The sequence below is a fragment of the Geofilum sp. OHC36d9 genome (genome assembly GCF_052400685.1).
Taxonomy (GTDB): Bacteria; Bacteroidota; Bacteroidia; order Bacteroidales; family Marinilabiliaceae; genus CAZHHH01.
This window is the reverse complement of record NZ_JBQTGJ010000021.1, coordinates 1-57,671: the sequence shown is the minus strand read 5'-3', so window position 1 is coordinate 57,671 and position 57,671 is coordinate 1. Positions and strand designations below refer to the sequence as shown.

The following is a 57,671-nucleotide window of genomic DNA, read 5'->3' as shown; positions in this document are numbered from 1 at the left end:
TGGAACATACAGCAACCTTTTGGCAACCAGAAAATAATAAAATACGCTGCTTGCTATGCCCCCACTACTGTTTGTTGGGCGAAAACGAAACAGGCCTGTGTCGTACCCGCCAAAACAAGCAACACCAACTTATAACCATGGCCTATGGAAATGCGGCAGTGATTCACTCCGACCCCATTGAAAAAAAACCACTCTATCACTTTTTACCAGGCAGTTCAACCCTTTCGGTGGCCACCAAAGGCTGTAACCTGCGGTGTTTAAACTGCCAAAACAGCACCCTGTCGCAGTGCGGCCCCGAAACAAACGAGGCCGATTTCACCACGCCGCGCCAAATTATCGAAATGGCGATGAAAAACGACATCCCATCACTGTCTTTTACCTACACCGAACCCACCGTATTTTATGAATGGATGATGGACACGGCCCAATTAGCAAAAGAACATAATATTAAAACCTGTATGGTTTCCTCCGGATTTATAAACCCGGAACCGTTAAAAAAACTACTACCCTACATCGATGCGGTCAACATCGACCTAAAAGCTTTTGATGATGACGTCTACCGAAAATTGTGTGGCGCATCGCTGAAACCCGTCCTTAAAGCGCTTGAACTAATAAAAAATGAAGGGGTTCATCTTGAAATTACATCGCTCATCATCCCCGGATGGAATGACAATCCTGCTACTCTTCAAAAAATGTGTGACTGGCTCGTCGCTAAAAATTTTTCAGACATACCCATTCATTTCAGCCGCTTTTTCCCTGCTCACAAACTATTACATCTGCCAGCCACACCCGAAAAAACCATCCTTGCAGCTTGTCACCAGGCACGCCAGTCCGGACTAAAATATGTTTATGCCGGTAATATGTCAGAAAGTGGCCGGGACAGCACCATTTGTCCCGACTGCAAAAACACACTCATTACGCGCCATGGGTATAACGTATATGTAACGGGGCTTCGTGAAAACCGATGTGCGAAATGTAATACGATTATTTATGGTCTGTTTAATTAGAGTCTGTCTATAAAGTCAACGACTCCGTCTATGCTTGCCATAAAAACAGTCATTTACGAAAAGTAAACTCCTTGATTTTCATAACTTCACAAGCCTTGTATTTGAACTTTATATTTTAAACACTTAATTTATTATAGGTTGCGCTATAAAGGCCAACGACAGCGTTACGCTGGCTCACAAAACAGTCATTTCCTAATCCGATTGGCATCTCTGAATGAAATTTGTCCGCCTGCCAATTTTGTGGATTGCGTACGATATAATGGCGTATGCGTTCTAATTCCTGATCATTTCGTATGATGTGGTCGAAGTAATTGGGCTGCCAAAAATGGTTGTTGCGGTGGTATTTCGGGATATTCAATTGTTTTTCATCAATGTAATCATCAATTTTTGAATTTATTGCCGATTTAAACCCGGCAATAAACGACGATATGCATTTTGGGTTTTGGATAAATGGTTGGTGGGCCGTTATTGTTATTGTAATTACAATTACGCAATACATCCCGACGATCCCCAACCCCGAAAAAATTGTTCAAAACAAAAAATTTCCTTTTATCTTTAAACCCCGTTATCAAACCGTTTAATATTAAACAAATAACCGTTTGCGATGGTTATACTGCAATAATACCAATCCTTGAAAACAAATTTCATACATCTACTTATTCTTTGCCTGTTTCTGTATCTGCCCCATCTGCTTCAGGGACAGACAGACCCCATTGTACGAAAGATAAAAATTCAAGGCAACGAAACCTTTTCTGATAAAAAAATAAAGGACCTGCTCTCAACCAAAGCATCAACATGGATTGGCCGCAAATTTTTAGGTCAAGAAGCATCGTATTACACCCGGGATGTGGATCTGCTCTTCCAAAAAGAGCTAAAACACTATTATTATTCCGAAGGATTTGTGCACCTTCAAATCCTGCCGACGATAACGACCTTAAACAAACGAAACACAAAAATCAGAATCACCTTGCGCCTGCAGGAAGGGGCACCCGTTGTCATCAACAAACTGAGATTTGAAAGTAGTGACACACTTTGGCGTCAACAACTACTTCAGTACAGCCGGCAACCAAAAACAAAAATAACAGCATTGCCCGGCATACGCTTTCGCGATGATCTCATCTGGAACGATCGCAACCTCATCAACCAGCAAATGGTTGACCACGGCTATGCATATGCCATTGTTGAGCCACTAATAAACGCCGATAGCACAAAAAACAGTGCCACAATAATCTGGAAACTGAACCCCGGGCCGCTGAACCATTTTGGTCCAATTTCTATTTCAGGCGCTGAATACACCCCCGAACGTCTCATCTATAAACAGCTCACCATTAAAAAAGGCGACCAATACAGCCGTCAGGCCCTCAACATTTCACAACAACAGGTCTATCAGCTGGGCACCTTCCGTATTGCTTCATTGCAGGCACAACTCAACGACGCGCAAACCGATACCATCCCCATTCACATTGCCATCACTGAGGCGCCACGTCACTCTGTAAAATTTGGATTGGGTTATGGTCGTGAAGACTATGTACGGGCCTTTGTCGACTACCAGATACTGAACTTCACAGGAGGTGCCCGGCGTCTCAATCTGTTTGCCAAACACTCCCGCATAGAGCCCTATCGGTTTGAGGCCACGGTAACACAACCGGCCGCATTTAGCCCCAACTCAACTCTGGCACTGAAAACAGCCATACAAAAAACAGAGGAACCGGGATACAAACTTTTCAGCAGTAGCGCCGACCTCTCCATCTTACAAAAAATAAACAAAAACCTCAGCGCCACCTTCGACCTGTTTTACGAAACCATAAACCTGGATACGACCTCCCTGGCCCTCATTGAAGACCTGGATATTCTCGATAATTATTCGAAAAACGGATTTAGCGCCACCCTTATAGTCAACAATACACTTCCCCGATTCGATCCGTCGTCGGGATGGATGGTGACCGTTCGCCCAAAATTCAACACCACCCTCCTCAACAGCGAATACCCGTTTCTGAAACTACAGACCGAAGTAAAACATTACCAGCGGATTCTCGAACCCATAATTCTCGCCATGCGCTTCAAAGCAGGAACCATCAAGCCCGTTGGCAATAACTCAACCATCCCCGTTGAAGAGCGTTTTTTTGCCGGGGGCAGCCGTTCGGTTCGCGGATGGGCACGTCAGGAGCTGGGACCTGTTGACGAATCAGAAACACCTACCGGTGGTAACAGCACTGTTGAATTCAGCATTGAACCACGTATCAAAATATACGGTCCGCTAAGTATGGTTTTATTTTTGGATGGCGGAAATGTTTGGAGCGAAGCCAATGCCATAAATCTATCGGAATTGCGTTATGCAATGGGCAGCGGCATTCGTTTTTCAACACCCATAGGCCCCGTTGGCATCGACCTGGCGCGTCCTGTGTGGGACGAAACAAAAAAATGGCAGTTACATTTTAACATTGGACACGCATTTTAGTGAAAAAAACAATCAAAATATCGCTTTGGTTTTGTCTTGCCATCCTTCTGTTGATAGCAACTACCCTGGGTATGATGCAATCGCAGTGGTTCAAAACAATTCTTAAAAACAAAACGGTTACCATGGTTAACCAGCAGATAAACGGCACCCTTGAATTGCAAAACATTTCAGGAAATCTGTTTACCAATTTAAGACTCACAGGGGTTGTCCTCCTCTTACCCAAAGGTGACACTTTAATCACAATCAAACAGATAAAACTCAAATACGCACCGCTGGCATTAATCAATGGACAAGTCATTATCAACCAACTGTTAATCGAAGAGCCGCTCATCTACCTTCAACAACGACGCGACTCAAGCTGGAACTTCCAGGAGCTATTGCCGCCGGCGAAACCCGACACCTCCGGGCAACCGTCTTCTTCGCCAACCAAATTATCTTTTTTTCTTAATGAGATGCATCTAACAGGTGGAACTATAAACCTTGATGTGCAGGATACCATTCTACCCAAAAAGATAAAAGCACTTGACCTGCAACTCAACGCGTTCTATTCGGCAAAAAAAATCATGACCCGGCTGGAAAACCTCTCCTTCACAACCTTTAAACCGAACTTTCGGCTTCGGTCGTTTCAGGCAAACCTCGAAAGCGACTTCTCAGAATGGCTGGTGAACAAGGTGCACCTGCAAACAGCGCAAAATGAAATAACCTTTGAAGGGGCCTGGCAAAACACAGAGCAATTTGAAGCCACACTCAACTGGAATCAGATTAACCTGCATGAATTCAGGTTCTTCATTCCGGAAATACCAACACCTGCCACGCCCGACCTACAACTATGGATCAAGACTCAAGACAAACAAACCGATGTAAACCTGACATTGACCGACAGTACTGACCAAATCAGCATTGGTGGTTACATTTATCAATTACCGGCGTTACTGACCGACTCACTTCGGCACAATGCCTTTCTCAACCTCATCGTAAAAATACAAAACCTCACGCCCCACCATTGGGTCAAAACCACTCCCATCCCGTTGATACTAAATGCCCGGTTTGCCATTAAAGGAAATGGTTTGACGGCGTCATCCCCCCCATTATCCATTCATGGAAAACTCAATGAAACGATTTGGGAAGGTCTGAAAATTGACAGCGCCCTGATTGATGCCTCTTATCTTAACGGCCTCACACGTGCCGATATTAACATCGCGGCACCATTTGGGAAGCTGTCTGTTAACAGCGTTCTAGACCTGTTTAACCCACAGGGAAATTTCACAGCCCAATTCAGTACGCAACAGTTGATGGCCTACCGGCTAATGCCCGACATCCTCGACAGTACCATCATCTCAATAAAAGGGAAAGCCGTAGGGAAAGGCCTCGGGACCGACTCTTTGACAGCTGACTTCTCAGCGCAAATGCTCAACTCGGTTGTAGAATATGTTACTGTTGACACCCTGAATCTGCGAGGCTCCTACCAATACGGAAACCTCACTCTCGACACCCTGACATTGCGCAACGAATCGCTTTCGGCAGCACTAAAAATAAGTTACGATGTGCATAAAAATATTTCGACCAAAATAAATGCGGTAGCTTACAACACTACCGCTTTTGAACACTACGTTTCACAGCCAGCGCGATGGGAAAAACTGACCATCAATGGGTCGGCCATGGGCACCATCGACTCTCTTAATGTAAATGCCTCCGGCGGCATTCAAAATCTGGTCATGGACTCCACGTTATCCATCCATCAACTGGCCCTGAATTTAGACGGACAACTGGTACAACAGAAACCACAGGCAACAATCAATCTTCAGAGTCAACAAATAACAGCGGGCAGTATTAATCTCGACTCGATAACGATGAACGCTGCGATTCACGACACCCGGTGGGACGTGGCGCTATCGGCATACCTGGAGCAGAACAGACAGCTGCTGATAGCCGCTCAGGGCTTATGGGATAAAGCCTTAGATGCCAACCTCTACCAGTTGGACTTCAACACCCCTTACAATCAAATAAGACTCCAAAATCAAGCACATATAGCATACAGCGATTCGCTTATCCAACTACAGAATCTATTTCTGACAGATGCGCTCGACTCCTCATTTTCAATGAAAGCAGATGCCTTCTTTAACCAAAAAGATTCAATATCAATTACCACCAGCATCGGTGGTATCAACCTGCAACATCTGTCCAACTATCACCTGACCAAAGACGCCATTACCGGCCGCATGAATTTATTGGTGAATGTATCCGGCAACAACAACCAATTCCGGGTGAATGCCCAAACCGTCATCAACCAATTGGCACTGGAACCTCTCACTATCAAACAAATAAATGCAGGCATTTATTACCCCGGCGATTCGCTCTACTTCAACACGGCCATACACAATGCGGTTAACGACTCCATATATCTGGAAGGCGTCACGCCACTCACAATTACGCTACAAGACAGCCTGGTACTTTCATGGCCCGAGACCATCAAGGCACATCTAAAAGCCGACAAAACACACCTTAGCGGTTTCTTCACCCAGATAAAGGGCTTAGAACAACCCAAAGCACTGCTTTCGCTCGACCTTACGGCCAATGGCAAAGCAACAGACCCGATGCTAAAAGGAACCATCGACGTCAAACAGGGGGTCATGCCGTTACCCAAATACGGCATCGACTACAATAATATCCGACTTAAACTACTCATCGACAGTACCAAAATACAACTTGACAGCCTCTATATTATGAACCAAAAGGGATATCTCATGACGCAAGGTTTTGTTGAAATGGAAAACTCACTCTTCTCCGATCAGATAAAAAACAGCAATTTAAATATCACTGCCCATGAATTTTATCTTGCTCGCCATCGCGATTACGAGATACAAATCAATGCCAACACGTTTTTAAAAGACATTGAAAGCAAACCCCAATTTGGTGGCAACATCAAAGTTTTACGTTCCGGATTTAATGTTAAGGCTCTTGCCGGTTTAAACGGTAATGGCAGCGAGGTTAACGTACCCTTGCTAACGCAGGCTTTAACAAGGCAGGCCGCTGATTCAAACGTTACCATCCAAATAAAGGATACCATTGCTTCTAAAAAAATAAAAAACACCAACCCCCAAAAAATATTAAATAATTTAACTGGCAGCCTGAAAATTGAGATACCACGCAACACCTGGCTTCGTTCGCCCGATATGCAGATGGAAGTTTATGGTAATCTGGACATCATCAAAAACAGTAGTTTCTTTGAATTATTTGGGACACTGGGTATCCAAAGAGGATTTTACACTCTTTATGGTAAAAAACTAAATATTGATGAAGGCGAATTTACCTTTACAGGTGGAGAAAAATTTGACCCTCTGCTAAATCTAAAAGCCAGTTATATATTCCGTACCGCCGAAAAAGAAAAAAAAACACTGTCTATTATTGTCAGTCAAAGACTATCGAACCCCGAAATAAAATTCCAGCTTGACAAACAGGAAATTCCCGAAGCTGACGCCATGGCCTATATGCTTTTCGGGCAGCCTTTTGACCAGTTAAACCATGGCAACCAACAAGGCGTTTCAGATGCCATGTCATCACGACTCTTATCCAATCTGGTCACGACGCAACTGTCAAAAACCATCGGCAAAACGCTAAATCTCGACATGATTGAAATTGATGCCTCAGATAACTGGCAAAATAGTACCTTTATGGTCGGTAAATATATTACCAACGACCTGTTTGTAACCTATCAGCGCAGTTTTGGTCAGTCGGGCGAAAACGACATCACCCCCGAAACCATCACGCTGGAATATGAGATAACCCGCCGCCTCTCGCTTCGTTTGCTGCACGGAAAGGTAAATGATTCGGGCGTTGATATTATTCTCAAGTTCGAAAAATAAACGACATGAAACGAGCCATGGAAATTGCTTTACACACAAGAGTATGGTCAATTTCGGGGAGTTCAATACGGCCTTAAAAAACAAATTATAAACAGATGGATACCAAAGTTATAATTGACAAACAAAAAGAAACCAAGTTTTACCTAAACACAAAGCGTCTGAAAGAGGCGCTTGACTTATTAGGCACAATGGTGAAAGAAACCCATGACAGCACACTTATTGACACACAATACAACATCGAAAACTCCTATAAAAGCCTGTTAAAATATACCGTTGAAGGATTTACTGATCCCGAACGTCTTAAAATATACAATCAATTTGTCAGTGACCTTTTTCTGCTTGCCGACGACACGTTTCTGGCACTCAAGACCAATTTTGCCAGCGACCTTTTTTACACCTTAAGAAAAAAACACCTGTCCACCGATCTGGAAGAGACCATAACAGCCATAGAACAGAAAATCGCGATGTGGCAGCTGATGCATGAAGAAAATGCGCCTTTTGAAGAAGACCTGAACCAACAAATAGAAATCCTTTTTGAGTTGTTGATGACCCAACCACGGGTTTACAATAAAAAAAACGACATCAACAAAATATTCACTGAAGGCTTCATGCCCTGGCCGCAACAAAGCATTATGGTAACGGCTGTGACGCTGCTTTTGCTGCACCACTTCAATACCCACGCATTGCTTTTGCTGTTTAATCTGACCGCCCATCCACAAACCGAAATCCGGCAACGCGCATTAACCGGCTTACTGCTTGTCTTATTTCTATACGATGACCGACTGGTCTATTTTCCGTCCATTTGCCAGCGGCTGGAGGCGTTGCACGAAACCACATCATCAACAATTTTACAGGGCGTCATCATTCAGCTGATGCGTACCCACGAAACAGAAAAACTGGCCCAAAAACTCACCGATGAAATATTACCCGAGGTGGCCCGCATACATCCTAATCTGCGAAACAGACTTGACCTTGATAACATTATCGGCGAAAATTTTATGGAAGGAAAAAATCCCGATTGGGAAGACATCTTTTCTGATTCCCCGGAATTATTAAGTAAGCTTGAAGAGTTTTCGAAACTTCAAATGGAGGGCTCCGACCTGTTTGTCTCAACATTCCGGATGTTAAAACACTTCTCATTTTTTCACCAAACCAGCAATTGGTTTTTACCATTCTCATACCCCAATCCAACCGTTAGCCAAATACTAAAAGATGAAACCGGCCCTTTCCAGAATCGCGACATCATGGAGAGTTTGGCTTCAACCGGCATCCTGTGTAACTCCGATAAATTTTCGCTGATACTTAGTATTCCGGCCATGCCACAAGCCCAAAAAGATATGATGGGTCAAATGTTTATGGCAGAGATAAGCGCGGCCAGCGAAGTTGAAAAGAGTGATGAACTCATTGACCCGGAAAAACAATTACTGTCGACCTCAAACCAATATATTCAGGACTTATATCGTTTTTTCAGAGTTCATCCTCAAAAAGCGGACTTTGACGACCCCTTTAACTGGAAACTCGATTTTCACAACAAAAAATTTATCAATTATATTTTCCCCAACCAGGAATTGCTTCCTGCTTTAGGTGATTATCTGTTTAAAAAAGACCGGTATGCCGAGTCGCTGGAAGTATTTAACCTTCTGGGGCAACACCAGCAGCCCAACATCCAGATTATACAAAAACAAGCCTTCTGCTATCAGCAGGAAAACAATTACAAACAGGCACTGAAGTATTATCTGGAGGCCGACTTATTTGACCACCAGCAAGTATGGAATCTCAAAAAAATAGCCCTGTGCTACCGTCATCTCAACAATCCGGAAAAAGCATTGGATTTTTATAAAAAGGCCGAAAAAATTAACCCCGACAACTTACACACACAAGTAAGTATCGGGCATTGCCTGTTTGAGTTAAAACAATTTGAAGAAGCTTTGAAATACTATTTCAAAGTGGAATATCTCGACCCCAAAAACAGTAAGGTGTGGCGCCCGATTGTTTGGTGTGCCCTGGCACTGGGTAAATTTGAACAAGCTGAAAAATACTGCCAGAAGCTATTGAACGACCAACCATCGCAACACGACTATCTGAATATGGGACACTTAAAATGGTGTAACGGTCACCGTCAGGAAGCCATTGAATGGTATCAAAAATGCGTGACCTTCCCCGGCTATTCGCTGGACGAATTTCTCGAAACTTTTGAAAACGACCGCCAGCTGCTCATCAGTCATCATGTGGATGAAAATGACATTCCCATCATGCTGGATCAACTACGATACTATCTTCAAAACCAATAATTTGATTTTAAAGATGCCGAAACGCAAAATTGAAACTGAATTATACAGTTATGGCATATATGAATCGTGGGATAAAGGCTCAAAGGAGCTACCCAAACTAAAGGCCATAACAACAGAAATCCCGGTTATTCCGGGAATCGAATTTGGCTACGTCATAAAAATAAAACGAGCCAAAGGCAAAAAAATAAAATTTATCATTGACCATCCGCCGTTTAAAGATAAAAACGGAAATATTATGCCGCCATTTGAAGGCGAAGAATATATTGCGGGTAATGAATGGTCCTTCTTTTTAGGAGATACAGTTTGGGAACCTTATGAAGACAAAGAGGGGTTGTGGAAACTAACAATAATCCTTGAAAACCAAACAATAGCAGTCAAAGATTTTAGATTGTATCTGGAAAACAAAGAAAAATTTAAACAGGGGTAAATCTTATTTCACTACGAAAGCGTGATACTAAACAGGAAAGTACCAAAAGCAATCAAAACCAACACAATAACGACTTCGACGACGGAATAAATAAATATTTTCCTTTTCAGTCGGGCTATAGTCTCTGTTTCATTCTCTTCAGCCCTAAGCATACTTATCTTCACTTTGTTTTTCTTTTTAAACGACAACTCAATATGATTTTAATGTTATCTCACCATGCAAATAAAACCATAAAATAGCTCACATCCAACCTGAAAGCTGCCGCTTTAGCATTATTTAACTGTTTTTACGAGAAACATATAAATGAGAAAAATCATAATATTGGCAACCATAATCGCCGGAGAAGCATCGGACCACTAATCTGAAACAGACGGACTGCCGCCTGCTAGTCAAAAAAAAAATTAACAACTGAAATTACGCTACACATTAAAACGGAAATGCATAATATCGCCATCACAAACAACGTATTCCTTTCCCTCCACATTCATTTTTCCGGCCTCTTTGCACGCCAGCTCCGAACCATACTTAACGTAATCGTCGTACTTAATCACTTCAGCACGAATAAACCCCTTTTCAAAATCGGTATGGATAACACCTGCTGCCTGAGGCGCCAGAGCTCCTTTGGGGAAAGTCCAGGCTCTCACTTCTTTTTCGCCTGCCGTAAAATAAGTTTGCAAATCCAATAGATGGTATGCCGAACGAATCAGCTTGGCAACACCCGATTCTTTCAAGCCCAGATCTTCCAAAAACATCTGACGTTCTTCAAAAGTCTCCAACTCTGCAATCTCCGACTCGGTCTGGGCCGCAATCACCAAAACATCAGCCGCTTCATCTTTAACCGCTTCTGTCACTGCAGCTACATGTTTATTGCCGGTAACCACCGAAGCTTCATCAACGTTACAAACATACATAACCGGTTTGTTGGTCAGCAAAAAAAGCGATTGAGCCACCTTTTGTTCCTGGTCGGATAATTCAACCGTCCGCGCCGAACGTCCTTCATTCAGAGCGTCACGATATTTCACCAATACCTCGTAAAGCTTCTTGCTTTCGTTGTCTTTGGCTGTTTTCGCCATTTTCTCCACCTTCGGCAAACGGGTCTCAATGGTTTCCAGATCCTTCAGCTGAAGCTCTATATCAATCACTTCCTTATCGCGTACCGGATCAACTGAACCATCAACATGGGTCACATTTTCGTCCTCGAAACAACGCAACACATGTATAATAGCATCGGTTTCACGGATATTGGCCAAAAACTTATTGCCCAATCCTTCGCCTTTACTAGCCCCTTTAACCAACCCTGCAATATCTACAATTTCGACAGTGGTTGGCTGTACGCGCTGCGGTTTTACCAATTTTTCCAACACCACCAGGCGGTCATCAGGAACAGTAATAACGCCTACATTGGGCTCTATGGTGCAGAACGGAAAATTAGCCGACTGCGCTTTCGCGTTGGACAAACAGTTAAACAAGGTAGACTTACCCACATTTGGTAATCCGACAATACCACACTTCAAGGCCATTATATCAATTATTTAATCCGTAAATAGTTCTTGCAAAAAAAAATCCAACTTCTGCATTACGCTCGTCCTCAAAATGGTCATTTACAAAAGTAAACTCACATTTTTCAGACCTCGCAAGCACTGAATTTAAACATTTCTTATCAAGCAGTTGAGTTTTCCTGCTAACATGAAATAACTTATTTCTTAAAGTCGAATGAAATGTTGCTGCACGTAACCTCAACCCGATTTTCCCGTTCTCTGACAGATATCATTCAGAGTTTACCTGTAAAGTTCAACTTCCGACTTTATGAACAGACACTTATTAATGTCAGCCAAAAAATGACATCATTCGACTCTTTCATTTTTCAGGGTGCAAAAGTACATCATTTTCTGTTGCATTTAATAAAATTTTCCAACTAAAACAGATTAACATTTTTTATCAGAAAAAAGGCATCATCGTCAATTAAACTGCCTAGATTTGCATACCGAACGTTTAGTATGAAAAAAAATGGCAACAAAAAACACAAAAGAGCTGATTATTGAAAAAGCGTCAGAGCTTTTTTTAACAAAAAACTATGAAGCCGTATCCATCAATGAAATCAGTAAGGTATGCGGTCTGACCAAAGGGGCATTATATCATCATTTTGTCAACAAAGAAGATTTATTTAACGATGTTATTAACAAATTTATATCGGATGCTAAAATAGAGATAGGTGCAAACAGCCAAAACGTCAAACAATTTATTAAGACCTCACTAAAATCAACCAATGACCTCTTAACAAAACTAATGGGAGCCGGCCATGAATCAATCCCGGTCAATATAGCATCACTGGCGGTTGAAGCAAAACGCCACAGTCCACATTTCACCAATCAAATGTTAGATTACTTAAACCAATCAGTAAACCAATGGAAGCAAGCACTTACAAAATCCATCGAAGAAAAAAACATCAGGGCTGACATTGATGTGGACACTTTTGCAACCTTATTTTTTCAAATAGAACTTTCGATCTTTAGTAATATAATACTCTTTGATAACTTCAAAAAAGCCGTGAAGCAGATGCAAGTTCAGTATCAGGAATTATACAAAGTGATCAGCATATAACTTACCAAAATTGTCAGAGCTCGTTTTCTGACAATTTTTTTAATCAAAAACATACCGAACGTTCAATCAATTCTCAAATACACTACAACGATGAAAAATATCAAAACACTAATTATTCCGGCTCTGTTATTGAGCGCCTGCGGAAGCCACACGTCAAGCGAGCACAAAGAATTGCCATCCAATCCACAGGTGAAAATCACGCAAGTAATGCAAACCTCATCGGTTAAACCACTAAATTACAGTGGAATTGTAGAAGCTTCTCAAACCACACCCGTATCATTTCAAACCATTGGTACGGTTCAATCGGTATATGTGGATGAAGGCATGGAGGTAAAAAAAGGAGACGTATTAGCCACCCTTAACGATGAAGACCAAAATAATCTGTATGCCATATCTGAAGCACAATACCAACAAGCATTAGATGCACACAAACGACTTAGCGAAGTGTATAAAAAGGGGAGCCTTCCAGAAATCAAATGGGTAGAAATAGAGTCACAATTAAAACAAGCCGAAGCCAATCGATTGCTGGCAAAAAGCAATCTGAAGAAGACAATCCTCAGGGCACCATTATCGGGATTTATAGGGCGCCGAAATATTGAACCTGGAATGTCACTACCAACGATGCAAGCCCCATTTGAAATTGCAAGTATTGACCAGGTGCAGGTCAAAATATCAGTTCCTGAGACAGAAATACCACAATTCACCAAAAATTTAACAGCCAGTATCAGCATAGGCGCCCTCAGTAACCAAAAATACATTGGGACAGTTGACCGCATAGGGGTTGTTGCAGACAAGCTTTCGCGCACTTACAGTGTCAGTATTCTGCTGGCCAACAAAACGCACCAAATAAAACCCGGCATGGTGTGCGATGTTAACATAAACGTGCCGGCTATCAAGCACCGCACCGTTGATTACCGTTCTGTTTCACGGGATCACAAAGGCGCCTTCGTCTTTAAAGTTGACACCATCAGCGCCATAGCCAGTAAAACCTATATCAAAACCGGGCAAGTCATGGCGTCAGGAATAGAAATCATTTCAGGGTTAAAGACCGGCGACATGGTTGTAAGCGAAGGGTTAGAAAAATTGTCGGACAACACTAAAATTGTATGGTAAAATGAGCACACAAAAAAGAAGCTTCATAGAATCCGCAATGCGGAACCGTAATATTGTTATGATTTTTACGGCCTTACTGATGGTTATAGGTGTTGTAGCCCTGTTGAAGATGCCACGCAACGAATTTCCCCAGTTTACAATCCGGCAAGGAGTGGTCGTTGGCATTTATCCGGGAGCAACATCGGCCGAGGTGGAGTCGCAGTTAACCAGAGTGGTCGAGAATTATATTTTTGAATTTAAAGAAGTTAAAAAATCAAAGACCTACTCTTATTCACGCGAAGGCATCATGTATGTTTTTGTGGAATTAAATGACGATGTTAACAATGCGGACAAATTCTGGTCAAAGCTAAAACACGGTCTCAATGAACTAAAAATGACGTTGCCTCCGGGCGTGTTGGCATTGGTTGCCAACTCCGATTTTGGCGACACCTCGGCGTTGCTAATCACGTTGTCGTCCAACAAAAGTTCCTATCGGGAGCTTGAGGAACAACTCAAGCTGCTGGAAGCAGAATGTCGCAAAATACCGGCAACTTCAAAAATGAAGCATTTCGGATTACAAAACGAAGAAATAGAAATAAAAGTCAGTGCCGAAAAACTCAACGAATATAATATTAAATCGCTGTCACTATTAGGGAACTATCAGCTCAACGGCATAGTCAGTCCGGCCGGGGAACTAAACGATGAACAATACAACCGTGCGGTTCATTTTCCGCCCAACTTCCAATCTGAAGTTGATCTATCCAACCAAATCGTTTACTCCGATCCCAATGGAAACATAGTCCGGCTAAAAGATATTGCCAGCATTCAACGAAAAGGAGAAAAACCCCAAAGCTATATCCGTCAAAATGGGAAAAAAACCATTCTTCTTTCATTAGAAATGCAAGCCGGAAACAACATCGTTGAATATGGCCAAGAAATAGACCGTGTGCTCAATGAATTTAAGACGCATTGTCCGGATGATATAGAAGTCGCCAAAATTTCTGAACTACCCAAATATGTAGACGAATCAGTCAGCAATTTCATGAAAGAGTTTCTCGGAGCCATTGTCGCGGTCGTATTGGTGACCATGCTATTGCTTCCATTCAGAGTCGCTTCGGTAGCCGGCATAACAGTGCCGATATCAGTCCTGATAACGCTCAGCATCATTTATTTTGCCGGAATTGAGTTACATACAGTGTCATTGGCAGTCCTTATTTTGGTATTGGGAATGATTGTAGACAATTCAATTGTCATTATTGACAACCATGTCGATAAAATTGACAAAGGGATGAGTCCATGGCACGCAGCCATTGTCAGCGCAAAAGAACTTGTCATTCCAATTATTACAGCAACGTTGGCAATCATTGCAGCCTATCTGCCGTTGCCATTGTTTGTTCCGGGCTTCGCCGGCGAATTTATGCAGACCATCCCAATCGTTGTATCCATTGCGCTAACAGTATCCGTTCTGGTAGCAACGCTGCTGGTTCCATTCCTCAATTTTGTATTTATAAAAAAAGGGCTGAAAGCAGCCAAAAGTAAAAACAAAAAAAAGACATTACTCGATTGGCTCCAGGGCTGGTTCGACAAATGGCTTGAGAAAGCGTTCAGACACCCCAAAATGATCGTCGCTGGTGGCCTCTTGTCTATATTACTGGCGTTGGGCTTGTTTAAAACCCTCGATCAAAAGCTATTTCCTGAAATGGACCGCAATCAGTTTGCCGTCGAGATTTATCTTCCTACAGGCGCAGCACTTGAAAATACAGCCCAGGTCATTGATAGTCTTGAATTCATACTTATGCAGGATTACCGGGTTACTAATGTCACCAGTTTCATAGGCAGTAGCTCGCCCCGCTTCCATACGGCCTACGCGCCCAATATGCCATCGCCCAACATGGGTCAGATTTTAGTCAACACCATCTCAAACGAGGCCACAAAAGAGATAGCCCATGAATACAGTGATAAATATTCCGATAAATTCGTAAACGCTCACGTCCGGTTTAAAATTTTAGCCATGCAGCTGTCCACGGCGCCCATCGAAGTAAGAATATCATCCAATACGTTAGAAGATATCAAAACAACCCAAAATAAAGTCAACGCCATTCTAAACAAAACCGATGGGATTGGCTGGGTTCGCACCGACTGGGACCAAATGCAGCAGAGCATTAAAATTAACCTCAATAAAGACAAAGCCGGGCAATTGGGGTATACCAAGGCGTACGTAGCAACAGCTATAATGGCCGGCCTCGATGGCCTGCCTTTAACCACAATATGGGAAGGCGAAAATCCTGTTGCCGTAAAACTCACTCAACCATCAAACAATGAAGGCAACATCCGTCAGCTGGAAGATCAAATCATTACTTCTCCTGTTTCGTTTACCGGCCACCCGTTACGATCATTTGCCACCCTTGAACCTGAATGGAATGAAGGAACCATTGTAAGACGCAATGGCGTCAGAACGATGACAATACTGGTCGATAACCATTACAGTGCAACAGCGTCAAATATCTTCGATGAAATTAAACCCCAAATCGACAATTTGCAACTGCCGGAAGGTACCAGCATTAGTTACGGAGGCGATTACGAAGGACAAATTGAGGTGTTTAACCCAATGGCAATAGCTCTTATTTTAAGCATTTTACTCATCTTCTTAATACTCCTGTTGCAATTCAAGAAAATTAAACTATCGTTACTCATTATGTCAACTATGCTATTATCACTTCCCGGCGCTGCGTTAGGGCTGGTACTAATGCGCTATCCATTCAGCATCACGGCATTTATAGGCATAACCAGCCTCATAGGCATGGTCGTTCGCAATGGCATTATCCTGCTGGACTATGCGCGCGACCTAAAAGAGAATCACAAAATGGATGTAAAACAAGCCGCTCTTTTGGCGGGCAAGCGACGAATGCGACCCATTTTTCTTACAGCTGCAGCCGCATCAATGGGCGTCATACCAATGATTTTAAGCCGATCGCCACTTTGGGGACCACTGGGTACTGTTATTTGCTTCGGACTCATTATTTCCATGGTGCTCACATTATTTATTCTACCCGTCCTTTTTGCCCTTATCTACCCAAATAAAACCAGAAAACAAGGTTTTAGATCGGTTCCCATAAAGTCAATTATCATGGTTCTGGCCTTTCTATCACCAATGATTGTAACGCAATCGGCTGCACAAAACATTAGTCTGGATTCATGCAGGCAGATGGCCGTGAAAAACAACCGTAAAATTAAGGCAGCCAATTATGAGCTACAGGCTACTGCTGAACAAAAAAAAGCCGCTTTCACCAATTACTTTCCAAAAGTAACAGCCAACGCCACCGTGTTAAGATCAAATGACTATTTACTGCAAGGAAAAACACCTGAAATGAATCTCCCGGTTTACGATGGCGACCCTGTTTCGCTCGAAACGGCGTCGCAATTTGCTTATATACCGTCCTTATCCATCGGACTGGTGGATTATCTCAATACCGTTAGCGTAATGGCCATGCAGCCTGTTTTTGCCGGACACCAAATTAGTAATGGTAACAAAATGGCCCAAATGGCTGTCATGCTCAAACAGGAGCAATTATCCATGACATTAACAGAAGTACTTTTGAGAACAGAAGAACTTTATTGGAATACAGTTGCCCTTGAGGAGAAACTAAAAACGATCATCAGTTATCAGCAAATGGTTGATTCGTTGGTAAGCGACGTCAGGGTGTCGTACAAGGCCGGCCTCATCCAAAAAAGCGACCTGCTTAAAGTACAGATTAAACAAACCGAACTCAAAAACAAACGCATGCAACTTGAAAACGGCATTCGACTATCAAAAGTAGCTTTAGGTCAGCAAATAGGGCTAGATCCCACAATCAGCAAAGAAATACAATTGGAACCAATCAATCCAAATGAGAACTTTCCACCTTTCATCTCTGGTTCGGAAAATGTAAAGACACGTCACGAATACCAGCTATTGGAAAAAATGGTAGACATCAGCCTGTTGGATAAGAAGCTGGCCATAGGTGCCAACCTGCCAACACTGGCCCTTGGCATAGCCGGGTACTATCTTGACGTCATGGATAATTCGGCGACTAACGGACTGGCATTTGCAACACTCTCCATTCCCATTACCGACTGGTGGGGCGGCTCTCATAAAATAAAAGAAAAACAAATACGGGTTGACATCGCCCGTAATAAAATGAATGAAACGGCAGAATTACTGACGATACAGATACAACAAACCAAGCAGCAATGTCAGGAAGCTTATCTGTCTATTGATCTGGCCAGGGAGACACAGGCGCAGTCGGCTGAACATTTAAATATCATAACCAACAACCATACAGCAGGACTCTCAACAGTGTCAGATCTCCTAAACGCTAAAGCCATGTATCAGCAGTCTCTCGATCAGCTGACGGATGCCATCTGCCAATATAAAATTGCAGAAACCAGGTATAAACAAGCCATCGGTGCTTACATGCCCTGATACATCGCAACAGTAATAAAACGCTACGCTCGCTTAAAAATGGTCATGAACAAAATTAAACTCACATTTTTCAAGCTTCGTAAGCCCCCAAAATGAAGAATTCTTATCTGTTTCGGGAGTTCCCGGGCAAGTACGACATAAATGTATCCGTCAACTAACATCACGGCAAAGCAGGTATCAAAACATCGTTATCTGCTTTGTCGTTACATCCCGACCTTAACTGATCCAACTTAATAATTTAGCTTCTTTTTAGTACCTTCACCGACAGAAAACGAATCAACATGCACCCAACTGACCAGGAAATACTTGCTTTGTTAGAGATACCGGCCGAACGCGAAGCCGGTTTTTCCTTGTTAGTACAAAAATATCAGCAACGTTTGTACTGGTTAATTCGAAAAATGGTGTTTGCGCATGAAGATACCGACGATTTACTTCAAAACACCTTCATTAAAGTTTGGAACAATATTGAAAAATTCAGAGGAGACGCGTCGCTTTTCACCTGGCTTTATCGCATTGCCACCAACGAAGCCTTAAATCATCTGAACAAAAAGCGAAACGAGCTACTTAATTCGTTTGAAGATCTGGAAACACTTTTGGCTTCGCAAATAGAAAACGACCCGCTGTTTTCGGGCGATGAGATTCAGGCGAGGCTACAAAAATGCATTCTCACCCTACCCGATAAACAGCGCCTGGTTTTCAACATGAAATATTTCGACAATATGAAGTATGACGAAATGTCTGAAATACTGGGCACATCAACCGGAGCCCTCAAAGCTTCATATTTTCATGCGGTAAAGAAGATTGAGGCAATGATTAAAAATGAAACCTTCTGATTTTTGCTAAAAGAAAATTAAACTTTTTGATTTTCAACGCATCTAATGTTTACAACGATTATCAAGATACTGATACAATAAAAATGACCAAGGACAATAATATATGGAAACAGGAACAACTTTTTAAAGTACCTGAAGGTTACTTTGAAAAATTCGAACTGCAACTAAAAAATAGAATAGCACCCCCAAAAACAACCGCTCCATTCAGCTTTGCTATTGTGAAGCCATGGTTGGGTCTGGCGGCGGCCTTTCTGGTGATTACGTTAATTTACAACGTCGTCACAAAAGATATCATTCCCACAAAAGATGTCATAAATTTTGAATCGGCAATTTTTGAAGATATATCACCTGCCGACCTTTTCAGCGAGCAGGAAATGGTTGAATACCTGCTGTCAAAAGAACAAGAGACAACTGACATAGAACTTTACCCTGACAGTCTGTTTTTTGGCGATATTACTGACGACGACTACGATTTATTAAGCTTAATTGAAAACTAACAAAACAGGACATTTATGAAAAGATGTTTATTTATACTTCCAATATTACTGTTTACAGCCACACTAATCAATGCGCAGGAAAAATGTTCAAAAGAGGAACAACTGGAGCGCATAAATGCTCAGAAGGTGGCTTTTTTTACAAAAAAAACGGGAATGACCAGCGGCACAGCACAAAAATTCTGGCCGGTTTACAACGAATATTCATCTAAAAAAGACAGTCTGTACCAACTCAAAAAAACGATTCAACATCGGCTATATGAAAAAAAAGCAACTCTAACCAACCAGCAAAAAGATGAATCGTTGAATATGATTATTCGTCTAAAAATTGAGAGTGCTGAAACAGAGCAACAATACCATCAAAAATTTAAGAAAATTCTATCCATCGATCAAATCATCCTTTTATACGAAGCAGAACACGAATTCAAAATGCGTCTTTTTAAACAAATGAAAGAAGCTAAAAAACAGTATAAAAAAAAGGATAACGACTCGTCTCAAAGCTAACAACTAATTCTTATACCGAATAAAAAAGGCCAAACACGAACCCGTGTTTGGCTATAAAATCCTGACTTTATGAGGCACTAACTAGTGTTTGTCTATAAAGTCAACTTCTGCGTTACGCTTGTCATAAAAACAGTCATTTACGAAAAGTAAACTCCTTGATTTTTATGACTTCGCAAGCCTTGAATTTGAACTTTATATTTCAAACACTTAGTTTATGGACAGGCACTAACTAGTTTTGCCCATTTGTTGTTTCTCCAAATTCCTTCAAACAGATGTGCGAATCAGATTAATCACCTCATCCATCGACAATGTTTTCTGGTCGCCCTGAAGCATATTTTTTAAAGTAATGCTATTATCTTTTATCTCATCTTCGCCAACAATGGCAACAAAACGAATGCCTTTTTTATCGGCGTAAGCCATCTGCTTTTTCATTTTTACCGCATCGGGGTACAATTCGGTACGTATACCGGCTTCACGAAGCGTAGCTGCCAAACGCAGACAATAAGCTGCTTCCCTGGTACCAAAATTTACGAACAAAACCTGAGTGGCAGCCGTCACGTTTTCGGGATACAACTCCAACTGATTCATCACATCAAAAATACGATCGGCGCCGAATGATATACCGACCCCTGACACACCGTTGAGACCAAAAATACCGGTCAAATCGTCATAACGCCCCCCGCCTGTAATGCTTCCTATTTCCACATCCAAAGCCTTCACCTCAAATATGGCGCCCGTATAATAATTAAGTCCACGTGCCAATGTCAGATCCAGCTCAATATTAGTATTCAAATCAACACTTTCTGATAAATCAAGAACAGTGGTTAATTCTTCTATTCCTTTGAGTCCAATTTCTGAATCTTTCAAAATATCAGACAACATTGCCAATTTTTCACGATTGGAGCCTGCCAATGCCAAAATTGGCTGAAGTTTATCAATAGCCGACTGGCTTAACCCACGTTCCGCCAATTCCAGATTGACTTTCTCCAGGCCAATCTTATCCAGCTTATCAATAGCAACAGTAATATCGACCATCCGTTCGGCCTCACCAATAATTTCAGCAATTCCGGCAAGCACCTTGCGGTTGTTTAACTTCACCACCACATTAATATTCAGCTTACGGTAAACAGCATCCACAATCTGAATTAGTTCCACTTCATTATACAAACCGTTGCTTCCAACCACATCCACATCGCACTGATAAAATTCACGATAACGTCCTCTTTGAGGTCGGTCGGCCCGCCAAACAGGTTGTATCTGATAGCGCTTAAAAGGAAACGTAATTTCATTTTGGTGCTGAACCACAAAACGGGCGAACGGAACGGTAAGATCGTAACGCAGTCCTTTTTCGCTAATCTGCCCCGTTACACGGATTGAGTTCCGGGCAGACAGATCATCGCCAGTTACTTTTGACAAATAATCGCCTGAGTTAAGAATCTTAAAGAGCAACTTATCGCCTTCTTCACCATATTTCCCCAGCAAGGTATCCAGATTCTCCATAGCCGGTGTTTCAACAGGCATATAGCCATACATCTGAAAAACGCCTTTAATGGTATCGAAAATATAGTTACGACGCACCATTTCGGTGGGCGTAAAGTCACGAGTCCCTTTAGGAATTGAGGGTTTTTGAGCCATATTTTATAGTTTATTGATGGTTGCCGGCAAAAGCGGCATTTTGAATACTTTATAAGCCTGCAAAGTTAATTATTTTACAAGAAAGTGTCGGCATCCATCCAATATCTATCCATCGATTTAAATAATTTGACCAATCATAAAACCACAAAACGCTTACTGCATCAACCGCAAATTAAAGGGATAACGATAATACCCCACTCTGCTTGTCTCTAAAGCCGCCATTACAACAAATAACACATCGGCCACCACCAGTAAACCCAGCAGCAGATAACCCACCCAAAGCAACGTTAAAAGCCAGGCGATAACAACCCCAATAGAAACTGTGATCTGAAAATTCAATGCTTCACCGGCCTCTCGCCCAACCGCAGGCATCTCATCCTTCTTCCACAGATAGATGACCAGGGGACCAATAACATTACCAAGCGGAATTATAAACATCGCTAATGCTGACAAATGCGACAATACAACCCAATTTTTTTCACTCATAACAGTTATTTATTATTAAAACAAAAATAATAACGAAAAACAGAAAAAGGAGAAATTTCAATCAAGAAACAAACACAAAATATTACGGTCAAATAACCGTTAAAACCTTGTTTAACAAAAAAAAACGCACCCAATGTGTCATATTAACATTTTTTTGTAATTTTACAACTAAACATTAAAAATTAATCTCAGACGCCAGAGATTCATAAAATAAAAAAGTATGCAGGGACCAAAGATACTGATTGCTGACGACATGGATTATCTGGTGGACTATATCATTACTCACCTCAACACCATGTGGCAAGGGGCAAATTATTTAAGAGCCCGCAATGGTTATGAAGTTTTCACTGTTTCGGTGAAAGAAAAACCTGATTTAATTCTTCTGGATTGGGAAATGCCCGAGTTTTCGGGAATGGATGCCCTGGTTTCACTAAAGTCAAATGAAGTCACCAAAGATATTCCGGTCATTATGATATCCGGGTTCACAAAATCGGGGCACGTAAAAAAAGCCCTTGAAGCCGGGGCCATTGACTATGTGCGCAAACCCATCGAACCCGAAGAATTATTGGCCCGGGTAAAAACAGCATTAACACTTGCCCATACGTTACGTGAGCTAAAATTTCAAACCGCCCGCCTGGAAGAAGAAAAATTTAAACTCGACAGGCTTCTGAAAGGACTATTGCCTGAAGAGATACTAACAACCATGAAAAACTCGGGTGATATAGCCCCCAAAAGATTTCGTAACGTCACAGTCATTATGGCCGATTTGGTTGATTTTACCGTCAAATCGCAAAAAATGTCGCCCAAAAGATTACTTGACGAATTACAAACCATCTTCACCGCCTTCGACCAAATATCTGAGAAACACAAATGCACCCGTATTAAGACAATTGGAGATGCTTACATGGCTGTTACGGGCATGTGGAACGAAACAAGCAACCATGCACTCACCGCGGCTAAAATGGCCGAAAGGATGCGCCAATACATTATTGAACACAACAAGACACATAATATAGACTGGGAAATACGTATCGGGCTGAACTCAGGTGATATAATAGCAGGTATCATCAGCGAAAATAATCTGTCATTTGATATTTTTGGAGATACGGTAAATACTGCTTCCCGCATGCAATCGTACTCCAACCCCATGCAGATTAACATCTCTCAATCCACTTATGACCTGATTAAAGGCTATTATCATGTCATTCGCCGCGTGTCGCGAAAAGTAAAAGGGAAAGGGGCGCTTAATATGTATTATCTGCACCGACCAATACATGTAAGAACCGACAAAGCAAGATCGAACATCGAATCCCGGATAAAAAAATAAGCAAAAAAAACGACTCACAAAAATTATTTCGTGAGCCATTTTTTCCTAAACATCGGAAATAGAACAAATTACACTCCCCTGGTCAGCTTACGATATTTAATACGTTGCGGACCAATATTTCCGACTCTTTTTTTCCTGTTTTCTTCGTAATCGGAATAACTGCCCTCAAAAAACACCACGGTAGAGTTCCCTTCAAAAGCAAGAATATGAGTTGCAATACGATCAAGAAACCACCTGTCGTGCGAAACAACTACGGCACAACCGGCAAAATCGTCCAGCCCCTCTTCCAATGCCCGTAAAGTATTTACATCAATATCGTTGGTTGGTTCGTCGAGCAGTAAAACGTTGGCCTCCTCTTTCAATGTCATAGCCAGATGCAGCCGATTCCGTTCGCCACCCGATAGCATCCCGCACTTTTTTTCCTGATCGGCCCCGGAGAAATTAAATCGTGACAAAAACGCCCGACTGTTAATCTCACGGCCTCCTAAACGCATTGTCTCCTGTCCGCCCGATAAAACTTCATAGACACTTTTTAGTGGGTCAATGGCAGCGTGCGACTGATCGACATACCCGACTTTCACCGTTGAGCCAACTTCAAAAGACCCAGTGTCAATAGCCTCCTGTCCCATAATCATCCTGAACAAAGTGGTTTTACCGGCACCGTTCGGTCCAATAACCCCTACAATACCGTTGGGCGGCAACGAAAAATCAAGATTATCGAATAGCAACCTATCGCCAAAAGATTTTGAGACATCGTGCGCCTCAATCACCTTTTCTCCCAAACGCGGACCATTGGGTATAAAAATCTCTAACTTTTCTTCTTTCTGCTTAACATCTTCCTTCAACAATTTTTCGTAGGCTGCCAAACGTGCTTTCGATTTTGCCTGACGGGCCTTAGGCGCCATCCGCACCCACTCCAGCTCACGCTCAAGTGTCAAACGGCGTTTGGATGCTTGTTTCTCTTCCTGCTTCAGACGATTTGATTTTTGCTCAAGCCACGATGAATAATTTCCTTTCCATGGAATACCCTCACCCCGGTCAAGTTCAAGAATCCAGCCAGCCACATTATCCAGGAAGTAACGGTCGTGCGTAATTGCAATCACCGTTCCCTTATACTGCTGCAGGTGCATTTCGAGCCACTGAACCGACTCTGCGTCAAGATGGTTGGTAGGCTCATCCAGCAATAAAACATCAGGTTCCTGAAGCAATAAGCGACACAATGCAACCCGGCGACGCTCACCTCCCGACAACTCTGACACTTTCTGACTCTCGTCAGGACAACGCAAGGCATCCATCGCACGATCCAATCGGCTATCAAGATTCCACGCATCGTATTGGTCAATTTTTTCCTGAAGTTTAGCCTGTTCATCCATCAACGCTTCCATCTTATCGGGATTCTCCAGTATTTCAGCATCGCCAAAACGTTCATTTACGGCCTCATAAGCTTTTAAAACATCGACAACATCCTGAACGCCTTCCTCAACAGTTTCACGTACTGTTTTATTGTCATCCAGCTTTGGTTCCTGCTCCAGGTAACCAACCGAATAGCCAGGCGAAAAGACCACCTGTCCCTGATAATTTTTCTCAAGACCGGCAATAATCTTCATCAAAGTTGACTTTCCCGATCCGTTCAATCCTATGATACCAATTTTAGCGCCATAGAAAAACGAGAGATAAATATTATTCAACACTTTCTTCTGAGGTGGATACACTTTGCTCACCCCTACCATACTAAAAATAATTTTCTTATCGTCGGCCATATAATTATCAGTTAAAAATATGATGGAAAATAACCTTCTCAACACACATTTCAGTTGGCTAATTTATGAAAAAGGCGCATAAACAAAAAGATACGGACCAATAATAACCGGATCCGTATCTTTTCAACACCTACAAATAATAGTGATAATTTTATTTCAACTTCTTAAAATCTTTCAGCTGAAAAGCGTCGTCTTTAGCATTATCCATCATTAGATAATTAAAATAATAAAGCTGAGAGTCGGCAGCCCCAACCAAAAGTTTATAAACACGGGCTCTAATGCGTGTCCCTTCGGGGCCTACTTTATGCAAAAAAACGACTTTGGGATCGCGTGATGCAATGGCCTCGGCAATCTCCTCACGCGTTACAATCTTAAATTCATACGGATATACTGCAGCAATGGCTTTTTCCGTGCTTACATCCTTAGCCAAATCTTCTTTTGTAAGATATAATACTTTATTGGCTAAAGCCCCTTTTTCCTTGTTATTATAATGTTTTAAGGCATTTTCACCAATTAACTTTTCATTTTCAATAACGTTTTTAACATGGTTCTGAATGAAAAGAAGGAACGCTTCAAGCTTATAGTTATAACTATCACTTTCAACCTGTAAATAGGATAGCGGCAAGGAACACAAGTCAGGCATAGTACGTACCGTGGCTTTCTGTTCACCCATTAAAAGGCTCAAAAACTTATACCGAGCCTTTGTTTTATCCTTATGAAAAGTGACCGTTGATGTAAGCAAAAATGATAAACTGGGATCATTCTTTAATTTTTCAAACTCTTTGGATGTAATAATTTCAAACGGTGTGATGGTCCAGGCTCTATTAACCACATCTTCAATTACACCATTAAATTCACTTAAAGCAACGCCATCCAGGACAACCATTGTTTTAGATTTCAAAAAATTCTGGTAATCTTCAATAACCGGAATATGCTCTTGCGCAAAAGCCATAAAAGGTGCAATTAGCAACCATGCTGCAATAAAAAAAGATCTCATTGTATTATTAATTAAAATTAAATCGACTCCTAAAAATTATTAAACTTAATCAAGCAACCTTTTTAACGTCGTAGGGTATAAAAAATCAGATTGCTTTTAATACTCCTTAAAGACAGATGAGGTTACATGAACATGGCAAGATTTACAAAAAAACAACTCATAAATGGACTTTCGATATATCTACCGAACTATCATTTTCAACGGTCCTATTACTCAAAACAAAGTCTGTCGATAAAAAACACCTTCAGCGTCAAGATGACGCTGAAAATAGTTAAAGACTATAAGTCGCCTCAAAACTTTTATACATAGCAAACCTTGATGAAACATCTGTCATGACATATCAGACTCCTGAAATACCGCCCTTTAAGGCAGCCATTAAACAGGCATTTTATAATTTTTCAAAACAATTAAAGAAGCGTATGCTGCATTTTATCCAAATAGAGTAAAAAAACAAACGAAGCAATGTTTTGAGGGATAATTTTTTACTACTTTGCATAAAAACAGACACATTATGATCATAAATTTACTCAACAAAATAATCAGTTTATTTATTTCCGGACAAAGCGACAAGACAGATATGGATACCCAGGTAAAATCGTTACTGATAAATATGGGTAGTTTATCATTTACCGTTATCGTATTAACGGAGGCGGTTCTATCACTGGCCAAAGAATCGATTGAACTAGCCATCCCTTTTCTTTCATTAAGTATCATTCTAACAATAAGCCATCTCTATTTACGGACATTCACCAGCATAAAACACCAGCAAATTGCGATTATCATATTTTTTATCAGTTCCTTCACATTATTCACTACAGGCGGAAATACTGGCTTCAGTGCAGGCTGGTGTGTCTTTTTCCCGTTCTACGCCACGGCTCTTCGGGGCAGAAGAAACGGGACCATCTGGTCGACGCTGCTTGCCAGTTTGATGCTTATATATTTTATATTTATTCAACCGCTCAATCTTGGGACAAAACAATACACACTTGAAGCCATCCTGTTCATTTCTATTTTCTATTCCATTTCATTTATTACGGCATTCGCCTTTCAATTTTTACGTTCAGAAGTACTGCTCGAAAAAGAACGTATTATTCTTGAGACACAAAATAAAAATAAAGCATTGGAGGATTTGCTGAGTCGACTTTCACATCAAATAAGAACACCACTCAGTAACATTAAAGGGATTGCCAATATTTTTGAGACAACACGATTGAATGATGAGCAAAAAAAATATATGGAAACATTAAGAACCTCTTCAAACAATCTGACTGAAGTGGTAAACAACCTTGTTATGGCCACCAAAGCAGAAGTAGGGAACACTGCTAATATAACCAACTTCAATCTGTACAACACCATAAATAGCGTATTTTTGTTATTTATAGCCGAATCGCGAAAAGTAAAATACAGCATATCTCTTGCACCTGACATTCCGTATCAACTAACAGGAAACAATATTAAACTAAAACAAATATTGCTAAACATCTTCAACAGCATCATAAAACAACCAAATGCAGAACTAACACATATAACCATTGAAGTAAAAAGGAACAGTAGCATGCCCGGCAAATTAAATCTCTCCTTTGCCGTTATAAGCGATTTGCAACACCCCGATCTGAAACCCGACAGCCAATTTTCCGACAATTTTTTCAATTCGCAAGACATTGCCAAATTGAACACCAATAAAATGATTAGCCTGCTGGATCTCGGCCTAACCCAAAAAATGATCGAAGTAGATGGACATCACCTTACTATCACCCTTTCGAAGGACCTCATAACATTCAAGTTTACCGCCTCCTTTACCACCACCAACCAATACCCCGAAACAGCCAACATTACCTTCACAAAAGAGAAACGTCCTCAACAGCTGAGTCAAAAAAAAGGCATGAATAATTCTCAGATACTGATAGTTGAAGATAACATTAGTAACCAGCAAATACTTACCCTGTATATCAAAAAGCATGTAAAGAAGGTCGATATTGCCAATAATGGCAAAGAGGCATTGAATAAAGTTGCCACTACAAAATATGATCTGATATTAATGGACATACAGATGCCGGTAATGGACGGTTTCAAAGCCACCGAAAAAATACGCGAACTGGAAAACACCTCCGACTCCCGCACGCCAATCATTGCAGTAACAGCAAATGCTTTCCCCGAAGACGAGATTAAATGTTTAGAAGCTGGGATGGACTCGTACATCAGCAAACCATTTAATCCGGATCAGCTTTTGGACAAAATGAAATACTTTCTGGACAATTAATATAGTTTTTTAGTTGTCAATGGTTTGAAGCCCAAAACCAAAATATCATCAACCTGCTCCTCGCTTCCCCGCCACTCTTCAAACTTGCGATGCAGAATTTGTCTCTGCTCGCCAAATGGCAGCGAATAAAGACTTAAAAGCAGGTGTCGGAAACGTCGGTATTTAAATTTTTTCTTTTCAGCCCCGCCAAACTGATCAACAAATCCATCGGTGAATAAATAAGCCACCTCATTTCCGGTAAGATCTATGACAGATGTTTTAAACTCAGGAAACGCACCATTTGGTAACCGTCGCCCTATCATATAGCGATCGCCTTTAATTATCTGCATCTGATTATTCCGTATCAAATAAAGATCGTGAATAGCGCCCGCAAAAAACATTTTTTGAACTGAATGATCAATAACACAAAGTGAAATATCCATGGTATCTTTCACGTGATTATCATCCACAAGACCGTCATTTAATCCGCTATGCAATGTTGCAGCCAATTCAATACTCACAAGATTTAATATACGTGCCGGGTCATTTTCACCTTTCCCCACAATAATACTTTTAAGCAAATCGATACCAATAATAGACATAAACGCCCCCGGTACGCCATGCCCGGTACAATCAACAACCGCCACAAACACTTTTGCCTGATCTGTATAAACCCAACTAAAATCGCCACTAACCACATCACGAGGTCTGAAATAGATGAAAGAATCGCCCAAAACACCATTAATAGTATCAGTCGATGGAATCATTGCCCGTTGAATGCGATTGGCATAATTTATACTATCGGTAAGATTCTGATTAATTTTTGAGAGTATCTCCTGTTGTTCTTCAAGTTTCTGTTTATCACTATTTTTTTCAGTCAGCAACCTGTTCGCCTTTCTGTAGTCACGAACTCTATAATTCACGAAAAGCTGTATCAAAAAAATAAAAATAAACGCATAGAACAGATACGCATAACTGGAAAGCCACAAAGGTGCCTTAACTTTTATCGGAACTTCCAAAATGTCATTACTCCATACAAAATCATTATTTGAAGCCCGTATTTTCAAAACGTAATCGCCCGGCATCAAATTTGTGAAGGACGCCACATTCTGTAATGTTGGAGGACGCCAACCGTCATCATATCCCTCAAGATAAATTTGAAAATAATTTTTAGACGGTTGCCTGAAATCCAGGGCGGCCATAGACATTTCCAAAAGCATACCCGGGTGGTACTTAATTTCCAAATCTCGAACAAGACCACTCCCTACATCAGCACAATGCCCTTTATTGCACACCTTGGCTGAAGTAACTTCAATAACGGGCAAATGCGTATTAAATCTTATAGAATCCGGATGCGTCCAGCTAAGTCCGTTAACGCCACCAAAAAAAATAGTGCCCGATGGCGAAACGTCCACACTTCCAATATTAAATAAATCGCCTGGCAAACCATCGTATTCGTCAAACCATCTAATACCACCATCGGCCATAAGCATGGCAACACCGCCATTGGTACTAACCCAAACCCGGTTGCTGATATCAACAAGTACCGACGTTATCATTTCTTTGTCAAAACCAGGCATCATCGACACTGAAACGCTATCGCTTGATATTCGATCCATCTGCAACAACCCCAGATAAGTACCTAACCATAAACGCCCCTTACTGTCACAACTCATTGTAATAACCTGATGATCCAAAGAATAAGCCTGTTCCTGACAATGGATTTTTCTTATTTTATCAAGATTTTCATCATAGTAACAAACCCCATTTGACGTTCCAATTAAAACATCCCCGTTCTCATCCAATGCCAAAGAATTTATTTCGTCGGACAACAATTCATGGTTGCCGTCAACTGCAAAATACGACTTGATAGACTTTCCGTTAATCTGAAATAAACCATACAACGTTCCTATCCAGAGCCGATCTTTTAAATCCTTAACAATAGCAGTAATTTCATTATTTCCAAAAGCAGATGAGAAGCTCTTGTTTTTACAGAAATCAGGGCGCAAAATCCGTCGATTCTTAAGGTCGAACTGAAAAAGACCAATATTTGTACCAAGCCAGGTCAGATCATCGCTAATTCGAGAAATAACATTTACTGAATTAATCCCCAACGAATGAAAATTCTCCTTATCAGAATACAACACTTTACCCAACCGATAATTAAAACTTAGCAACCCCACATCGTCACACCCTAACCATACAACACTGTCGTTCTCAACAAATATGGAATTAACGTTTAAAGAAGAGAGACCTTCCGCATCATCATTAAAAAAAGAAAATTTTGCCTGCTGGCCGGAAAATTTAATTAATCCGTTAAATTTTGTGCCAATCCAGATGACACCTGAAACATCTTCCGTTATTGATGTGACGGAATAATTTTTAGCCCAGTCTAAAGTCGTCGAATAAGAAAAATGGGTCGCATTATATAACGCAACACCATTATCAGACCCGACCCAAATCTGCCCCTTTTCATCTAGCATCAAAGCCATTACATTATCGGCCCGATGGCTTGACGATTCAATGTGTACCACATGCCCATCGGCATTTATCTGCAAAAGCCCATCGCGCGTTGCAACCAGATATTCCCGGGCAGAGATGCCCAGTAAATCATTAACAAAAAAATTCCTTTTATGCGTTTTCTCAGATTTATTTGAATACCAGGTAAATTCTTCGTTATAAATATTAAACCGCATCAAACCGTCTTTTGTCCCAACCAACAAAGTACTATCGCTCTCACTTTGTACACAATAACCGGAGAAACCACTTTTTGTCATCTGATTTGAAAAATGACGATATGACTTAAAAGTATGGGAATCTGAATCAAATAAAGAGAGATAATTATCCGTTTTTATCCACACTTTTCCATCGGGTGATACATGAATATATCTGATCATATCCTCAGGCAACGCCGCTTCATTGCCCTTATCACTACTATAGTGGGTAAAAAAACCAGTTAAAGGATTATATACACTAATGCCCAAATTCCGATGTCCTACCCAAACATTACCCAGACTGTCTTCGTTTATGGCAGTAATTCGGTTCTCTGAGATACTATTCTTATTCTGATAGTTATACCGAAAAGACTTAAAATGGTACCCGTCGTACCTATTAAGGCCATCTTCAGTACCAATCCATAAAAATCCTCGCGAATCCTGAAAAACCACATTCACGGCATTACTCGATAACCCTTCAGTAATCGTAAAATGCTGAATGAAGCCATTTTCACTCTTTGCAAGAACAGATTGAGCTAAAAAAATAAATAATATGGCAAAAGAAAGAGGAAATAGTTTATTCACTTTTATAACATTATTGTAGCAACAACCTTCAATGACGCTGAAATAAAGGTAATCAAAGTTCGTTTAAAAACAATTAAAGCTCCCGGCGATATTTCCCTGAAGCTTTAATATATTAATGTCATACTCTTTAAACAGCAACCTGATTAAAGCGTTAAATCCAAACAAAGCAATAATTTATGCTATGCTTTAAAATTAACTTTATCCATATACCATTCTAAGGTATGCGACGTTGGTCGTTCAAGTCCCATTCCGTATATACGATCCCAAATTAAAGAAGAAAGGACGCCTAAGGCACGAGAAACCCCAAATAAGACGGTATAAATCGGATATTCTTTTATACCATAACTTGACAACAAACTACCTGAAATAGCGTCTACGTTAGGCCAAGGATTTTTTACTTTCCCGGTTGAAAGCAGCACTTCCGGCACGACCTCATAAATAGTACGGACTAATTTAATGAGCGGCGCATCCGGGATATATTTATTGGCAAAATCAAGTTGCTCGCTAAATCGGGGATCCGTTTTTCTTAGCACAGCATGGCCATACCCCGGAATAACCCGACCCTTTTCCAATGTTGCAATTGCGTATGCTTTAATCTGTTCCCGCGTGGGATCGGCGGTACCAATTTCTTTGATCAGTCTCTCCAGCCACATCATAACTTCCTGATTGGCCATACCATGTAAAGGGCCAGCTAATCCATTCATCCCAGCTGCAAAACTATAGTAAGGGTTTGAAAGAGCAGTCCCCACCAAATGTGTTGTATGAGCCGAAACATTGCCACCCTCGTGATCTGCATGCAATACCATATACAAACGCATGAGTCGCTTAACTTCTTCACTTTCGTAACCCATCATGTGAGCCAGATTACCTGCCCAATCAAGCGAAGGATCCATATCTATATGATCGTCGTTGAAAAAAACGCGGCGGTAAATATAAGCTGCAATAATAGGCAATCGGCTGATCAAATCCATAACACCCTCATACATAGGATCCCAATAATCCTTCTTATCCATCCCGTCCATATAGGCCCGCCGGAAATGAGATTCAGTACTCATAGCCAAAATAGCGGTATTAAATTGTATCATGGGATGAGAAGACTTAGGCAGTGCATTAATCACATCAAATACATGTGACGGAATCCCCTGTGCTCTTCTGGCCCACTCCTTCGAAATATAATCCACCTGGCTTTTTTCTGGCAATTCACCAATTAGCATAAGGTAAAAAAGACCTTCCGGCAATGGTTCCCCATCCTCATTAATCTTAGGTAACCGCGACCTGAGTTCAGGAATAGAATGACCTCTGAACCGGATTCCTTCAGCCGGATCCAGTTTGGATGAATCTGTCAACAATGCAACAATGCCTTTCATTCCTGAAACAACCTGATCTAAGGTAACTTCCTGAATGACTTTACCGCCATGCTCCCGCACCATCTTCTTCAACAATTCAGCCCTCGGCGATCCTACTTCCTGTAGCCTCTTTTTTACTAAATCCATAAATTATATTTTTAGATTATATTTATTATTAATATAACTTTTATCACATATATTTAAAACAGAAGAACTTTAGTTTTGTTCTGAGAACAAATGTCTGGGTGAATTTTTATTAAATAAAGCAACAAAACCAAGTATCTATATATCGCTAATTTTAAATAAATTAATCTCATTTCGTCTATCCAGCATAAATAAGAAAACGATTTTTTTCGTTAGTCTTATTTTCTATATGGTCATTTACAATAATCAACTAACATTTGGGACACCTCAAAACGAGTATACTCGCCCATAAGCCTGACAATCAATAAGAAATAATTAAATAAACACCAGCGATCCCGTTAGAAATAATTTTCATCCTTCAAAAACCACAAAAATAATGCGTCTTTACATCACAACGGTTAGAGCGGCTAAACAAGCAACCACTCTATTCGAAACACAAAATTCATGAACAACAAAACGCATAGCCAATCAATATTTCAATTAAATTTCGTAATAAAAAAGCATAAAGTCCACGCTTTTACAGATTAAATTAAAAGGCATAAAAAAAGAGACTGCCCAAAAGAACAGTCTCTCTTAAAAAATTTATGAAAGAGTGATAATTATTTCACCACTTTCTTATAGCCATAAATAGCAGTATCACCTAATTCCTCTTCAATACGGAGCAACTGGTTATACTTAGCCATACGGTCTGATCGGCTCAAAGAGCCAGTCTTAATTTGTCCACTGTTGGTAGCAACAGCAATATCTGCAATGGTAGCATCTTCGGTTTCTCCAGAACGGTGAGAAGTTACTGAAGTATAACCTGCACGGTGAGCCATCTCAATAGCATCAAGTGTTTCAGTTAAAGTACCAATTTGGTTAACTTTAATAAGAATTGAATTAGCAGCATCCAATTCAATTCCTTTTTTCAGATATTCTACATTGGTAACAAACAAATCGTCACCTACTAACTGGCATTTATCACCAATAGCTTTGTTCAACAAAACCCAGCCATCCCAGTCATTTTCAGAACAACCGTCTTCGATACTGTCAATAGGGAATTTTGCCACTAATTCAGACAGGTAGGCAACTTGTTCTTCACGACTTCTTTTTACACCTGTAGCACCTTCAAATTTGGAGTAGTCATAAACACCGTCGCTATAGAATTCAGAAGAAGCACAATCCAATGCAATAGCAACCTGACCGCCATCTTCAAGTCTACCCGGTTTGTAACCAGCTTTTTTAATGGCATCAATAATACTGTTAAGAGCATCTTCAGTTCCTTCCAAAGTAGGAGCAAAACCACCTTCATCGCCAACAGCAGTGCTCAAGCCACGATCGTGCAAAACTTTTTTCAGACTGTGAAAAACTTCTGCACCCATACGTAAACCTTCGCGGAAACAACATGCGCCAACCGGACGAATCATAAACTCCTGAAAAGCGATAGGCGCATCTGAATGTGAACCGCCATTAATAATGTTCATCATAGGAACCGGCAGTGTTTTGGCATTAGGACCACCTAAATAGCGATACAAAGGCATACCGGAATATTCAGCAGCGGCTTTAGCCACAGCCAACGAAACGCCCAACATAGCATTAGCACCTAATTTACTTTTGGTTTTAGTGCCATCCATTTCAAGCATTTTCCGATCAATAGCTACCTGACTAGTAGCAGGCATACCAATGAGCGCAGGAGCAAGCACTTTGTTAACATTTTCAACGGCCTTCAAAACACCTTTTCCAAGATATCTTTTTTTGTCGCCATCACGAAGTTCAAGGGCTTCATTCTCGCCGGTAGAAGCTCCTGATGGAACAGCTGCACGACCTACGATGCCACTTTCGAGTTCCACTTCCACTTCAATAGTTGGATTACCACGTGAATCAAGTATTTCACGTCCATGGATGTTTGCAATTAAACCCATAATGTAAGTTTTTTATGATGTATAAACAATAATTTCAAAAATCATAAAAAAGGGATAAAGACGTAACGACTTTATCCCCCTTCAGCAAATTTATAGATAGACCGTAACTTTGCACGGTTTCTGATACGAATTTACTCAGCTTTATCTGTTTCAGCATCAGGAGTAGCTGCTGCTGTATCTGGAGCTGTAGTCTCGGCAGCCACATTAGTGGTTGCTTTCTTTCTGGAACGACTTCTTCTGGTTGATTTTTTAGCCTCTCCTTTGGCAGAAGCGGCAGCTAACATATTTTCGTTATAATCAACCAATTCAATATAACACATCTCAGCTGCGTCGCCAAATCGGCTGCCCAGCTTAAGAATACGCGTATAACCACCAGGACGGTCAGCTATTTTCAAAGAAATCTCTCTAAACAGTTCGGTTACCGCTTCCTTATTTTGAAGATAACTAAAGACAATACGACGGGAATGGGTCGTATCTTCCTTAGAACGGGTAATTAAAGGCTCCAGATAAACTTTCAAAGCCTTTGCCTTAGCGACTGTTGTTTTAATTCTTTTATGCAGGATGAGAGAACTCGCCATGTTGGATAGCATAGCTTTTCTGTGAGAACTGGTCCTTCCCAGATGGTTTATTTTCTTTCTATGTCTCATTGCTTATTATTCCTTGTCTAATTTATACTTAGAAATATCCATACCGAAACTCAAGTTGAGATTCACGAGTAAGTCTTCCAACTCAGTGAGCGACTTCTTTCCGAAGTTTCTGAATTTCAACAAGTCATTGCGGTTGTACTGAACCAATTCGCCCAGCGATTCAACATCAGCAGCTTTAAGGCAATTAAGAGCACGTACAGACAGGTCAAGATCCACTAATTTGGTCTTTAACAACTGGCGCATATGCAATACTTCCTCATCAAACTCTTCGTTAGCCATTTTATCTTCCGAATCGAGCGTAATTTTCTCGTCGGAGAACAACATAAAATGATAAATAAGAATTTTTGATGCCTCTTTCAATGCTTCCTTGGGATGAATAGAACCATCAGTGCTGATCTCAAACAAAAGCTTCTCGTAGTCGGTTTTTTGCTCAACACGGAAATTTTCGACTGAATATTTAACGTTACGAATAGGCGTAAAGATAGAATCTATGGCAATGGTACCAAATTCCAACTCGGACGACCGGTTTTCCTCAGCAGGCACATAACCACGACCTTTAACAATGTTAATGGTCATCTGAAGTGTCACCTCCGGATTCATACGGGCGATAACCAGTTCTGGATTTAACACCTTGAACCCTGAAAGCTGACTATTAAAATCAGCAGCAGTAAGACTTTCTTTTCCAGTTATCGTAACAGTAACTTTTTCACTGTCGACATCTTCAATAATTCTTTTAAACCTAACTTGCTTAAGATTCAGGATAATCTCGGTGACGTCATCAATTACACCCGGAATGTTAGAAAATTCGTGATCAACACCTTCAATCTTAACAGTTGCAATTGCATAGCCCTCCAATGAAGAGAGCAAGATTCTTCTTAAGGCATTTCCAACAGTAATACCATATCCTGGCTCAAGAGGACGAAATTCGAAACGACCGAACTTGTCATCAGCATCAAGCATGATAACTTTATCAGGTTTTTGGAACGCTAATATTGCCATAAGAATAAATTATTTAGAGTACAATTCTACAATCAACTGTTCTTTTATATTTTCAGGTACTTCTGAACGCTCAGGAGCATTAAGAAATTTACCAGTCATGGTATGATTATCCCATTCCAACCAGGAAAATTTATGAACACTTGAATTAGCACAAGCAGTTGTGATAACTTCGAGAGATTTAGACTTTTCTCTTACGCCCACAGCTTGACCAGCTTTAAGCATATAAGAAGGGATATTCACAATTGAACCATCTACAGTAATGTGACGGTGAGAGACCAGCTGACGAGCAGCTGCGCGGGTAGGAGCTAATCCCAAACGATATACAACGTTATCCAAACGACTTTCTAAAAAGATAATCAATTCTTCACCTGTAATACCCTTACTACGGTTTGCTTTTTCAAACAGGTTACGAAATTGTTTCTCCAGAATACCGTAGGTATACTTTACTTTTTGTTTTTCTTTCAGCTGAACACCATATTCGCTGGTTTTCTTTCTACGGTTAACACCGTGTTGTCCCGGCGGGTAATTTTTCTTTTCAAAATACCGGTCAGGACCGTAAATTGGTTCTCCGAATTTACGTGCGATTTTGGTTTTTGGACCAATGTATCTAGCCATTCTACTAAATTTTTGATTTTAAATTTTTGATTTTAAAGATTGAATATGACAGCCGCAAGATTATAGAAGGAAGGTTTGGTTATAACCTACCATTATTCAAAATTAAAGCCAAAAACTTATGGTTAATAACTAGTAATTAAATTAGACCCGTCTTCTTTTAGGAGGTCTGCAACCATTATGTGGTAGTGGGGTAACATCAACAATTTCGGCCACTTCAATACCTGTTGAATGAAGAGAACGAATTGCAGATTCACGACCATTACCTGGTCCTTTCACATATACTTTAACTTTTCTCAAGCCAAGGTCATAAGCTACTTTAGCACAATCGGCTGCTGCTGTCTGAGCGGCATAAGGGGTATTCTTTTTTGATCCTCGAAAACCCATTTTACCGGCACTAGACCATGAAATAACCTGTCCATTTGCATTGGTCAGGCAAACGATGATGTTATTGAACGACGAATGAATATGCGCCTGTCCAAGAGCATCAACTTTTACTACTCTTTTCTTCTGTGTTCCTGCCTTTTTTGCCATCTTCAATGATTATTTAGTCGCTTTCTTTTTATTGGCCACGGTTTTCTTTTTCCCTTTACGGGTCCGTGCATTGTTTTTAGTGGACTGTCCACGTAATGGTAAACCAATACGGTGACGAATTCCCCTGTAACAACCAATGTCCATAAGACGCTTGATGTTCAATTGAACTTCTGACCGCAGTTCACCTTCGGTTTTAATGGTTGAACTAATCAAATCACGCACTGCGGTAATCTGATCATCATTCCATTCTTTTACTTTCATATTAACATCAATACCAGCCTGAGTAAGGATAGATGTAGCTTTGCTGCGTCCAATACCATAGATATAAGTCAGCGCTATCTCTCCCCTTTTATTGGTAGGGATGTCAACTCCTGCAATTCTTGCCATATTCTAATTTATTTATCCTTGACGTTGTTTAAACTTGGGATTCTTCTTATTTATCACATACAAGCGACCTTTACGACGCACAATTTTGCAGTCGGCACTGCGCTTTTTAATGGATGCTCTAACTTTCATATTAATAAGTATTATTTGTACCTGTAACTAATTCTTCCTTTAGTCAGGTCATAAGGAGACATTTCCACTTTGACCCTGTCGCCAGGAAGTATTTTAATATAATGCATACGCATCTTACCGGAGATGTGAGCAGTAATCACATGACCATTTTCTAATTCCACGCGAAACATAGCATTGGAAAGAGCTTCGATAATGGTACCGTCCTGTTCAATAGAGGCTTGTTTAGCCATAAATCAATTGCTTTATTTTTTTTAAGACTGCAAAGTTAATATTTCTTCGACAAATTTAAAACTGGAAAGGATATCTGCACTATTTTTTCCAATTGCCAGAGTGTGTTCAAAATGAGCCGACACACTTTTATCAATGGTACTAATGGTCCAATTATCATTTTCCATCACAATATTCCGCTTTCCTAAATTAATCATCGGCTCAATAGCAATAACCATTCCTTTTCGAAGTTTTGGTCCATTACCTCTGCGCCCATAATTAGGAACTTCCGGGGCCTCATGCAATGATCGACCCACACCGTGGCCTACCATTTCCCGAACGACTGAAAATCCACGGTCTTCACAATGCTTTTGCACAGCAAAACCCACATCACCCAATCGATTGCCTTCTACAGCCATTTCAATTCCCTTATACAGAGACTCCTTGGTTGTTTGTAACAGCAGTTTAACTTCGGGCTTAACTTCTCCTACTTCGAAAGTATAAGCACTATCCCCATAAAAACCATTTAAAAGAACGCCGCAATCAATAGAAACTACGTCTCCTTCTTTTAAAGCTCTTTTACTTGGAATTCCATGTACAACCTGTTCATTAACAGATGTACATAATGTGTTAGGGAAACCATCATAATCCAGAAAACCCGGAATCCCTTTATGATCTCTAATAAATGTCTCAGCAACCTTGTCTAATTCAAGAGTTGTTACACCAGGTTTTACCAGTTTAGCCATTTCTCCCAGCGTCATTGCAACAAGCATATTGCTTTGGCGCAACAGTTCAATCTCTTCTTCAGTCTTTAAATAAATCATGTTGCTTTTTAATTCATCTTCTATTAATACATGGCAGCTCCACCACCAGTACGACCTTTTATACGGCCTGATTTCAATAGGCCATCATAATGCCGCATTAAAAGGTGACTTTCAATTTGCTGAAGAGTGTCCAAAACAACACCCACAAGAATCAGCAAAGAAGTTCCCCCATAAAACTGAGCAAAATTTTGGTCAATGTCTGCCATCTGAGCAAACGCCGGAAGTATAGCTACGAACGCCAGAAAAATAGACCCAGGCAATGTAATTTTAGACATTACCGAATCAAGGAATTCAGCCGTTCTTTTACCAGGTTTAACGCCAGGTATAAAGCCTCCGTTACGTTTCATATCGTCCGCCATTTGTTGCGGATTGATGGTGATAGCAGTATAAAAATAGGTAAAAACTATAATCAAAAAAGCAAAGGTAAAATTATACCAAAACCCTGTAAAATTTGAAAAAACAGCTGCAAATCCAGTAGCTGATTCACTGTCAACAAATCCGACAACCGTGATTGGGATAAACATTATTGCCTGAGCAAAAATGATAGGCATAACACCTGCTGCATTAACCTTCAACGGAATATACTGACGTACACCGCCATATTGTTTATTACCAACTATACGTTTGGCATATTGTACCGGTACTCGTCTTGTTCCCTGAACCAAAAGAATTGCACTTTCGAAAACAAAAAACAACACAACCAATTCAATAAGCAACATTACCAACCCACCTTCCTCTAATCTTGAACCGAACTCGGCCAAAACAGCAAAAGGTAAACGAGCAATAATACCTATCATAATAATCAGCGAGATACCGTTTCCTATACCTTTATCAGTAATTCGTTCACCCAGCCACATAACAAACATACTCCCGGCGGTGAGGATAATGGTAGAGGTAATCGTGAAACTCCATCCGCTGCTAACAAAAGCAGATACGGGTAATTGCGCATGTAAATTGGCAATATAACCCGGAGCTTGAAATAATAAAATTACCACCGTTAAATATCGGGTAATTTGATTGATTTTACGTCGACCGCTTTCACCTTCACGTTGTAGCCTCTGGAAATAAGGTATTGCAATTCCCAAAAGTTGTATCACAATAGAAGCTGAAATATAAGGCATAATACCTAATGCCATAATGGATGCATTCGCAAATGCACCACCGGAAAACATATTAAGCAATCCCAACACACCATCACTGGTTTGATCGGCCAGACCTGATAACTGATCAGGATCGATTCCCGGAAGAACGACATATGATCCTAATCGGTAAATTGCAAGCAAACCAAGCGTTGTAAGAATCCGGCTCTTGAGATCTTCAATCTTCCAAATATTTCGGATGGTTTCAAATAGTTTCATCTGATTATAATTTGTTTTTATTTGCCAGATGGAACTCCCAAAACATAACCTGTTCCTTTCTGAAACAGATTATGATGGTCGTTTCATATGATTTAAATTTGTTCCTCTTTTGCCAGATAAAACAGCAATAAAATGTTTTATCTGATTTTGATTATAAGGCCATCATCTGATACTCCGGGCGCTGTAGCTAAAGTAAACAAACTATAGAAACACCTTTAAAGGTCTCAACCTAATCGTTGAGACTCTAAGGGTGTTTAAATTGTTACAATACCACAACAGTACCTTGAGCGGCTTCAATTGCAGCCTGCGCTGATTTTGAAAAAGCGTGGGCTTTAACTTCTACTTTTGCAGTAATAGTTCCATTACCCAAAATCTTCACCATGTCGTTTTTATTAATAAAACCGGCTTCGATCAGATTATCAGGGGTAATAATATCCCATTTATTCTTTTCAATCAAATTCTGAAGAACACCAACATTAATGGATTTATACTCCTTGCGATTGACATTCTTAAATCCAAATTTGGGAACACGGCGTTGAAGAGGCATCTGACCACCTTCAAAACCAATTTTCCGGGAATATCCTGAGCGAGACTTAGCACCCTTGTGCCCTCTGGTAGAGGTTCCTCCAAAACCAGAACCAGCACCACGGCCGATTCGTTTCTGGTGATGTCTGGACCCCGCTGCAGGTTTTAACTGATTAAGTTCCATATATACTATTCTTAAACTTCGTTAAAACTCTATTTTGCGACAGAAACGAGGTGTTTCACTTTGTCAACCATGCCTAATATTTCGGGAGTATCTTCGTGCTCCACAGTGGCATTTAATTTTTTCAAACCAAGTGCTTCCAACGTTCTTTTCTGACGTTGAGTACTCCTGATTTTACTTTTAACTTGAGTTACTTTAATTTTAGCCATTTTATTAGTCTGCTTAACCGTTAAACACTTTATCGAGGTTAACCCCCCTATTTTGAGCTACGGTATGGGCATCGCGAAGTTCGCAAAGTGCCTGAATGGTAGCCTTCACAAGGTTGTGAGGGTTGGCCGAACCTTTTGATTTGGCCAAAACGTCCACGATACCGGCGCTTTCAAGTACAGCGCGCATAGCACCACCAGCAACCAAACCGGTACCATGTGATGCTGGACGCATATAAACCTGAGCACCACCAAACTTAGCTGCCTGTTCGTGAGGTATGGTACCTTTTAAAACGGGTACTTTAACCAAATTCTTCTTAGCAGCCTCAACGCCTTTTGCTATAGCAGTGGTAACCTCGTTAGCTTTGCCAAGACCCCAGCCTACAATACCATTTTCGTTACCAACCACAACAATAGCGGAGAAACTAAAGGTACGACCACCTTTGGTTACTTTGGTTACACGATTTATGGCTACCAGCCTGTCCTTTAATTCAAGGTCATTAGTTGTACGAACTCTTTGTGTATTTCCTGCCATAATATTTAAAATTTAAGGCCTGCCTCACGAGCAGCATCCGCTAATTGTTTAACTCTACCATGATACAGATAACCATTGCGGTCAAATACAACACTTGTAATACCGGCACTGGTAGCCTTATCAGCTATCATTTTACCGACAGCAATAGCCTTGTCTGTTTTGGTTCCTTGTTGTGAAGCAATATCTTTTACCAATGACGATGCAGAAACCAATGTAGTTCCTTTGGTATCATCAATGAGTTGAACACTGATTTGTTTATTGCTTCTGAAGACAGTCATCCGCGGGCGTTCAGTCGTTCCTGTTACCTTACTGCGAATACTTCTTTTTATTTTAAATCGCCTATCTAGTTTTGAAAAAGCCATAACACGATGAAATTAATCAAATTAAACTTTTGCACTCTTACCAGCTTTACGTCTGATAGCCTCACCAACAAAACGAACTCCTTTACCTTTATAAGGCTCTGGTTTACGTAATGAACGGATTTTTGCACAGACCTGACCCAGCAGTTGCTTATCAACGGACTCGAGTGTTATGATCGGATTGCTTTTCCGATCGGTCACAGCTTCTACCTTTATTTCTTTAGGCAATTCTATATGAATTGGGTGTGAATAACCTAACGAAAGTTCAAGAATCTGACCTGTGGCATTAGCACGATAACCAACTCCAACCAGTTCCATTTTCTTAACAAAACCTTCAGAAACGCCTACCACCATATTGTGGATTAATGAACGATACAATCCATGCATAGCACGATATTGTTTCTCTTCACTTAAACGTTTAAGGGTTACCACACCTTCATTAATTTCTACCTCTATGTCGGGATTAATATTCTGTACCAGTTCACCTTTGGGACCTTTTACTGTCACCACGTGATCCTTAACTGTTACGTTTACCCCGGCAGGCACATTGATGGGTGATCTTCCTATCCTACTCATGACTTACCTCCTTTTTTTAATAAACGTAACACAATACTTCACCACCTACTTTTTGAATACGTGCTTCTTTATCAGAAATAACACCTCTCGAAGTAGACAAAATAGCAATTCCCAAACCATTTAAAATTCTGGGGACTTCACGATAGCCGGTATACTTACGCAACCCTGGGGTAGATATACGGCCTAGTTTTTTGATGGCTGGAACTTTAGATACAGGATCGTATTTAAGTGCGATCTTGATGATTCCTTGTTTACCATCGTCGATGAATTTATAATTCAGGACATAACCTTTTTCAAAAAGAATTTTGGTCATTTCCTTTTTAAGGTTGGAAGCCGGAACTTCAACAACCTTATGCCGCGCCATTATGGCATTCCTGATTCGTGTCAGGAAATCCGCAATTGGATCTGTCATTTTACATTAGATTAAATTGATCCCGACAAGTCGGGACAATATTTAACACTTACCAGCTGATATCATTACCAACTGGCTTTTTTAACTCCTGGTATTAAACCTGCAGCAGCCATTTCACGAAAGGTGATACGACTGATACCGAACTGACGCATATAACCCTTAGGCCGACCGGTCAGTTTGCAACGATTGTGCATACGAACAGGAGAGGCGTTTTTTGGCAGCTTTTGCAAACCTTCATAATCGCCTTCGGCCTTGAGTTGAGCGCGTTTCTCGGCATATTTGGCCACAAGTTTTGCCCGTTTTACTTCACGGGCCTTCATTGATTCCTTAGCCATATAACTAGTTCTTTTTTAATTTTTTAAACGGTAAACCGAATTCACGAAGCAAGGCATAAGCTTCCTCGTCGGTACTTCCGGTGGTCACAAAGGTAATATTCATACCCATAATCTTTGTAACACTGTCAATATTTATTTCAGGAAAAATAATTTGCTCGGTAATTCCCAGCGTATAATTTCCCCGACCGTCCAACTTGCTTTCGATTCCTTTGAAGTCACGAATACGTGGCAAAGCCACTCGTACCAACCTCTCAAGGAATTCGAACATCTTATCTTTCCGCAAGGTAACTTTCGCTCCAATAGGCATTTTCTTTCTCAACTTGAAGTTTGAGATATCCTTCTTGGAAAAACAGGCCACAGCTTGTTGTCCGGAAATTGCAGTTAACTCTTTAATTGACATTTCAATCAATTTCTTATCTGCAACGGCAGCACCAACCCCCTGATTGATAACAATCTTTTCAAGGGTGGGAACCTGCATAACGCTTTTGTATCCGAACTCTTTCATCAGAGCAGGGGCTACTTCGTCTTTATACTTTGTTTTTAAACTAGGTGTATAGCTCATTACTTAATCTCCTCTCCTGATTTTTTTGAATAACGAACCAATTTTCCATTTTCTCCAAGTTTGCGACCAATACGGGTAGCCTTTCCAGTTGAAGGATCCTTAAGGTTCAGGTTGGAGATATGTATTGGGGCTTCTTTTTTGATAATACCACCCTGTGGATTTTCGGCGTTGGGCTTGGTATGTTTACTCACCATGTTAACGCCTTCCACGATAGCACGTTGTTTAGCCGGGAACACTTCCAGGACTTTACCCTCCTGGCCTTTGTTTGTTCCGGCGTTAACAATCACGATATCGCCTTTTTTAATATGTAATTTTCCCATTGCTTTTTGAATCTTAAAGATTATAGCACTTCAGGCGCTAATGATACAATTTTCATATATCCATCACGCAGTTCTCTGGGCACGGGTCCAAAAATACGGGTTCCGCGCATTTCGCCGAGGTTATTGATTAGTACACAAGCGTTATCGTCGAAACGGATATATGACCCGTCGGCTCTTCTAACTTCTTTTTTGGTACGTACAACCACTGCTTTACTGACTGTTCCTTTTTTCATTTCAGATGAAGGAACAGCACTTTTCACTGATACCACAATACGATCACCAATAGAGGCGTATCTACGTCCGGTACCGCCTAAAACACGGATGCAAAGAACTTCTTTTGCTCCACTGTTATCGGCCACATTAAGTCTTGATTCTTGCTGTATCATGATTACTTAGCTCTTTCAAGGATTTCAACTAATCTCCAACGTTTAGTTTTACTCAGGGGACGGGTTTCCATTATTCGAACGGTATCCCCGGCATGGCAATTATTTTCCTCATCGTGAGCATAAAACTTTTTCGTTTTCTTCATGAATTTACCATACATAGGGTGTTTTTCACGAATGACAACGCTAACTACGATAGATTTATCCATCTTTTCGCTCACCACAACGCCAATCCGTTCTTTTCTCAAGTTTCTTGTTTCCATCTGCAAAATTATTTTTCTGTTAATTGTTTCTGACGCAGAATGGTCAGCATACGAGCAATGTTCCTACGGGATTTTCTTATCTTCATAGGATTATCCAGTGGAGAAATGTGGTGGCTGAGGGTCATCCGTGTCAGCTCTTGCTTTTCGGCATCCAAGCGCTCCTCAATCTCGCTGATGGTCATTTCCTTAATTTCTGAAGTTTTCATCGCTTAGGCATTTGTAGATTCAACAAAATCCCTTCTTACTACAAACTTTGTAGTAATGGGCAACTTTTGAGCAGCCAAACGCAAAGCTTCCTTGGCTACAGCGAAGGGAACACCGTCGCATTCAATAATCATGCGTCCCGGAGTAACGGGCGCCACAAAACCTTCCGGACTACCTTTACCTTTACCCATACGAACTTCGGCAGGTTTTTTAGTAATAGGTTTGTCAGGAAAAATACGGATCCAAATTTGACCCTGACGTTGCATATAACGTGTCACGGCAACCCTTGCCGCTTCAATTTGACGACCGGTAATCCATTTGCTTTCAAGCGACTTGATGCCAAAAGAACCAAAGGCCAATTCATGACCTCGTTGAGCGATTCCTTTCATCCGTCCTTTTTGCTGCCGTCTAAATTTTACTTTTTTTGGTTGTAACATCTTTCCAGATTCAATTAAAGGTTAACAGATGATTACTTTCTTCTCTTTTTGAAACCGCCACCTTGATTTTGGCCCCTTCTATTTCCACCAGAATGAGAAGCATCTTTAGCTCCAAAATTGGGTGATAAATCAGGTTTGCCATAAATTTCACCTTTACAAATCCAAACTTTAATACCTAAAAGTCCGGTTTTAGTGAGGGCTTCAACTTGAGCGTAATCAATATCAGCACGGAAGGTATGGAGAGGCGTTCTGCCCTCTTTATACATTTCAGAACGGGCCATTTCGGCACCATTTAAACGACCTGAAATCTGTATTTTAATACCTTCTGCACCCATACGCATGGTTGATGCGATAGCCATTTTAACGGCACGACGATAAGCCACACGACCTTCGAGCTGACGGGCAATATTATTGCCAACGATCATAGCGTCCAATTCAGGACGTTTAACTTCGAAGATGTTGATTTGCACTTCCTTGTCAGTAATCTTCTTAAGCTCTTCCTTCAGCTTATCAACCTCTTGACCACCTTTTCCGATAATGATACCGGGACGAGCAGTATAAACTGTTATGGTAATTAACTTAAGTGTACGTTCAATAACAATGCGTGAAATACTGGCTTTGGCCAGACGCGCATTTAAATATTTGCGGATTTTAGAATCTTCCAGCAATTTGTCACCGTAATTCTTTCCGCCAAACCAGTTAGAGTCCCATCCACGGATGATTCCCAACCTGTTGCTTATTGGATTAACTTTTTGTCCCATCTGGATTTAATTAATTTTCCTGGTTTACGTTTGATACTTTGCTATCCACGAGAATAGTCACGTGATTGGATCTTTTACGAATTCGATGCGCGCGACCTTGCGGAGCAGGTCTTAAACGCTTAAGAATGCGTCCTGAATCCACGTAAGCCTCTTTCACATAAAGATTAGCATCTTCGATTCTAATCCCTTCATTTTTATCTTTCCAGTTGGCAACTGCGGACAATAAGAGTTTTTCTACACGGCTTGAGGCCTCTTTAGTAGAAAATTTAAGTATATCCAAGGCCAGATTCACTTCTTTACCACGAATCATATCCACCACCAAACGCATTTTGCGAGGTGAGGTAGGTACATTTCGCAGCTTGGCATAAGCCTGAGTTTTCCTGGCTTCTTTAATTTGTTCTGCTTTTATTCTTTTTCTTGCACCCATTTCTTTTACATTAAGGTATTAACACTACCAGGCATTAACGCTTTCTACTGCCTGAATGGCCACGGAAGGTCCGTGTAGGGGCAAATTCACCCAATTTATGTCCTACCATATTTTCGGTGATATAAACTGGAATAAATTTATTCCCGTTATGTACAGCAATGGTATGTCCTACGAAATCGGGGGAAATCATAGATGCCCTGGCCCATGTTTTAACTACATTTTTTTTACCGGATTCGTTCATGGCAAGCACTTTACGTTCCAGCTTGTAATTAATATAAGGTCCTTTTTTCAATGATCTGCTCATAGTCTCAATAAATTAACCGGTTACTTTTTTCGTCTTTCAAGAATGTACTTACTACTGGTTTTCTTAGGCGCACGTGTTTTGTAGCCTTTTGCAAGTAAACCTTTTCTTGATCGGGGATGACCGCCGGATGCACGTCCTTCACCACCACCCATTGGGTGATCGACCGGGTTCATAACAACCCCTCTAACGCGAGGACGACGACCAAGCCATCTGCTACGACCAGCTTTCCCTGATTTTTCGAGAGCATGGTCAGAATTACCAACAGCTCCTATCGTAGCACGACAAGTTGTAAGCACCAATCTGGTTTCACCGGATGGTAAGCGTAATACCACGTATTTACCTTCACGAGCAGCCAATTGTGCAAATGTACCGGCACTACGTGCCATGGCTCCACCTTTACCAGGATACAATTCGATATTATGTACGATCGTACCGAGAGGAATTTCTCCCAGAGGAAGGGCGTTGCCAATTTCAGGGGCAACACCACTGCCTGATAACAAATCGTGACCTACTTGTAATCCGTTAGGTGCAAGAATGTAGCGTTTTTCTCCATCTGAGTAAACCAACAAAGCAATCCGGGCACTACGATTTGGATCGTACTGAATGGATTCAACCTTTGCGGCAACACCGTCTTTATCACGCTTAAAATCGATTACACGATACTTCCTTTTATGTCCGCCACCAATGTAGCGCATGGTCATTTTACCAGTGTTGTTACGACCACCGCTCTTTTTCAACGGCTCAAGCAAGGATTTTTCTGGTACACCTGAGGTAATCGTATCAAATGCACCAATAATTTTGTGTCTCTGCCCCGGTGTTGTGGGCTTTAGCTTTCTTACTGCCATTTCACTTAGATATTGCTATAAAAATCAATTTTATCTCCATCAGCCAATGTTACGATCGCCTTCTTAAATGAATTTTTACGTCCACTTATAACGCCGGCTTTTGTGTAACGACTGGTAGTTTTACCTGCATAACGCATGGTATTTACCGATACAACGGTTACATTGTACATCTCTTCTACAGCTTTTTTAATTTCGAGCTTGTTCACCTCGTTATTAACAACAAAGCCATACTTATTCAGAGAGTCACCATAACGAGTCATTTTCTCGGTAACTAAAGGTTTAATAATAACGCTCATTTCTGACCTCCTTAAGCTTTAAATAGATTACCAATTTCCTGAATTGCACTTTCGGTAAAAATCACAGATTGTGCTTTCATAATACCATAAGTATTAATATCAGAAACAACAGATACTTCAGAGCGTTGAATATTACGATTCGCAAGAACCACGTTACGCTCAACGTCTTTAGTAACTAACAACGTCCGGCTGCCATCAAGCTTCAGATTTTTGCGTAAAGTCACAAACTCTTTAGTCTTTGGTGCTTCAAACGAAAAGTCTTCAACAATCAGAATAGCCTCACTCTTAGCCTTATAAGAAAGAGCTGACAGGCGAGCCAATTGTTTCAACTTTTTATTCAATTTAAAATTGTAGTTACGAGGTTTGGGACCAAATACACGGCCACCTCCTCTGAAGACAGGGCTCTTAATGCTACCTGCACGTGCGGTACCAGTTCCCTTCTGTTTCTTAATTTTACGTGTACTACCAGCTACTTCACCACGTTCTTTCGATTGGTGAGTTCCTTGACGATTGTTAGCCAAATATTGCTTCACATCCAAATAAATGGCATGATCGTTGGGTTCAATAGCAAAAACTGAATCTGACAACTCAATTTTTCTGCCGGTATCTTCTCCTTTAATGTTTAGTACGTTCAGTTCCATTACTTCTCAATAATTAGATATGAACCTTTTGCGCCCGGAACAGATCCTTTAATCAGTATCAGGTTGCTTTCGGGAATCACTTTAATAACTCTCAGGTTTTCAACTTTAACTTGGTCGCCACCCGTACGGCCGGCCATTCGCATACCTTTAAATACCCTGGAAGGGAATGAAGAGGCACCCAGTGAACCCGGGGCACGTAAACGGTTGTGCTGACCATGGGTTTGCCCACCAACACCGGCAAAGCCGTGTCTTTTAACAACACCCTGAAAACCTTTACCTTTTGAGATACCGGAGATATCCACGTAAGTATTTTCTTCAATGATGTCAACGGTAACAACGTCACCCAATTTGAACTCTTGTTCAAATTCTTTGAATTCAACCAGCTTGGCCTTTGGAGTGGTACCTGCTTTTTCAAAATGCCCTTTTTCGGGCTTGGTGGTACTCTTCTCACGTTTTTCGTCGAAAGCTAACTGAACGGCTACATAGCCATCAGCTTCCAGATTTTTAACCTGGGTTACGACGCAAGGACCAGCTTCGATAACAGTGCATGGTACATTTTTACCCTCGGCACTGAAAACGGAAGTCATTCCGATTTTCTTTCCAATTAATCCTGGCATTGCTTAGTGATTTACAATTAATATCAAACTTTAATTTCGACTTCCACACCACTGGGAAGTTCAAGTTTCATGAGAGCGTCAATAGTTTTTGCAGTTGAGCTGTAAATATCAATCAATCGTTTATAGGACGACAATTGAAATTGCTCACGCGATTTCTTATTAACGAAGGTTGAGCGCAAAACAGTAAATATTCTCTTATGAGTTGGAAGAGCGATGGGGCCGCTCACGACAGCCCCGGTGCTCTTTACTGTTTTAACGATCTTTTCGGCAGATTTGTCTACCAAATTGTGATCGTATGATTTCAGTTTAATTCTTATTTTTTGATTCATAGCTGTTTATGCGAACGAGTTCTTACAATAATTCAACTTTACCTTTTGCTTCTTTTACGACCTCTGTAGCAATTGCTTTGGAGACTTCCTCGTAATGAGAAAATTCCATAGAAGAAGTAGCACGACCAGAAGATATGGTACGCAGAGCAGTAACATAACCAAACATCTCAGCCAAAGGTACCTTAGCCTTAACAACACGTGCACCGGCTTTTGACTCCATACCTTCTATCTGACCACGACGTTTGTTAAAGTCGCCGATAATATCACCCATATATTCTTCAGGGGTAACCACTTCAACGCGCATGATAGGTTCGAGCAACTTAGGACCCGCTTTAGCACAAGCAGCCTTGAATGCCTGACGTGCAGCAATCTCAAAAGACAACTGATCAGAGTCAACCGGGTGGAATGAACCATCAAGCAACTGCACCTTCAAATTCTCCACTGTAAATCCAGCCAACACACCATTTTGCATAGCGTTTTTAAAGCCTTTTTCAACCGATGGAATAAATTCTTTAGGCACATTACCACCTTTTACCAGGTCAACAAACTGTAAACCAGTTTTTTCTTCATCAATAGGGCCAACTTTAACAACAATATCAGCAAACTTACCACGACCACCAGTCTGTTTTTTAAAGACTTCACGGTGATCAACTGTCTTACTGATGGTTTCTTTATAAGCTACCTGAGGACGACCTTGATTACATTCCACTTTAAACTCACGTTTTAAACGGTCAATGATAATCTCAAGGTGCAACTCGCCCATACCGCTGATAACCGTCTGTCCACTTTCTTCATCAGTTTGGACGCGGAAAGTAGGATCTTCTTCAGCCAGCTTGGCCAAGCCATTTGAAAGCTTATCCATATCTTTTTGGCTCTTAGGTTCCACCGAAATCCCAATTACAGGATCAGGGAATTCCATTGATTCCAAAACGATTGGTTTTTTCTCCTCGCATAAAGTATCACCTGTACGAATATCTTTGAAACCTACACCAGCACAAATATCTCCTGCACTAATGCTATCAATAGGCATCTGCTTATTCGATTTCATCTGATACAAACGTGAAATACGCTCTTTTTTACCACTACGAGGATTAAATACATAAGAACCGGCTTCAAGCGTACCTGAATAAACACGCATAAAAGCCAATCGACCTACAAATGGGTCAGTCGCAATTTTAAATGCCAGTGCGGTAAAAGGCGCATCAGCAGTTTGCTTACGGCTTTCGGTTTCGCCGGTATCAGGATTTGTTCCTTCAACATCAGCAATATCGGTTGGAGCAGGTAAGAAACGAATAATACCATCCAACAACCGCTGAATTCCTTTATTTTTAAAGGCAGAACCACACATCATCGGTACAATACTCATATCGATAGTAGCACGACGAATGACATCAATTAGTTGGTCACCGGTTATAGAATCCGGATCATCAAAAAATTTCTCCATCAACTCATCATCATACTCAGCAACTGCTTCGACCATTTTAGCACGCCATTCAGCAGCTTCCTCAACCATGTCGGCTGGGATATCTGTGAGTTCGTAACGTTGACCGAGAACATCGTCATCAAACCAAACAACGGCTTTGTTCTCAATCAGATCAATTACACCTTTAAAGGTTTCTTCAGCGCCAATTGGAATTGTAATAGGCACCGGATTGGCGCCTAATATTTCACGAACCTGACGCACCACTTCAAAGAAATTAGCGCCAGAACGGTCCATTTTGTTTACAAAGCCAATACGGGGTACCCCATATTTATTAGCCTGACGCCATACAGTCTCAGACTGAGGCTCCACACCACCTACAGCACAAAACAAAGCAACAGCACCATCCAGTATACGTAAAGAACGCTCAACTTCAACAGTAAAGTCAACGTGCCCTGGGGTGTCAATAATATTAATTTTATACTCTTCTCCTCGGTAAATCCATTGGGTAGAAACGGCAGCAGAGGTAATAGTAATACCTCTCTCCTGCTCTTGCTCCATCCAGTCCATAGTTGCAGCACCATCATGCACCTCACCTAATTTGTGAGTAATACCGGTGTAAAACAGAACACGTTCAGTAGTGGTTGTTTTACCGGCATCGATGTGAGCCATAATCCCAATGTTCCTTGTATAATTTAAATCTTTTGCCATTAGTTAAATAATCAACGATGATTAAAATCTGAAGTGTGCAAATGCACGGTTGGCTTCAGCCATCTTATGCATATCTTCTTTCTTCTTATAAGCGCCGCCCTCCTGATTATATGCAGCAACAATTTCAGCAGCCAATTTTTCGGCCATAGATTTTCCACTTCTTTTACGGGAAAAAAGAATCAGGTTTTTCATACTATAAGAGACCTTACGGTCGGCGCGAATTTCGGTAGGAACCTGGAAAGTAGCACCACCTACACGGCGGCTTTTAACTTCTACGGAAGGGGTTATATTCTCCAAAGCCTTCTTCCACATCTCCAAGACTGATTTGCCTTCTTTTTCGGCTTTGTCTTTAATTTGATCCATGGCAGAATAAAAAATACCGTAAGCAACAGATTTTTTACCATCTACCATCAAATTGTTCACAAACTGTGTTACCAAAGTATCTCCAAACTTTGGATCGGGTAATAATACCCTCTTTTTTGGTTTACTCTTTCTCATTTCTTTTTGTTTATTAGTTTTGAAAACTTACTGGCTGTATTTGCTCTTCAATGGCTCATAGCTCATTTACTCAACCGAAACACTAACCAATAAACAAAACTACCTGATTAGGAACTACTTTTTCTTAGGGCGTTTTGTTCCATACTTGGAACGACGTTGCGTACGACCATCTACCCCTGAAGCATCCAATGCACCACGAACAAGGTGATAACGAACACCAGGAAGATCTTTAACACGACCTCCGCGTACAAGCACAATTGAGTGCTCCTGCAGGTTATGTCCTTCTCCCGGAATGTAAGCATTAACTTCTTTTCCGTTGGTTAAACGAACACGGGCTACTTTACGCATAGCTGAGTTCGGTTTCTTTGGTGTGGTAGTATATACCCTCACACAAACGCCCCTCCTCTGCGGACAAGAATCCAGTGCCGGAGATTTACTCTTATCTACCAGGCTGGTTCTCCCTTTTCTTACTAATTGCTGAATTGTTGGCATATAAACTTTTATTTAACTATAAATTACTATCAACAAATGGGTTGCAAAGGTATTCTTTTTGGCTGAAAAATCCCACTGATTTTCAAACATTTTCATCCCTCTGCACAAAAAAGCGGTGCAAAAGTACAAATTTAGAATGGAAATAAAAACAGGTGTAAGTCTTTTTAATACACTTTTATATCAATTATTTGCATCCGTAAATTCGCGAAAACAGAAAATCGCTGATTAAAAAAAATAGGCTATAATAATACTTGACCAATAAAGGCCCATTTCTACGTTATGCCTATAATTAAAATAGGTGATTTACCATAGTAGAATCGCATTTTAGACCTTTACAAGCGTTGAATTTGAACATTTCTTATCAAGCACTTGAGTTTTCTTGCTGATACTATATATCTTTGGCCGGGAAAAAAATATTTTTTTCTTGGATTTGACATCAAAACTAAACATTGTTTAATATGAAAGTTTATGTATTTCCGGGTCAGGGCGCCCAATTTACAGGAATGGGAAAAGATTTATATGAAAAATCACCCATGGCCAAAGAATTATTTGAAAAAGCCAACAGCATTCTGGGATTCCAGATTACTGACCTGATGTTTGAAGGTACAGAAGAAGATTTACGGCAAACAAAAGTAACCCAACCGGCAATTTTTTTACACTCGGTATTATTAGCTAAAACCATGGGAGAAAACTTCCAGCCCGAAATGGTTGCCGGGCATTCATTGGGTGAATTCAGCGCATTGGTAGCTGCCGGAGCGCTTTCATTTGAAGACGGTCTAAAACTCGTTTCGCAACGTGCCAAAGCCATGCAAAAAGCCTGTGAAATAAAACCCTCAACCATGGCAGCCATTGTGGGACTCAACGATGATATTGTTGAAGAGGTCTGCAAAAAGATTACTGAAGTGGTGGTTCCTGCTAACTATAATTGCCCGGGCCAATTGGTTATTTCCGGATCCATTGAAGGAATTGATCAGGCTTGCAAACTACTCACTGAAAAAGGTGCCAAACGGGCTTTAAAACTATCAGTAGGCGGCGCTTTTCATTCACCGTTGATGGAACCAGCCAGGGCCGAACTGGCTAAAGCTATTGAAGAAACTCATATTGTTGAACCAATTTGTCCGGTTTACCAAAATGTAAGTGCAAATCCGGTTACGAATCCCGCCGAAATTAAAGAAAACCTGATAGCTCAACTTACAGCGCCGGTTAAATGGACACAAACCATTCAAAATATGTTGAACAACGGTGCAACTTCATTTACCGAAGTTGGCCCGGGAAAAGTATTACAAGGGCTTATCAAGAAAATTAATCGTCAGGCAGAAGCCATCAGCATCAGCACTTTTCAAGAATAAAGATCGTTATTGACAAACAGAGGACCTCCCTTAAAAGAGAGGTCCTCTGTTTATTTTAAAAAACATCCTAAAGTTTAATTCAATCCATATTTCAAACACTTCGTTTATGGACAGACTCTAGATAAGGAAATGAAACAAATCAGGCGATTCATTCACATGGGTATAGTTAATCTTATTCAATTTCATACGTTCCATTAAAGCCAAATAATCCTGTTTTGATTTAGTTTCAATACCAATCAAAGCGGGCCCATTTTCACGACTATTTTTACGGGTGTACTCAAAATGTGTTATATCGTCTCCGGGGCCTAACACATCGTTAAGAAAATCGCGCAAAGCGCCAGCCCGTTGAGGAAAACGAATGATAAAATAGTGTTTCAGGCCTTCATACAATAATGATCGTTCCTTAATTTCTTCCGTCCGGGTGATGTCATTATTACCACCACTAATAACGCAAACAACATTCTTTCCCTTTATCTTTTCCGCATAGAAATCAAGTGCGGAAATACTTAAAGCACCAGCTGGTTCCACAACAATTGCCGACTCATTATAGAGTTGAAGGATGGTTGTACAAACCTTTCCTTCCGGTATCAAAATCATGTCATCAATGACATCTCTGGCAATATCAAAATTAAGCTTTCCTATGGTTGCAACTGCCGCACCATCGACAAACTTCTCAAACTTATCTAAAGTAATACGTTCACCTTTTTCCAAAGACAACTTCATAGAAGGAGCTCCTTCGGGTTCCACTCCAATAATCTTTGTAGAAGGACTAACTGTTTTCATATACGAACCCAGTCCGGAAATAAAACCACCACCACCTACAGGCACAAATATCATATCCAGAGGGACGCTTAACTGTTCCATAATCTCAATTCCAACCGTACCCTGCCCTGCCATAACCATTTCATCATCGAATGGATGTATAAACACCGACTGAGCCTTCTCACAGTCCGCTATGGCAGCATGATAAGCATCATCATAGGTATCGCCTATTAAAACAATCTCAACATGATCTTTACCAAACATGCCCACCTGCTTAATCTTTTGTTTGGGAGTAGTTGAAGGCATAAAAATACGCCCCTGAATATTCAAATGATTACATGCATAAGCTACGCCCTGAGCATGATTGCCTGCACTGGCACAGACAACTCCTCTGGCACGTTCTTCACTGGTAAGACTCGATATTTTATTATAGGCTCCTCTTATTTTGTAAGACCTAACGACTTGCAAATCCTCTCTTTTCAGAAATACATTAGCATTATACCGTTCCGACAAAACCGGATCTTTAATCAATGGAGTTTTTTCAACCACCGACTTTATTCGATAGTGCGCCAGCTGAATGTCTTTTATTGCTATCATTTGAAAATATTTTACGCAAAGATATAAAAATGATCTCAACGCCTTTCATCATCATGAACTTGTATTATCAGTAAAGATATAGTGTCCGAATTCGTACGATCGATGTTCATCCTTGATACATTTCTAAAATTAAAGAGACAGCCAACCACGATAAAAATCACTACAGCACAAGCAATTACAAGTTATGGCACACCTATTGATTGTCTTATACCAAACACTTAAAAACGCACTATCATGAAAAATTTAAAATTCGCAACCCTGCTTTTTGCATTCGCAACCGTACTAACCCTAACAAGTGCCACAACACCCGAAAACATACAATCATTAAAAGGCACATCTCAAACTCTGCTTGGTAATTATACCATTACGGAACTGGCACCGGAGACAATAAAAAATGAAGAGCTCCGAAAATTCGAATTAAGCTATGAAAATGGCAAAGCCCCGGTCATTATCTATTTGCGCCAAAAATCAAAATGCAAAGAGTATATTGTACGAGGACATGCCATGGAAGTGCAATACACCTGCAAAAAATCTGGTTTTGGCGCCCAAACTCTAGCCGGTAAATTTGCGGCCTATCCATACGATACCAATGCACAGTTTATTTCAGAAGAAGCTTTATCACGCCAATCAAAAATTACCACATCTGAAATTCCAGTTGAAAAAGCATTGGGATTAATCGCCTGTTATTATCCCGGCCTATTAAAAAACATACAAACTCTATATCAAAACTAAAATCAAATTAGAGTCTGTCTGTAAAGTTGGATTACTTCAAAATAGTTTGTTCGCCTAACTTTATGTTCAGGTACAAATTAAAAATCATTTAAAGTCCCGGGATTATTTTATCCCGGGACTTTTTTACTTACAGATGTGCCGACATCCATTCAAGTAACTAAGTACTCATTTTCCATTCAATCTTACCATAGCTTAATCTAAGCAATCCTATCCTTTACAACAAATACCAACGGTTAACTTCCTTCAAAAATCACGGTTGTCCTTAATAGAAATTTCTAAATGATTCAGGAATATACAATGACAAACCACACTTCACTCACCATAAATATTTTAAGATTTAATGCTTTTATGACAATAAGAAGATCCCTTGAAACTTATAACAGAACCATTACAAACCTCCTCTATAGAAGAAGTCTGGACACTGGAGCGGAGTCATTCAAAGCTAAAATAAAAGATTTCAGAAGACCATTCAGAGGTGTAGCTACAGTTAAATTCTCCCTTTACAAATTATGTAAAATTTATGTCCAGACCCAGATTTTGGTTGTGACCTGTGATGATCCTCGGTATAAAAATTATTCACCCCCCGCTATAGTAAAACGCAAAAAAAGCCGACTCATAACTGAATCGGCTTCTTTTTTTAAGAAAGGCAGCCACCTACTCTCCCACTGTTACGCAGTACCATCGGCGCTATAGGGCTTAACTTCTCTGTTCGGAATGGGAAGAGGTGGA

The 57,671-nt window shown here is 40.7% G+C and carries 59 protein-coding genes and 1 rRNA gene (1 of these 60 running past the window's edge); 15 read left to right on the top strand and 45 right to left on the bottom strand.

The window, feature by feature from the left end:
• A protein-coding gene (gene amrS, locus ACT3CD_RS15260; protein WP_444646520.1) for an AmmeMemoRadiSam system radical SAM enzyme crosses the window boundary here: on the top strand, positions 1-1,007 show its 3' portion. The gene continues 1 nt to the left of window position 1, outside the view; only the last 1,007 of its 1,008 coding nucleotides appear in the window; its start codon straddles the left edge of the window (only 2 of its three bases are visible, at positions 1-2); it ends in the stop codon at positions 1,005-1,007.
• Between the two features lie 115 nt (positions 1,008-1,122).
• Here amrS and ACT3CD_RS15255 read toward each other — a convergent pair whose 3' ends face one another.
• A complete protein-coding gene (locus tag ACT3CD_RS15255; RefSeq protein WP_444646519.1) occupies positions 1,123-1,521 on the bottom strand; it encodes a hypothetical protein in 399 nt (132 codons plus the stop codon).
• 117 nt (positions 1,522-1,638) lie between these two features.
• Here ACT3CD_RS15255 and ACT3CD_RS15250 point away from each other — a divergent pair, with 117 nt between their 5' ends.
• The 4 genes from ACT3CD_RS15250 to ACT3CD_RS15235 all read left to right on the top strand — a co-directional run bounded on the left by ACT3CD_RS15250 (position 1,639) and on the right by ACT3CD_RS15235 (position 10,046).
• Positions 1,639-3,465: a BamA/OMP85 family outer membrane protein gene (locus ACT3CD_RS15250; RefSeq protein WP_444646518.1), complete on the top strand. Its 1,827-nt coding sequence runs from the start codon at positions 1,639-1,641 to the stop codon at positions 3,463-3,465.
• Positions 3,465-7,328: a translocation/assembly module TamB domain-containing protein gene (locus tag ACT3CD_RS15245; protein ID WP_444646517.1), complete on the top strand. Its 3,864-nt coding sequence runs from the start codon at positions 3,465-3,467 to the stop codon at positions 7,326-7,328. The genes ACT3CD_RS15250 and ACT3CD_RS15245 overlap by 1 nt, the downstream gene beginning before the upstream one ends.
• A gap of 95 nt (positions 7,329-7,423) precedes the next feature.
• Positions 7,424-9,619, top strand: a complete 2,196-nt coding sequence (locus tag ACT3CD_RS15240; RefSeq protein WP_444646516.1) for a tetratricopeptide repeat protein — start codon at positions 7,424-7,426, stop codon at positions 9,617-9,619.
• Between the two features lie 13 nt (positions 9,620-9,632).
• The gene (locus tag ACT3CD_RS15235) at positions 9,633-10,046 is read left to right on the top strand and encodes a DUF3859 domain-containing protein (RefSeq protein ID WP_444646515.1); all 414 of its coding nucleotides are present in this window, start codon (positions 9,633-9,635) and stop codon (positions 10,044-10,046) included.
• 11 nt (positions 10,047-10,057) lie between these two features.
• Here ACT3CD_RS15235 and ACT3CD_RS15230 read toward each other — a convergent pair whose 3' ends face one another.
• Together ACT3CD_RS15230 and ychF are read right to left on the bottom strand one after the other, a co-directional pair.
• Positions 10,058-10,210: a hypothetical protein gene (locus ACT3CD_RS15230; RefSeq protein WP_444646514.1), complete on the bottom strand. Its 153-nt coding sequence runs from the start codon at positions 10,208-10,210 to the stop codon at positions 10,058-10,060.
• Between the two features lie 255 nt (positions 10,211-10,465).
• Positions 10,466-11,566, bottom strand: coding sequence for a redox-regulated ATPase YchF (ychF, locus tag ACT3CD_RS15225; RefSeq protein ID WP_444646513.1), 1,101 nt, complete (start codon positions 11,564-11,566; stop codon positions 10,466-10,468).
• A gap of 487 nt (positions 11,567-12,053) precedes the next feature.
• On the opposite strand from ychF, the gene ACT3CD_RS15220 reads away from it, so the two are divergent.
• From ACT3CD_RS15220 to ACT3CD_RS15195, 6 genes are all read left to right on the top strand, one after another.
• On the top strand, positions 12,054-12,647 hold the full coding sequence (locus ACT3CD_RS15220) for a TetR/AcrR family transcriptional regulator (RefSeq protein WP_444646512.1): 594 nt from the start codon (positions 12,054-12,056) through the stop codon (positions 12,645-12,647).
• A 90-nt stretch (positions 12,648-12,737) separates the two neighbouring features.
• Positions 12,738-13,760, top strand: a complete 1,023-nt coding sequence (locus tag ACT3CD_RS15215) for an efflux RND transporter periplasmic adaptor subunit (RefSeq protein WP_444646511.1) — start codon at positions 12,738-12,740, stop codon at positions 13,758-13,760.
• Between the two features lies 1 nt (position 13,761).
• Complete coding sequence (locus ACT3CD_RS15210) at positions 13,762-18,201, top strand: efflux RND transporter permease subunit (protein ID WP_444646510.1); 4,440 nt, start codon at positions 13,762-13,764, stop codon at positions 18,199-18,201.
• A gap of 281 nt (positions 18,202-18,482) precedes the next feature.
• Positions 18,483-19,034, top strand: coding sequence for an RNA polymerase sigma factor (locus ACT3CD_RS15205; RefSeq protein ID WP_444646509.1), 552 nt, complete (start codon positions 18,483-18,485; stop codon positions 19,032-19,034).
• Positions 19,035-19,060: 26 nt separating this feature from the next.
• Positions 19,061-19,531, top strand: coding sequence for a hypothetical protein (locus ACT3CD_RS15200; RefSeq protein WP_444646508.1), 471 nt, complete (start codon positions 19,061-19,063; stop codon positions 19,529-19,531).
• 15 nt (positions 19,532-19,546) lie between these two features.
• Positions 19,547-20,032 (top strand): hypothetical protein, encoded by a 486-nt coding sequence (locus ACT3CD_RS15195; protein WP_444646507.1) that lies wholly within the window; start codon positions 19,547-19,549, stop codon positions 20,030-20,032.
• A 264-nt stretch (positions 20,033-20,296) separates the two neighbouring features.
• On the opposite strand, the gene hisS is transcribed toward ACT3CD_RS15195, so the two are convergent.
• Positions 20,297-21,667 (bottom strand): histidine--tRNA ligase, encoded by a 1,371-nt coding sequence (gene hisS / locus ACT3CD_RS15190; RefSeq protein WP_444646506.1) that lies wholly within the window; start codon positions 21,665-21,667, stop codon positions 20,297-20,299.
• Between the two features lie 153 nt (positions 21,668-21,820).
• Positions 21,821-22,153 carry a DUF4870 domain-containing protein gene (locus tag ACT3CD_RS15185; protein ID WP_444646505.1) on the bottom strand — a complete coding sequence of 111 codons (333 nt, stop codon included), beginning with the start codon at positions 22,151-22,153 and terminating at the stop codon, positions 21,821-21,823.
• Between the two features lie 220 nt (positions 22,154-22,373).
• Here ACT3CD_RS15185 and ACT3CD_RS15180 point away from each other — a divergent pair, with 220 nt between their 5' ends.
• Positions 22,374-23,480 carry an adenylate/guanylate cyclase domain-containing protein gene (locus ACT3CD_RS15180; protein WP_444646504.1) on the top strand — a complete coding sequence of 369 codons (1,107 nt, stop codon included), beginning with the start codon at positions 22,374-22,376 and terminating at the stop codon, positions 23,478-23,480.
• A gap of 68 nt (positions 23,481-23,548) precedes the next feature.
• On the opposite strand, the gene ettA is transcribed toward ACT3CD_RS15180, so the two are convergent.
• Together ettA and ACT3CD_RS15170 are read right to left on the bottom strand one after the other, a co-directional pair.
• Positions 23,549-25,240, bottom strand: a complete 1,692-nt coding sequence (gene ettA / locus ACT3CD_RS15175; RefSeq protein ID WP_444646503.1) for an energy-dependent translational throttle protein EttA — start codon at positions 25,238-25,240, stop codon at positions 23,549-23,551.
• A gap of 151 nt (positions 25,241-25,391) precedes the next feature.
• Positions 25,392-26,237: a hypothetical protein gene (locus tag ACT3CD_RS15170; protein ID WP_444646502.1), complete on the bottom strand. Its 846-nt coding sequence runs from the start codon at positions 26,235-26,237 to the stop codon at positions 25,392-25,394.
• Positions 26,238-26,748: 511 nt separating this feature from the next.
• Between ACT3CD_RS15170 and ACT3CD_RS15165 the strand changes: the two genes are divergently transcribed.
• Positions 26,749-28,497, top strand: a complete 1,749-nt coding sequence (locus ACT3CD_RS15165) for a response regulator (protein WP_444646501.1) — start codon at positions 26,749-26,751, stop codon at positions 28,495-28,497.
• Here ACT3CD_RS15165 and ACT3CD_RS15160 read toward each other — a convergent pair.
• The 36 genes from ACT3CD_RS15160 to rpsL form a co-directional block, all read right to left on the bottom strand.
• Positions 28,494-31,775 (bottom strand): ligand-binding sensor domain-containing protein, encoded by a 3,282-nt coding sequence (locus ACT3CD_RS15160; RefSeq protein WP_444646500.1) that lies wholly within the window; start codon positions 31,773-31,775, stop codon positions 28,494-28,496. The two genes, ACT3CD_RS15165 and ACT3CD_RS15160, sit on opposite strands and share 4 nt — an antisense overlap.
• A gap of 179 nt (positions 31,776-31,954) precedes the next feature.
• A complete protein-coding gene (locus tag ACT3CD_RS15155; protein WP_444646499.1) occupies positions 31,955-33,268 on the bottom strand; it encodes a citrate (Si)-synthase in 1,314 nt (437 codons plus the stop codon).
• Between the two features lie 596 nt (positions 33,269-33,864).
• Positions 33,865-35,166 (bottom strand): phosphopyruvate hydratase, encoded by a 1,302-nt coding sequence (eno, locus tag ACT3CD_RS15150; RefSeq protein WP_444646498.1) that lies wholly within the window; start codon positions 35,164-35,166, stop codon positions 33,865-33,867.
• 131 nt (positions 35,167-35,297) lie between these two features.
• Positions 35,298-35,813, bottom strand: coding sequence for a 50S ribosomal protein L17 (rplQ, locus tag ACT3CD_RS15145; protein WP_444646497.1), 516 nt, complete (start codon positions 35,811-35,813; stop codon positions 35,298-35,300).
• Positions 35,814-35,819: 6 nt separating this feature from the next.
• A complete protein-coding gene (locus tag ACT3CD_RS15140; RefSeq protein WP_444646496.1) occupies positions 35,820-36,812 on the bottom strand; it encodes a DNA-directed RNA polymerase subunit alpha in 993 nt (330 codons plus the stop codon).
• A gap of 9 nt (positions 36,813-36,821) precedes the next feature.
• A complete protein-coding gene (gene rpsD / locus ACT3CD_RS15135; RefSeq protein ID WP_444646495.1) occupies positions 36,822-37,427 on the bottom strand; it encodes a 30S ribosomal protein S4 in 606 nt (201 codons plus the stop codon).
• Positions 37,428-37,568: 141 nt separating this feature from the next.
• Positions 37,569-37,958 (bottom strand): 30S ribosomal protein S11, encoded by a 390-nt coding sequence (rpsK, locus tag ACT3CD_RS15130; RefSeq protein ID WP_444646494.1) that lies wholly within the window; start codon positions 37,956-37,958, stop codon positions 37,569-37,571.
• 9 nt (positions 37,959-37,967) lie between these two features.
• The gene (rpsM, locus tag ACT3CD_RS15125) at positions 37,968-38,345 is read right to left on the bottom strand and encodes a 30S ribosomal protein S13 (RefSeq protein WP_444646493.1); all 378 of its coding nucleotides are present in this window, start codon (positions 38,343-38,345) and stop codon (positions 37,968-37,970) included.
• Positions 38,346-38,357: 12 nt separating this feature from the next.
• Positions 38,358-38,474, bottom strand: coding sequence for a type B 50S ribosomal protein L36 (gene ykgO / locus ACT3CD_RS15120; RefSeq protein WP_015361145.1), 117 nt, complete (start codon positions 38,472-38,474; stop codon positions 38,358-38,360).
• Positions 38,475-38,485: 11 nt separating this feature from the next.
• Positions 38,486-38,704 carry a translation initiation factor IF-1 gene (gene infA / locus ACT3CD_RS15115; RefSeq protein ID WP_010663197.1) on the bottom strand — a complete coding sequence of 73 codons (219 nt, stop codon included), beginning with the start codon at positions 38,702-38,704 and terminating at the stop codon, positions 38,486-38,488.
• Positions 38,705-38,725: 21 nt separating this feature from the next.
• Positions 38,726-39,505, bottom strand: coding sequence for a type I methionyl aminopeptidase (gene map / locus ACT3CD_RS15110; protein ID WP_444646492.1), 780 nt, complete (start codon positions 39,503-39,505; stop codon positions 38,726-38,728).
• A 23-nt stretch (positions 39,506-39,528) separates the two neighbouring features.
• Positions 39,529-40,863 (bottom strand): preprotein translocase subunit SecY, encoded by a 1,335-nt coding sequence (gene secY, locus ACT3CD_RS15105; protein ID WP_444646491.1) that lies wholly within the window; start codon positions 40,861-40,863, stop codon positions 39,529-39,531.
• Between the two features lie 262 nt (positions 40,864-41,125).
• Complete coding sequence (gene rplO / locus ACT3CD_RS15100; protein ID WP_444646490.1) at positions 41,126-41,572, bottom strand: 50S ribosomal protein L15; 447 nt, start codon at positions 41,570-41,572, stop codon at positions 41,126-41,128.
• Between the two features lie 29 nt (positions 41,573-41,601).
• Complete coding sequence (gene rpmD / locus ACT3CD_RS15095) at positions 41,602-41,778, bottom strand: 50S ribosomal protein L30 (RefSeq protein ID WP_444646489.1); 177 nt, start codon at positions 41,776-41,778, stop codon at positions 41,602-41,604.
• A 13-nt stretch (positions 41,779-41,791) separates the two neighbouring features.
• Complete coding sequence (rpsE, locus tag ACT3CD_RS15090; protein WP_444646488.1) at positions 41,792-42,310, bottom strand: 30S ribosomal protein S5; 519 nt, start codon at positions 42,308-42,310, stop codon at positions 41,792-41,794.
• A gap of 5 nt (positions 42,311-42,315) precedes the next feature.
• On the bottom strand, positions 42,316-42,672 hold the full coding sequence (gene rplR, locus ACT3CD_RS15085; protein ID WP_444646487.1) for a 50S ribosomal protein L18: 357 nt from the start codon (positions 42,670-42,672) through the stop codon (positions 42,316-42,318).
• Between the two features lie 21 nt (positions 42,673-42,693).
• Positions 42,694-43,245: a 50S ribosomal protein L6 gene (rplF, locus tag ACT3CD_RS15080; protein ID WP_444646486.1), complete on the bottom strand. Its 552-nt coding sequence runs from the start codon at positions 43,243-43,245 to the stop codon at positions 42,694-42,696.
• Between the two features lie 16 nt (positions 43,246-43,261).
• Positions 43,262-43,657, bottom strand: coding sequence for a 30S ribosomal protein S8 (gene rpsH / locus ACT3CD_RS15075; RefSeq protein WP_444646485.1), 396 nt, complete (start codon positions 43,655-43,657; stop codon positions 43,262-43,264).
• Between the two features lie 65 nt (positions 43,658-43,722).
• Positions 43,723-43,992 carry a 30S ribosomal protein S14 gene (rpsN, locus tag ACT3CD_RS15070; RefSeq protein WP_444646484.1) on the bottom strand — a complete coding sequence of 90 codons (270 nt, stop codon included), beginning with the start codon at positions 43,990-43,992 and terminating at the stop codon, positions 43,723-43,725.
• A gap of 4 nt (positions 43,993-43,996) precedes the next feature.
• A complete protein-coding gene (gene rplE, locus ACT3CD_RS15065) occupies positions 43,997-44,554 on the bottom strand; it encodes a 50S ribosomal protein L5 (RefSeq protein WP_444646483.1) in 558 nt (185 codons plus the stop codon).
• Positions 44,554-44,874 carry a 50S ribosomal protein L24 gene (gene rplX / locus ACT3CD_RS15060; RefSeq protein ID WP_444646482.1) on the bottom strand — a complete coding sequence of 107 codons (321 nt, stop codon included), beginning with the start codon at positions 44,872-44,874 and terminating at the stop codon, positions 44,554-44,556. The genes rplE and rplX overlap by 1 nt, the downstream gene beginning before the upstream one ends.
• Before the next feature lie 20 nt (positions 44,875-44,894).
• Positions 44,895-45,260 (bottom strand): 50S ribosomal protein L14, encoded by a 366-nt coding sequence (gene rplN / locus ACT3CD_RS15055; RefSeq protein ID WP_444646481.1) that lies wholly within the window; start codon positions 45,258-45,260, stop codon positions 44,895-44,897.
• A 2-nt stretch (positions 45,261-45,262) separates the two neighbouring features.
• Positions 45,263-45,520: a 30S ribosomal protein S17 gene (rpsQ, locus tag ACT3CD_RS15050; RefSeq protein WP_444646480.1), complete on the bottom strand. Its 258-nt coding sequence runs from the start codon at positions 45,518-45,520 to the stop codon at positions 45,263-45,265.
• An 8-nt stretch (positions 45,521-45,528) separates the two neighbouring features.
• Complete coding sequence (gene rpmC, locus ACT3CD_RS15045; RefSeq protein ID WP_444646479.1) at positions 45,529-45,726, bottom strand: 50S ribosomal protein L29; 198 nt, start codon at positions 45,724-45,726, stop codon at positions 45,529-45,531.
• 3 nt (positions 45,727-45,729) lie between these two features.
• Positions 45,730-46,161, bottom strand: coding sequence for a 50S ribosomal protein L16 (rplP, locus tag ACT3CD_RS15040; protein WP_444646478.1), 432 nt, complete (start codon positions 46,159-46,161; stop codon positions 45,730-45,732).
• A gap of 32 nt (positions 46,162-46,193) precedes the next feature.
• On the bottom strand, positions 46,194-46,922 hold the full coding sequence (gene rpsC, locus ACT3CD_RS15035; protein WP_444646477.1) for a 30S ribosomal protein S3: 729 nt from the start codon (positions 46,920-46,922) through the stop codon (positions 46,194-46,196).
• Between the two features lie 10 nt (positions 46,923-46,932).
• Entirely contained in the window at positions 46,933-47,349 is a 417-nt protein-coding gene (gene rplV, locus ACT3CD_RS15030) for a 50S ribosomal protein L22 (RefSeq protein ID WP_444646476.1), read from the bottom strand.
• Positions 47,350-47,383: 34 nt separating this feature from the next.
• Entirely contained in the window at positions 47,384-47,653 is a 270-nt protein-coding gene (rpsS, locus tag ACT3CD_RS15025; RefSeq protein ID WP_444646475.1) for a 30S ribosomal protein S19, read from the bottom strand.
• A gap of 20 nt (positions 47,654-47,673) precedes the next feature.
• The gene (gene rplB, locus ACT3CD_RS15020; RefSeq protein ID WP_444646474.1) at positions 47,674-48,498 is read right to left on the bottom strand and encodes a 50S ribosomal protein L2; all 825 of its coding nucleotides are present in this window, start codon (positions 48,496-48,498) and stop codon (positions 47,674-47,676) included.
• A gap of 5 nt (positions 48,499-48,503) precedes the next feature.
• Complete coding sequence (rplW, locus tag ACT3CD_RS15015; protein ID WP_444646473.1) at positions 48,504-48,794, bottom strand: 50S ribosomal protein L23; 291 nt, start codon at positions 48,792-48,794, stop codon at positions 48,504-48,506.
• A gap of 11 nt (positions 48,795-48,805) precedes the next feature.
• A complete protein-coding gene (gene rplD / locus ACT3CD_RS15010; protein ID WP_444646472.1) occupies positions 48,806-49,435 on the bottom strand; it encodes a 50S ribosomal protein L4 in 630 nt (209 codons plus the stop codon).
• Positions 49,435-50,052, bottom strand: coding sequence for a 50S ribosomal protein L3 (gene rplC / locus ACT3CD_RS15005; RefSeq protein WP_444646471.1), 618 nt, complete (start codon positions 50,050-50,052; stop codon positions 49,435-49,437). The genes rplD and rplC overlap by 1 nt, the downstream gene beginning before the upstream one ends.
• 23 nt (positions 50,053-50,075) lie before the next feature.
• Positions 50,076-50,381 carry a 30S ribosomal protein S10 gene (gene rpsJ, locus ACT3CD_RS15000; protein ID WP_444646470.1) on the bottom strand — a complete coding sequence of 102 codons (306 nt, stop codon included), beginning with the start codon at positions 50,379-50,381 and terminating at the stop codon, positions 50,076-50,078.
• Between the two features lie 22 nt (positions 50,382-50,403).
• Complete coding sequence (gene fusA / locus ACT3CD_RS14995; RefSeq protein ID WP_444646469.1) at positions 50,404-52,512, bottom strand: elongation factor G; 2,109 nt, start codon at positions 52,510-52,512, stop codon at positions 50,404-50,406.
• Between the two features lie 21 nt (positions 52,513-52,533).
• On the bottom strand, positions 52,534-53,010 hold the full coding sequence (gene rpsG / locus ACT3CD_RS14990) for a 30S ribosomal protein S7 (RefSeq protein ID WP_444646468.1): 477 nt from the start codon (positions 53,008-53,010) through the stop codon (positions 52,534-52,536).
• A gap of 114 nt (positions 53,011-53,124) precedes the next feature.
• Complete coding sequence (rpsL, locus tag ACT3CD_RS14985; protein ID WP_444646467.1) at positions 53,125-53,502, bottom strand: 30S ribosomal protein S12; 378 nt, start codon at positions 53,500-53,502, stop codon at positions 53,125-53,127.
• 458 nt (positions 53,503-53,960) lie between these two features.
• On the opposite strand from rpsL, the gene fabD reads away from it, so the two are divergent.
• Positions 53,961-54,851 (top strand): ACP S-malonyltransferase, encoded by an 891-nt coding sequence (fabD, locus tag ACT3CD_RS14980; RefSeq protein ID WP_444646466.1) that lies wholly within the window; start codon positions 53,961-53,963, stop codon positions 54,849-54,851.
• 117 nt (positions 54,852-54,968) lie between these two features.
• Here fabD and ilvA read toward each other — a convergent pair whose 3' ends face one another.
• Complete coding sequence (ilvA, locus tag ACT3CD_RS14975; protein ID WP_444646465.1) at positions 54,969-56,210, bottom strand: threonine ammonia-lyase; 1,242 nt, start codon at positions 56,208-56,210, stop codon at positions 54,969-54,971.
• A 234-nt stretch (positions 56,211-56,444) separates the two neighbouring features.
• Here ilvA and ACT3CD_RS14970 point away from each other — a divergent pair, with 234 nt between their 5' ends.
• A complete protein-coding gene (locus tag ACT3CD_RS14970; RefSeq protein WP_444646464.1) occupies positions 56,445-56,942 on the top strand; it encodes a hypothetical protein in 498 nt (165 codons plus the stop codon).
• Positions 56,943-57,583: 641 nt separating this feature from the next.
• On the opposite strand, the gene rrf is transcribed toward ACT3CD_RS14970, so the two are convergent.
• Positions 57,584-57,671: ribosomal RNA gene (rrf, locus tag ACT3CD_RS14965) — 5S ribosomal RNA — on the bottom strand; the annotation flags it as partial.

Excerpts from the sequence above, each read along its gene's own strand:
- rpsH (WP_444646485.1), bottom strand. The coding sequence starts at position 43,657 with ATGACAGATCCAATTGCGGATTTCCTGACACGAATCAGGAATGCCATA.
- rplE (WP_444646483.1), bottom strand. The coding sequence starts at position 44,554 with ATGAGCTATACACCTAGTTTAAAAACAAAGTATAAAGACGAAGTAGCC.
- rpsD (WP_444646495.1), bottom strand. The coding sequence starts at position 37,427 with ATGGCTAGATACATTGGTCCAAAAACCAAAATCGCACGTAAATTCGGA.
- ACT3CD_RS15240 (WP_444646516.1), top strand. The coding sequence starts at position 7,424 with ATGGATACCAAAGTTATAATTGACAAACAAAAAGAAACCAAGTTTTAC.
- ACT3CD_RS15140 (WP_444646496.1), bottom strand. The coding sequence starts at position 36,812 with ATGGCAATATTAGCGTTCCAAAAACCTGATAAAGTTATCATGCTTGAT.
- rpsK (WP_444646494.1), bottom strand. The coding sequence starts at position 37,958 with ATGGCAAAAAAGGCAGGAACACAGAAGAAAAGAGTAGTAAAAGTTGAT.
- ACT3CD_RS15165 (WP_444646501.1), top strand. The coding sequence starts at position 26,749 with ATGATCATAAATTTACTCAACAAAATAATCAGTTTATTTATTTCCGGA.
- ykgO (WP_015361145.1), bottom strand. The coding sequence starts at position 38,474 with ATGAAAGTTAGAGCATCCATTAAAAAGCGCAGTGCCGACTGCAAAATT.
- rplW (WP_444646473.1), bottom strand. The coding sequence starts at position 48,794 with ATGAGCGTTATTATTAAACCTTTAGTTACCGAGAAAATGACTCGTTAT.
- rplO (WP_444646490.1), bottom strand. The coding sequence starts at position 41,572 with ATGGAACTTAATCAGTTAAAACCTGCAGCGGGGTCCAGACATCACCAG.
- hisS (WP_444646506.1), bottom strand. The coding sequence starts at position 21,667 with ATGGCTCAAAAACCCTCAATTCCTAAAGGGACTCGTGACTTTACGCCC.
- rpsE (WP_444646488.1), bottom strand. The coding sequence starts at position 42,310 with ATGGCAGGAAATACACAAAGAGTTCGTACAACTAATGACCTTGAATTA.
- rpsQ (WP_444646480.1), bottom strand. The coding sequence starts at position 45,520 with ATGGAAACAAGAAACTTGAGAAAAGAACGGATTGGCGTTGTGGTGAGC.
- rpsM (WP_444646493.1), bottom strand. The coding sequence starts at position 38,345 with ATGGCAAGAATTGCAGGAGTTGACATCCCTACCAATAAAAGGGGAGAG.
- rplB (WP_444646474.1), bottom strand. The coding sequence starts at position 48,498 with ATGGCAGTAAGAAAGCTAAAGCCCACAACACCGGGGCAGAGACACAAA.
- secY (WP_444646491.1), bottom strand. The coding sequence starts at position 40,863 with ATGAAACTATTTGAAACCATCCGAAATATTTGGAAGATTGAAGATCTC.
- rpsL (WP_444646467.1), bottom strand. The coding sequence starts at position 53,502 with ATGCCAACAATTCAGCAATTAGTAAGAAAAGGGAGAACCAGCCTGGTA.
- infA (WP_010663197.1), bottom strand. The coding sequence starts at position 38,704 with ATGGCTAAACAAGCCTCTATTGAACAGGACGGTACCATTATCGAAGCT.
- rpmD (WP_444646489.1), bottom strand. The coding sequence starts at position 41,778 with ATGGCTAAAATTAAAGTAACTCAAGTTAAAAGTAAAATCAGGAGTACT.
- ACT3CD_RS15220 (WP_444646512.1), top strand. The coding sequence starts at position 12,054 with ATGGCAACAAAAAACACAAAAGAGCTGATTATTGAAAAAGCGTCAGAG.
- rplC (WP_444646471.1), bottom strand. The coding sequence starts at position 50,052 with ATGCCAGGATTAATTGGAAAGAAAATCGGAATGACTTCCGTTTTCAGT.
- rplF (WP_444646486.1), bottom strand. The coding sequence starts at position 43,245 with ATGAGTAGGATAGGAAGATCACCCATCAATGTGCCTGCCGGGGTAAAC.
- ACT3CD_RS15215 (WP_444646511.1), top strand. The coding sequence starts at position 12,738 with ATGAAAAATATCAAAACACTAATTATTCCGGCTCTGTTATTGAGCGCC.
- rpsJ (WP_444646470.1), bottom strand. The coding sequence starts at position 50,381 with ATGAATCAAAAAATAAGAATTAAACTGAAATCATACGATCACAATTTG.
- fusA (WP_444646469.1), bottom strand. The coding sequence starts at position 52,512 with ATGGCAAAAGATTTAAATTATACAAGGAACATTGGGATTATGGCTCAC.
- ACT3CD_RS15185 (WP_444646505.1), bottom strand. The coding sequence starts at position 22,153 with ATGAGTGAAAAAAATTGGGTTGTATTGTCGCATTTGTCAGCATTAGCG.
- rpsC (WP_444646477.1), bottom strand. The coding sequence starts at position 46,922 with ATGGGACAAAAAGTTAATCCAATAAGCAACAGGTTGGGAATCATCCGT.
- rplR (WP_444646487.1), bottom strand. The coding sequence starts at position 42,672 with ATGGCTTTTTCAAAACTAGATAGGCGATTTAAAATAAAAAGAAGTATT.
- rplP (WP_444646478.1), bottom strand. The coding sequence starts at position 46,161 with ATGTTACAACCAAAAAAAGTAAAATTTAGACGGCAGCAAAAAGGACGG.
- ACT3CD_RS14970 (WP_444646464.1), top strand. The coding sequence starts at position 56,445 with ATGAAAAATTTAAAATTCGCAACCCTGCTTTTTGCATTCGCAACCGTA.
- rpsS (WP_444646475.1), bottom strand. The coding sequence starts at position 47,653 with ATGAGCAGATCATTGAAAAAAGGACCTTATATTAATTACAAGCTGGAA.
- ACT3CD_RS15155 (WP_444646499.1), bottom strand. The coding sequence starts at position 33,268 with ATGGATTTAGTAAAAAAGAGGCTACAGGAAGTAGGATCGCCGAGGGCT.
- ilvA (WP_444646465.1), bottom strand. The coding sequence starts at position 56,210 with ATGATAGCAATAAAAGACATTCAGCTGGCGCACTATCGAATAAAGTCG.
- rplN (WP_444646481.1), bottom strand. The coding sequence starts at position 45,260 with ATGATACAGCAAGAATCAAGACTTAATGTGGCCGATAACAGTGGAGCA.
- eno (WP_444646498.1), bottom strand. The coding sequence starts at position 35,166 with ATGGGTTTAATTGCAAACATCCATGGACGTGAAATACTTGATTCACGT.
- fabD (WP_444646466.1), top strand. The coding sequence starts at position 53,961 with ATGAAAGTTTATGTATTTCCGGGTCAGGGCGCCCAATTTACAGGAATG.
- rpsG (WP_444646468.1), bottom strand. The coding sequence starts at position 53,010 with ATGAGAAAGAGTAAACCAAAAAAGAGGGTATTATTACCCGATCCAAAG.
- ettA (WP_444646503.1), bottom strand. The coding sequence starts at position 25,240 with ATGGCCGACGATAAGAAAATTATTTTTAGTATGGTAGGGGTGAGCAAA.
- ACT3CD_RS15180 (WP_444646504.1), top strand. The coding sequence starts at position 22,374 with ATGCAGGGACCAAAGATACTGATTGCTGACGACATGGATTATCTGGTG.
- ACT3CD_RS15235 (WP_444646515.1), top strand. The coding sequence starts at position 9,633 with ATGCCGAAACGCAAAATTGAAACTGAATTATACAGTTATGGCATATAT.
- ACT3CD_RS15195 (WP_444646507.1), top strand. The coding sequence starts at position 19,547 with ATGAAAAGATGTTTATTTATACTTCCAATATTACTGTTTACAGCCACA.
- rplV (WP_444646476.1), bottom strand. The coding sequence starts at position 47,349 with ATGGGTGCAAGAAAAAGAATAAAAGCAGAACAAATTAAAGAAGCCAGG.
- ACT3CD_RS15205 (WP_444646509.1), top strand. The coding sequence starts at position 18,483 with ATGCACCCAACTGACCAGGAAATACTTGCTTTGTTAGAGATACCGGCC.
- rpsN (WP_444646484.1), bottom strand. The coding sequence starts at position 43,992 with ATGGCTAAGGAATCAATGAAGGCCCGTGAAGTAAAACGGGCAAAACTT.
- rplD (WP_444646472.1), bottom strand. The coding sequence starts at position 49,435 with ATGGAACTGAACGTACTAAACATTAAAGGAGAAGATACCGGCAGAAAA.
- ACT3CD_RS15170 (WP_444646502.1), bottom strand. The coding sequence starts at position 26,237 with ATGAGATCTTTTTTTATTGCAGCATGGTTGCTAATTGCACCTTTTATG.
- rplQ (WP_444646497.1), bottom strand. The coding sequence starts at position 35,813 with ATGAGACATAGAAAGAAAATAAACCATCTGGGAAGGACCAGTTCTCAC.
- rplX (WP_444646482.1), bottom strand. The coding sequence starts at position 44,874 with ATGGGAAAATTACATATTAAAAAAGGCGATATCGTGATTGTTAACGCC.
- ychF (WP_444646513.1), bottom strand. The coding sequence starts at position 11,566 with ATGGCCTTGAAGTGTGGTATTGTCGGATTACCAAATGTGGGTAAGTCT.
- map (WP_444646492.1), bottom strand. The coding sequence starts at position 39,505 with ATGATTTATTTAAAGACTGAAGAAGAGATTGAACTGTTGCGCCAAAGC.
- rpmC (WP_444646479.1), bottom strand. The coding sequence starts at position 45,726 with ATGAAAACTTCAGAAATTAAGGAAATGACCATCAGCGAGATTGAGGAG.
- ACT3CD_RS15210 (WP_444646510.1), top strand. The coding sequence starts at position 13,762 with ATGAGCACACAAAAAAGAAGCTTCATAGAATCCGCAATGCGGAACCGT.